A 57,229-nucleotide genomic window follows, 5' to 3' on the forward strand; every position below is an offset into this window, starting at 1 on the left:
AAGCCGATATTTAGCAATCTACAGGAATGCTAAAGGGAGCATGAATTCTATAAGAAGTAAACAAATTTATTATTCATTTTTGAAGGCAGACATAATTAATATGATGTAAATTGAAATAACTTTAAAGAGCTTTGCTATGTGTAGATTGTAGCAAAGCTCATATCTTTTTATATCCAAATTAAATGACTTTATTATATTGTACAATTTCTTATTGTAAAAAACCCTTTTCTTGATTACAAAGGCATTTCCTCATCATTCATGTTAATGCATAGGGTGGAGTTTGAACATTCACACGAGCAGACTTTTTTGGTGACATCTGCCTTAGTTTTTGGACTCCCCTGCATACCATCTCCGCCGCATATAGGACTTCCTGTTCGGTTGTGTGCATAGCCACACTGAACCGTAATGTACTTCTTATCATGTCCTCGTCTTTTCCCATTGCAGAAAGTACATGAGATAGTTTTTTGGAGGAGGAGCTGCAAGCCGATCCAATAGATACAAATACTTGCTGATGGTTAAGCCAATGCGCTAAAGACTCTCCTCTTATTCCTTCAAAATAGATGCTCATGGTAGAAGGAACCGACGTTTTATCACTACTATTCTCGAACCAATTTTCAGTATGTTCCCTTAGCTGGCTGAAGAAAAGAGACTTTAGATGGATTGAATGCTCTGTAAATTTATCATGATTCTTTATGCTGATTTCTGCTGCTTTTCCTAATCCCACAATTCCTGAAACATTTTCGGTTCCTGACCTGAAGCCGAATTCCTGCCCGCCTCCATGAATTAATGGGGACAAACGAGTACTTTCACTGATATAAAGAGCACCTACACCTTTCGGACCGCAAATTTTATGAGCAGATAGTGCAAGGCTTGTAACATTAAGCTTGCTCACATCTATCGGAACTTTGCCGACAGCCTGCACAGCATCGCAGTGAAAATGGATATTGTGTTCCTTGCATAATTGACCGATCTTCTCCACAGGCTGGATGGACCCAACCTCATTGTTTACAAACATAATACTGACTAAACATGTGTCTTCCCTGATAGAATTTTCGAATTGCTCATAAGAAATGACCCCAAACTCATCCACTTCTATATAGGTCACTTCCACTCCAAAATGCTTTGCTAAATACTCACAAGCCTGGAGAATTGCAGGATGTTCAACCTTACTCACGATAATATGTCTCTTTTTAGGTGAAATCGAGCTTAATAGGTTCATAAATACGGTAGAGTTGGATTCCGACCCCCCGCTTGTAAAAATAATCTCCTGCGGTTTAGCATTGATTGTATCAGCTATCTTAATGCGGGAATCTTCAATTGCAGACTTCGCTTCCCGTCCAAGAGAATATAAACTGGAAGGATTCCCGAATTGAGTTAAATAAAACGGCATCATTGACTCAACAACCCTGGGGTCCAGAGGGGTTGTCGCGTTGTTATCCAGATAAGCTGTCCTTATTATTTTCATGATTTAATCCTCTACTAAAAACTCTTTTTTCTCATAGATATGCAATTCAGGCTCTGCACACTTCTTTAAGACTTCAAGCCCAAAATCTATACAGTGCAGTTGGGACGGTTCCAGCTCTCCTAAAAGAGTCTCTATATCCTTGCGTGAAAATGCTTTTAAAGCGTGGAGCCCCTGATTTATCATTTTTTCCGATAATATACTTGCCGTTGCAATCGAACCGGAACAGCCGTACGCTAGGTACTTCAATGCCGTAATCGTTTTATTTGGAGAGACATTCAGAAATACATGGACGGTGTCTCCACAAATAGGATTGCTTACTTCGACAATATAATCCGGGGATTCAAGCTCACCAATGTTCCTTGGATTCATAAAATGTTCTGAAATAATCTCATTATACATATTAGACTCCGATCCACTCTGGCGTTGCATCGTCAGGGCATCTTTTGCTTTCATTCTCTTCAATATATTTTTCTAGATTGATGGCGCAGCATCCCACTTCAACCCCAGGTATCCTCGAAATATAAGTCAATTTCTGGCCAACACGTCCGCATTCACAATTCATGTCTGTTTTAATGTATCCTACATCTTCTGTTAAAATGTACCCTGGATACGATAGAGAAGTAGGATCATAAATCGCTACCACGCCTCTTTCTCCCGGATTCACCTCTTCAAGTACATTTCTTGGATTTCTTACCGAAATATGAACCCATGGCGGCAAGTGCTTTTCCTGCTGTTCACATTCAATCGCTAACATATTCGCTTCAACCAAGCCATACATATCACGGACATTATTAGGATTCATTCCTAAATACTCAGCACAAAGAGCATTAAACTCATTGCGAGGAATTTCTTTACCTGTGAACTTTTTCCATCCCCCGAGGGTGATGATCAGGCTTTTCTTATCCAATTTGATTTTTATATCATTGTCGATCATATAGCTAAGCAATTTATAGATCAGGAAAGGCGGTCCAACAATATTCCTAACATGCTTTCCTTCCCAGCTCTGAAGCACTTCTACTGCCTCTTGCGGATTAAAAGATACTTTTTTCACCATATTTCTGGTCCCATCAAATAAACCAGCCGTAATGTTTAAAACCTTAATCATGCCCATTTCTGGCATTTCTTCTGTTGGCGGGAAAAGGAACATTCCAACACCTTTAGAAATTTTAAAGAACTCACGATACATTTTTACAATGCCTTCTGTAGCATAATCAATGGTTTTGGAATCCCTGCGGGAGACACTCGGAATGCCGCTTGTCCCTGTGCTTCTCATTTCAAACTCGATTTCTGACAGCTTACAGCTTAATAAATGGTGTGAGTTAGCCTCTTTGAACGTTCTTACCGGGATTAGAGGGATTTTGATTAAATCTTCAAAGCTATTAATATCATCCGGTGTTACATCCTTTTGCTTGCAGACATCCCTATAGAATTCATTCTTTTCAAAATGATAGCTGAAATTCTCTTTAATAATCTCAGTTTTGATTTTACAGATCTCTTCATAAGGCAATTTAAAAAGTTCGCTTGAACTGCTAATCATGCTGCTGACAGGAGAAAAACCGAAAGACTTAATATCTTTTACCAGATTCATACATACATACCCCCAAATTTTTAAATAACTTGCATATAGTTTTTTTCAATGTACCCAACAACATCTTCAATTTTTCGTATGGAGTCAAACTGCTCATCAGGCATATACAGATTGAACTCTTCTTCTATAAATAAGGTCATTTCAAGAACATCTGCTGAATCCAAATTAAGCTCATCCCTCAAATCAGAATGGATGTGAATATCCTCTTCTTTGAGCGGAGTATAAGAAACAATTTTCTCCTTCAAAATTCTTAAAATTTCGTCTTTAGACATTAGCAATTCGCTCCTTCATTTGTCTAATATGCTGCTTCTGAATCACTTCCACAAGAAATTCTGCATCTTCACCTACACCTAGAAGAAGTGCCGAGCCTCGTTTATGCTGCCACGGCAGACCGAGGAAATATAAACCTTTGTGTGGGCTGACTCCACGTGTTTGAATAGGTTCACTTGTTTCATTTAGGGCACCCTTTAGTTTGATCCAGCTATAATTGAACTTAAAGCCTGTACACCAAATAATATTATCAACTTCTAACTGCTGCTGATCCGCAAAGTAAACGGTTGTCCCATTAGCATCGACTACTCGGTCTTTTAGAAGGATTTTGCCACTTTTGATATATTTTTTCGATTCCCGCCCTATAATCGGGTCATTTTTCTTGATGATTTGACCCAGTTTAGAATCAACCGTCAATTGCGAAATTCTCAACTTTTCAAACCACCAGAATAGGCTTTTATTCAGTATTCTTTTTGGGATTATTTTTGGCTTTTTTCCAACAGAAACAAAGACTGCCTTTCTGTCTGCAATTTCAGCCGCAATCTGCAAGCCTGAATTGCCCGCGCCTACTATGAGAGTTGTTCCTTTTTGCAATTCACTCGGGTTCTTATAATCAGCCGAGTGTACCTGGTAGACTTCTTCACTCAATTTAGTTGAAAATCCATGAGTAAAAGGAGTTTGAAAAGGGCCGGTTGCTATGACAACAGAATCTGCCTTGTAAACGCCTTTATTGGTTACGACTTTTTTCTTTAATGGAGCTTCTTCTATTAAAATCACTTTTGTATTCATCTGATGAGGGAGTTTGAATTGTCGGGCATACTCTAGGAGGTAGTCTGCCACTTCATCTTTGGTGGGATAAGTTTCCTGGTTTCCTGCCAGCTTCATCCCCGGGAGGGAGCTGTAAGAACGCGGTGTGAATAAAACGAGTGAATCATATCTTGTCCTCCACGAATCGCCAATTTGATTATGGGCATCCAAGACAATATGGCTAATATTCTTTCTGCTTAAATAGTAACTCATTGCTAAGCCAGCTTGACCGGCTCCAATCACGATGACATCAAAGTTATTAATGATTATCACTTCCTGTAGCTTCCGCATATTTTTCATGAGATCCTGATGGCATGGCAGCAACATCCAATAGTTTCTTGACAACCTTTTTTCTTGTCTCGAAGTCAAAAGGTTCCCCTAGCGGTCTTCCTAGTCTGAATGGAACATGCAATGATCTGGGAACATTAGCCTTTGCTGTAACCTCAGGCAAAAGTGTGACCATTACCGTGACTATACCTTCCAACTCTAAGGCTCGTGCATACAGCGCGAGTACATTATGGCATTCGCCTCAGCCAGGAACGAGGAAGGCAATATCAACCCTATCCTTTTTAAGGATATCTGCTACTTTTGGGGCGGTGATTTTTTCGTGAGGTTCATGATTGAGGGTTCCCCCATTTAAACCAAAGTTACAGTTAGAAACAGCATGAATAGAATGACCTTCTAACTCTTTCAATTGTTCTAATGGAAAGACAATAGATATATCGATATTTGCATGCTTGGTATCATAATAAATATGTGTAGCTTTTAGCTCACTGTGCTGTGTATCTGGAGGGATGATTCTGTAGCTGTGATCCCCGTCCAATGTTTCCACATTAAATGGCGCATCATTTTGTAAATGGACACCAGCGCTTGTAAGCAAGGCGACCCTGCATTGACTTAAAGGTTTTTGCAAAGAGTTATTTATAGGACCTTCCCAGACTCTTGTATTACTTAATGTGAATTTTTTATAAGACTTCGGAAAATATTTTGACCAGCCTATCGCAACTTTAGACCTTAATTTGTAGTACAGGCTCAACAATACCCCCTCTTTCTATTCATATTTTCAGAATATTCATATTCGTTAGTATAACAATTTTATTATTGGTTCGCAATACATTTTACCCTAAATTTACCTTCATTTAATAAATACCCCATAAATGGATTTTTAATCTAACTGGTTGGATTTTGCTGTTTTTTCACAAACGATTTTCCTATATAGTCCATGCATCATAATCTCTTCATCTATCAAAACCTTGCTCTCTTCTTTAACATAATGTTGTATTTGGTAAAAATCCAAACCTATGTCTGTTCCAAGCCACTTAATCATAGGACGAAGCAGTTTTTGTCCCGTACGGATCTCTTTATTTTTTGGAATGAATTTATCAAGGATATACACATTTCCTCCTCTTTTCAATACGCGGACCATTTCCTTCATTGTTAGGGTTGGGTCCGGTACGACGCTCAAAATTAAATCCCCAAAAATATAATCGAAGCTTTCAGATTCAAACTTCATATTTTGTGCGTCCATTTCTATTAAAGAGATATCTTTATCATCATACTTTGCCTTGGCAATCTCCAACATATCTCGGGAAATATCGATACCCGTAATTTCGTAACCTTTATTCAAGAAAAATGAAAGGTCTGCCCCAGTTCCAACACCGACGAAAAGAATCTTGCTTCCTTTTTTAAACTCTATTTCTTTGAACATTTTCTGCCTTGCCTTTAAAAATTGCCCTGTATTAAAGATACGATCATATAAAGGAGACCAACATTTATATATGATTTTATTCCAACGATTATTCATGAACGTTACCTCGCTTTGCTAAAATTGAAAACCTTAAAACTAAATTATTATTTTAGAATAGAATAGTAAAAAAACATTTACAAAATACTATATTCGAAGGAATACTAGTATATGAATTCCCTATAAAGTAATATATTTCCTACTCATAATAAGGGCGGGGTTCATAATAGTCAATCATTCAAAATCTACTAGAGTAAATTTGGTCTTGCTGAACGAATCACTCGGTTAGAAACTTTGGTCATTTCCTGGTTTATTTATTTTATTCATCCGGCTAAAGCATTAGGCAAAAAATAAAAGCCGCTTAAAAAATCAGCGGCCTTTGGCTTAAAAGCTATCATAATAAACGGTTCCTGTATTCAATATATCGTAATCTCCTAATGAGTGAACTTCGGACTGAAACTCGCTTGAAGACAAGATTTTTTTTACAACGCTGATAAGGTGTTCGGTTTTCGCGCTTTTCAAGATGACTAGATCGTACCTCTCGGTGATTAATGGAACAAAATCAATACCCGCCATTTTAGCCACTTTCTCTATTCCCACTCCGACATCTGCATGTCCGCTGGCAACTGCTGAAGCAACGCTTAAATGGTTGGTCTCCTCATGATCATAGCCCTTGATATTTCTGGCCGAAATTTCGTTTAGCCTGAGTTGTTCATCAAGAAGGATACGTGCCCCCGACCCTTTTTCCCTATTGACGATTGTAATCCCATCTTGGTTTAAGTCTCCCCAGGATGTGAGGTTAAAAGGGTTTCCCTTTTTCACATACAATCCAGCCTTCCTCGACAGAAGGTTTAGCAGAACATACGGATAGCCCACAAGGATTTTTTTTGTGTATGGGAGATTGTATTCACCCGTGTCACCGTCAAACATATGCAAACTTACAATGTCGCATTCTTCGTTGTACATCGAAATTAAACCATTTAAGCTGCCTGTATAGGAGCGTAATGTTTTAAAAGAAGTTCTTTTCTCAACATATTTACCGAGAATATCCAGGACAAAATCCTGCCCGCTGATGACAATGACTGCTGAATCTTTTATTCTGTTTTTATTCAACTCTCTCACCGGCGGCTGGAATTTTGTGCTATCGGTTCTCTTCTCGCGATGAATGAATGTATCAAGATCATTTGCATCTATCCTCATCTGCCTTCCAACACGGAAAACAGGCAGTTCCCCTTTTTTCACAAGATCATATAGAGTAAGTTTCGATACCTTTAAAAGCTGTGAGACTTCTTCAATTGTGTAGGATAGCTCTTTTGGCATTTACATCCCTCCACCTAGTATTTTACTGAAACCTTTGGAGAAAGTATATTTATTAATTTTTTGATTGTGACGTATATTATATTTCATCAAATTATAATTAGTTATAATAGATTATAATTAGTTATAATAGATTATAATTAGTTATAATAGATATAATTAGTTATAAAAAGTAGAAAGGAAGAATAATATTGAAAAAAATGGGGCTTACTATTTTCATTGCGATGCTGCTTGTATTCTTAGTGGCAGGATGCTCAGATAATGAAAATACCGACAAATCTAAAAAGCAGGATAAAGAAAAAGTAGAGCTAACAGTCTCAGCAGCAGCTAGCCTGCAGGATGCGCTTAACGAAATCAATTCAAACTTTGAGACAGATAACCCTAATATTAAAGTCAATTTCAACTATGGAGGCTCTGGGGGGCTTCAGCAGCAAATCTCCCAAGGTGCCCCTGTCGATCTCTTCTTTTCAGCTGCCGAGGACAAATTTGAGGTATTGAAGAAAGAAGGACGGATCGAGAAGGATAAAGCCGTCAATTTAGTGGAAAATGAACTCGTCCTTGTGGTACCAAAGAAATCGAATAGCGGAATCAAAACATTCGATGACCTAGTTAAAGCGAAAAGAATTGCTATTGGTACGCCAGAGTCTGTTCCTGCGGGACAATATGCCAAAGAGACCCTGGAATATTTAAACATATGGGGAAAACTAGAGGAGAAGGTCATCCCCGCCAAAGATGTCCGTCAAGTGCTTACATATGTGGAAACAAACAATGTTGATGCCGGTATAGTTTATAAAACAGATGCACAGGTCTCATCAAAAGTTGAGATGGTGGCAACTGCGAAGAAAGAATACCACCAACCCATCATTTATCCTGTAGGGGTCGTCAAAACCAGCACGCATCAAAAAGAAGCTGCATTATTCTATGATTACCTAAAAAGCGAGGAATCGTTAAAGATACTCGAGAAATTTGGGTTTAAAAGGGTGGAATAAACCTTTCAATTTTTTGTTATTCAGTGAGAATGCCCCGAGTAGTTGTTCATTCGCGGGGCATTCTGTTTTAGGTTTATATAATTAGTTTACGACATTTCCCATTAAGGAAAAGCTTTTTCTAATATCTTTCAGGTGAATGTCGGCATGTTAACTTTCATGTTTTTGCACTGAGGCATGATCCTGGCACTGTCGTGTATTTTATTTGCCTGTTACTGCATTTTATTTTCCGGTTTATGTGATATGTTTACCTCAATCTGCTGTTTAATTTTTTCTGTTTATCCCGTTTGTTTTCCAAAAATTGAAGAATATTTTTTGTTAGAGGAATTCCCCTCTTCCATCGCGAATACTGTTATATGTCAATCCAGCACCATTGGAAATTCAAACAACTTTTGAGGGGTTTTATAATGTCTTATCTTTATTTGGCGCTTGCCATTGTTGCCGAGCTCATCGGAACCTCCCTATTGAAAGCATCAGAAGGTTTTTCGAAATTTTGGCCGGCTGTTGGCGTCATGGTATTCTTTTTGACGTCCTTTTTCTTTTTATCGCTTTCATTTAAAACCATCCCGCTGAACATTGCATACGCGATTTGGTCAGGACTTGGGACTGTTGCCACTGTTTTGATTTCTGTCCTAATCTGGAAAGAAAAAGTGACTTTCGGGAGCTTGGTCGGCATTGGTTTGATTGTTGCCGGAGTCGTCGTGCTGCAAATGTTCAGTCCTTCAAACGGGGAAGCCCAAATAGAAAAACAACATTATAGCATTCACGGGGAGCAATAATAACGCTTCCCTCCTTATTATGAGAGAGGTGAAAAGCGGACATGAAAATCGAAACAAAACGTCTCACACTTGTACCCTCCACACCTGAATCTGTCAGTCGATATGCTGAAGGAAATGAATTGGGCAAACATATCTTTTCCTACTTAAAAAAGCTTGAAAACAATCCTGACCTCTATGGTTGGGGAGTTTGGCTGGTGATAGAGAATGAAAGCGGCAATCTTGCCGGCGATATCGGATTTAAAGGAAAACCAGATGCCGCCCGCACAGTGGAGATTGGCTATGGGATCATTCCTCTCTTCAGAGGAAAAGGATATGCCACTGAGTCAGTAAAATCTCTGATTGACTGGGCTTTCGCAACCGGGGAAGTGGATAAGGTGACGGCCGAGTGCCTCCAGGATAACCTCCCTTCCATTAAAGTCCTTAATAAATGCTTTATGGAGTATACACACAAAGACGGAGACATGCTCAAGTGGAAACTTGAAAAAACTCAATAAATTTTAAAAGGACGGTCAGCCGTTCTTTTTTTATTGGGCACTATAATAAATTGAAAGGTTCTTACCCATATTATTAAGTGACTTCATAGGAAATGGCTGTGAGCAAATTGGCGCATCATGTATATAACAAGCTGTCAGAGCTTAACGTAAATATGAGAAAACTAAATGAGGACTATATGGAAATCTGGAAGGATGACATATTTTTAACATGGAGATGGTGGCTGAATATTGCCATCCTTGTCCTCCCCTGGCTGATCTGGTTTCTCCTGCGGAAAAAAGACAGTACGTATCGGCTGCTGCTCGCTGGGTTTTTTGTCTATTTGGTCACATCCATTCTTGACTCTATCGGTATCACTTTTGGACTGTGGTTCTATATGTATACGCCTTTGCCCGACCTGCACACCTACTATTTCCCTTGGGACTTCGGGGCCTTCCCCATTATGGTGATGACCTTGATTCAATTTAAACCTCACATAAACCCTTATTTAAAAGCGTTGTTTTTTTCACTGATCAGTGCGGTTGTCTTCGAACCGGTATTTGCCAAGCTTGGCTTATATGTCGCTGTCCGGTGGGAATATTATTATGGAATCCCAATATATTTTGTCATTTTTCTTCTTGCCCATAGCCTTGCATGCAAAAAAGATTTTAAAGGTATAACCGAATGATTATGATTAAACCTTGAAAAAGAGGAACGGGGGTTTAATATGGCCATTTTAACCCTGGTTGTACTTGTGGAATTCTTGTATGGAAACGGCTTAATACTACCATGCTCGATCCTGTCGAAAAACTTGCTCTATGGTTTTTCGCAATCAGTATCAATCACTATTCTTTTACCATTCTCGGATTTAATCTTGGGTTGTTTGGGATGTCTGAAAATATTTCAAAACTGCTGATTAATTGTGCAGTGTGCACGCTCATTTTCTCTCCAGCTGCCATTCTTTTGGCAGTCATATTGCAGGGTAAACGAATCCCTATCGTTATGAAAATTCTCTCGGCTGTCTTTTTAGCCATTCTCTCGCCAGCTTTGAGCTTTTCATGAATTCAATGGCCTGGAATTCAGAACTTGGAATGTCCTCTATTCTTTCGCCCGTTTGTTGGCAATCACCCCTCGCTGTCCATGCCTTCGCCCGTGCCTTTCGGTTACTTCTTCTTTATGAAAGGAGCCGGATATGATCCTTTGCCATATTCTTCACGAACCTGTGAAAATGGACAGCAATGAAGTGTTCATCCTGATCACGGGATTACTCACCCTTCTTATCGCCATATACATGCCCCGCCGCCTCGCCATTATTGAAACGACAGTAATCTTCACACTGAACTTTTTCCTGGCCGTAACGGCTGATTTTACATTGGCCCCTCGACTGGTATGATACAAACGATGCTGAACTGTACGAGTATTTTGATTTTATTTTGTTTCTCGTTCATTACCCTGTAACAGCCTATCTCTTCCTCGAGGTCATCAGGCTGGAAAAAGTGGTTCTATATCGTTTTGTTTGCGCTGTTTACAACAGGGCTTGAGGCACTTTCTGCCAAGTACGGCCTGTTTACATACCATGAATGGAGACTTCTCTATTCTTTTCCAGTATATGTCGGTGTCTATTGGGTGAATATAAGGGTCTTTCATTTCGTTCAGAAGCAGCTTTCGAAGACGTAAAAAAGACAACGACTGTGCGTTGCCTTTTTCTGAAGAAATCAGCCCCTGTTACGGTTTTGGCCTCTGCTATAAAGAAAATAACCGGCTACTAAAGCAAGAATGATGAAAATGGGCAAAAAGGAAAGCAAAATATGGGCAATGTCAAGATTCATGACGGCCTCCTTTGCGCGTTTATCACATTTTACCCTTAATTAAAGTGATCTATGTATAAGGCTGTCCAAATTGGTTGTAAAGGATAATCTTATTTTCCTGCAGCACCAATCCTGCTGTATTTTTTGATCAAGCGGATTTGCCCGCGGTGGCTTAGTTCGTCCTCGAGGACATGGAACCATTTAAAATAGTTGTTGGCAGGATCCCCACCCCAGAAAGCCGCTTGATCTAACAGCCATTCGTCAGGAAGAGTTTGGAACATTGCATAAGTGTCTTTGCGGATCTCCGCCAAACTTTCGAGATAAAATTCAAGCGGCTTTCCTGAATATCGTACTCTTGCGTCTTCACCAAGGGAGATGCCTGGTCCGATCTCCTTTTCCTCTTTTTCATTAGGTTCGCGCTTTTCAAAAGTGAAAATTTGATACCAACGTTCTACAGCACCCATATGGCCAAGCAGCATGCCAATTGAATTTGCTTCCTCATGAAGGCGATAATCCAATTCCTCAATCGTAAGGCCTTCCACCGCCCGGAGCGTTGTAAAGCGAGTATAATCCATCATAGAGACCAAGTGGGAAAAAGTTGCCCCGAAGCCGTCTTTTTTATCTATTAACAATAATTTACCGCTATTCATCATGTTTTTCCCCTTTTTAATAAGGCTATGTTTTAAAACAATGTTGAAAATATATAAATTTTAAGGAAAGCCATTTTGCCTTCCCTTAACGCTTTTTATGAATCTTATTCGTAACCTTTTTATTATTTATATCATATATAGAACCAACTATTAATCCTGCACAAGTTCCAATAATAATTCCCCAAGCAATTTCGTTTAATATACTTCCAAACACTATACCTAAACCAGTACCAAACACAATTCCCAGTCCTACACCTTTATTTTTTTTTTATTTTCCATAAACTCACCCCAAAAATTCATTTAAAACATAGCCTTTAATAAATATCCGAGTACATAATGCCCCACGAGCCAAAGTAAAAAGGATCCTCCACCCCATATATCAGGCGTTCGATCGGAAAGGGCTGTTGTCGGGTACAGCAGGGTACCGATAAGCAAGCTGATTCTAGTAGTAAAAACGATATCCTGTGCCGGTGACTAACTTTTAATTCTTAAAACGAAAGATACACCTATTCCCAACACAACTGACACTATGAGGTGCAAGACAAACTCAACCAGTTCGGAAAACTGATAACGTTTCAGAACTGGCACATAGTCAACATTTAAAAGAAGTGTGTATACTTTCTCTGAAGTAGAGAATTCTATTACTTTTAAAAAAAGACCGAGAAAAACACCGGAAACTAGACCGGCAGCCGCTCCTTTTATCAAAATGCATCCCCCATCCGTGTCATTTCGCTTTTGGGAGGAAGAAATCCTTCATTGAATATGCTGTTGTGTTTAAGAGAAACAAAGTTAGTCCAGAAAGTAAGGTAATATCGATCAAATATCCTTTTTTATTGGTTCACTATGCGGCTCATCACCAGCAATTAAAGCTTAATCAGCCCCTTTCACATTATTTTTCCATATAAAAGAAAATATTCTTTGTAAACTTTCGATAATTATGTTTCAAAATCCTCTATATTTTCTGATTTCCTGTTATATTGATTACAGACATTCCTTTATATGGAGGATTTATTATGGAAAGTTATACCAAGTATTTGATTGTCATTTCATTTGATTGTTTGTCTGCACTTGATTTTCCTATGCTTGAAGATCTGCCTCACTTTCGGTTCTTGCTTGAAAAAGGTTCATTTTGCAGATCTGTCAAGACGATTTATCCATCCCTTACATATCCTTGCCACGCAACGATCGTAACCGGTAATTATCCAAACCGCCACGGCATTACCAGCAACACTTTGCTCCAGCCTGGACGGACCTCGCCTGATTGGTATTGGCATCGCAGCCATATCAAAGGGACAACGCTTTACGATGAAGCGAGAGCTGCCGGGATGACAACCGCCGCGCTGCTCTGGCCTGTTACGGCGAAAGCAAACATTGATTTCCATATGCCTGAGATATTCGCAAACCGGCGGTGGCACAGCCAAATTGCCGTTTCACTCCGGAACGGGAGCTTCCGTTACCAGCTGGAACTAGACCGCAGGTTCGGCCACTTGCGAAAAGGTCTCGCACAGCCTCAGCTTGATGACTTTGTACTCGAATCCGCCGTCCATACGATTAAGACAAAAAAACCGAACCTTTTGCTCGTCCATTTCACCGACCTCGACACGCAGCGCCACTATCACGGCTTTTCCTCAGAAGAGGCGATGTCTGCCCTCCGCAGGCATGACAAGCGGCTTGGCAGGATACTGACCGTTCTTAGGGAAAGCGGACTTGAAAGCAAGACCACGATTGCAGTTCTCGGCGACCACAGCGCACTCGATGAAACTAAAGCAGTCAAACCTAACGTTCTCTTGCGTGAACTAGGCCTTATCACCGTCAATAGCAAAGGAAAAATCACGGCTTGGCAGGCATACTGCAAAAGCTGTGATGGCTCGGCATATATTTACATAAAGGATGACAATGAAAATATCCTTAAGCTCGTTCATAAGCGCCTAAGTGATTTGGCAAAGGAAAAGAGGAATGGCATTGAAAAAATCCTGACTGGCGCCGAAGCGGGCGAAAAAGGCGCTGATTCACACGCAGCCTTCATGCTCGAAGCGGGCCTTGGCTTTTATTTTACTGAGGGGTTTGAAGGATGCTTGATCGATACAATCAGCAAAGAAGATGTCCGGGCGAAACGCTATACTTTTGCTTCCCATGGTTACTCACCAAACAAAGATGATTACGAAACGGTGCTGATTCTTTCAGGAAAAGGGATTCCTCCATATATCGAAGTTCCAACCATGCACCTTGTCGATGAAGGCCCTACCTTTGCGAGGCTGCTTGGGCTTGACCTGGGGAAAACAGACGGCAAGGTGCGTGAAGAATTTCTAGAGTCCAATTAAATAAGAATGGGGAGATTGGGGATGAAACGCTTTACGAAAGAGGAAAGCAGCTGGATGTTCTATGATTGGGGAAATTCTGCCTATTCCATTATTATATCAACTGCGATATTTCCGCTGTTTTACAAGGCCTCGGCAACCGAAGCTGGAATCAGTGCCGCCAACTCGACTGCCTATCTCGGCTACACCATTGCCATCGCCACGTTCATATTGGCCATGCTGGGACCGGTGCTTGGCACAATTGCCGATTATGAGCACAATAAAAAACGCTTTTTCCGCTTCTTTGTCCTGCTTGGTGTCATCTCAACCGTACTTCTTGCCTTTATACCAAATGAACAATGGCTCCTCCTGCTCGTCGTCTATACCTTTACCGTACTCGGCTCCTCCGGATCGAATGTTTTTTACGATGCTTTTCTTGTTGATGTCACGACAGACAAAAGAATGGATTCCGTTTCTTCACGCGGCTTCTCACTTGGCTATATTGGCAGCACAATCCCTTTTCTTGTCAGTATCGGCATCATTGTTTTTGCTCAGGCAGGCAAGCTGCCAATCTCAACGGCAGCTGCTAGCCAGATTGCCTTCCTGATTACCGCCGCATGGTGGGGGATATTTACACTGCCTATGTTAAAAAACGTGCAGCAACGCTATTTTATTGAACGTGAACCGAAACCTGTTCTCAACAGCTTTAAACGGCTTGGTAAAACGCTCAAGGAAGTCAGGAAATACAGGGCCTTGTTTTTATTCCTTCTTGCCTATTTCTTTTATATTGACGGAGTCGGCACCATTATCACAATGTCGACTGCCTATGGATCAGATCTTGGGATCAGCTCTACGAATCTGCTTGTTATCCTGTTTGTGACCCAGGTAGTCGCTGCTCCCTTCGCTATTCTTTACGGTAGGCTTGCTGAACGGTTTTCCGGTAAAAAGATGCTCTATACCGGCATTTGTGTGTATATGGCGGTTTGCCTTTACGCCTATTTCCTGGAAACAACTTTTGATTTCTGGATCCTTGCCATGCTTGTCGCCTCGTCACAAGGCGGAATCCAGGCACTCAGCCGCTCCTATTTTGCCAAACTTGTCCCAAAAGAAAATTCCAACGAGTTCTTCGGTTTTTATAATATTTTTGGTAAATTTGCTTCAATCATGGGGCCACTGCTCGTTGCAGTGACGGCCCAAGTAACGGGCAATTCAAGCAGCGGTGTCTTCAGCCTCATCATCCTCTTCGTCATCGGCCTGATCATTCTGATCAAAGTGCCCGATCCTGAAGTGAAGATAACAGCTATAGAAAGTCCAACTGTTGTATAAATAAAAAAAAGTGCAGCCATTTTGATAAAAAGGCTGCACTCTCTTTCTACAAGAATAAAAATCCCAAAGATATAATAAAGCCGCTTACAATCAGAGCCAATACACAGTAACCCATGATGTCCCGGGCCTTCAGGCCGGCAATGGCGAGAGCGGGAAGCGCCCAAAATGGCTGGATGAGGTTGGTCCACGCATCTCCCCAAGCAACAGCCATCGCCGCTTTCGGAAAGGGTACATCCATGGCTTTTGCCGCTTCAAGTACAACTGGCGCCTGGACTGCCCACTGCCCGCCGCCAGAAGGGACAAAAAAGTTGATGATTCCTGCCGAGATAAAGGTCAAGAATGGAAATGTTTGTACATTTGAAATAGAAACGAACCATTCGGATATAACCGCAGCAAGCCCTGAAGCGGTCATCATTCCCATAATACCAGCATAAAACGGGAACTGGATGATAATCCCGCTTGCTCCTTGTACCGCATTTTGTACAGCTGCGAGGAAATTTTTTGGTGTCGCATGGAACAGGATCCCAAGGAAAAGGAACAGGAAGTTGACGATATCAAGGTTCAGCAAAAAACCATTTTTGGTAAAATAATAAAATAAGAATGCTAAACCAAGTACACCAATTACCAGGGAAACAAGTTTGCTGTTTTCGAGCCGCTCAGCTGGCGTTAGGCTCCCCGCTTCCAGAGCGGCTGCCTGTACTTTATCCTCCAAAAGGAGCGGATCGACCGTGAATTCTTCCCCTTCAGGCGGCATCATTAAACGGTTGACAAGCGGCAGGACAATAACAAGCGCTGCGACAATTGCCATGTTGAAGGTTGAAAAAATCGTTTCACTCGTAGGAATGACTCCAATGATATTTTCAGAGAAATGGCCTTTCGTTGCGATTGTAAGCGGAATCGAGCCCGAAATGCCGCCATGCCAAACAACAAATCCAGTGTAGGCGCTGGCAATCAGAAGCCTGTAGTCGGTATTTTTCACTTTTTTTGCCAGCTCTTTCGCATACAATGCGCCGATAACAAGCCCAAATCCCCAGTTAATCAAGCTCGCAATCAGTGAAACGAATGTCACGTAGACAATTGCCTGACCTGGCGATTTAGCCAGGGATGCAAGAAATCCTAACCCTTTCTTAAATAGCGCTGAGCTTGCCAGAACATGGCCCGTAACTAGTACCAGTATCATTTGCATTGTAAATGACAGCAAACTCCAAAACCCGGTCCCCCAATCCTGAACCATTCCGTAAGGGCTGTTATTGGTCAAAATGACACCAAGGCCAAGGACAACAAGTGTAAGCAAAATGACAAAGATAAACGGATCAGGCAAGCAACGTTGCATAATCCTGTTAAAAAAAGAAACAATCGTCTTCAATACATTTCCTCCTTGTTTGTAGTGAAAAGCTATTGTCTATCATTTCAACAATATTCAGTATTTTCTTTTTATAAGACTGAAATTCCTTTTTTAAACATGAAAAGAGGGAAATCTGTACAGCTTACCGAAATTATTTAATCTGCTTCAAATGTCGATACTGCACTATTTAGGGGGAATGAAATTTGAAATTCACTATTCGCGCTGTTGAACCGAAAGACGCACGGGACCTTCATCGAATTTATACACAGGAAGAGGTCTTGCCTTACATGGGATTTATCCCGAGCATGAGGCTCGACTCGGTTGAAAACCGCCTGCGGAGTCTTGATGAGAACCAGCATGAATTTGTGGCAGTAACGGAAGATAAAGTCATTGGGTTTCTTGGCCTTACCGTTGGAAAAAGACGAAAGGCCCATTCCGGAAGCTTGTACATTGGGGTAGATAGCGGCTACCATGGCCAGGGTGTTGGACAGGCTCTCTTAACAAAAGTGATTGACCTTGCCGATAATTGGCTGATGCTTGAACGCCTTGAACTGGGTGTGCTTGCCACAAATCCACGGGCTAAAGCTCTATATGAAAGGTGCGGATTTAAAGCTGAAGGGAAAATGTCTGCGAGCATAGTTTCAAACGGAGAGTACGTTGATGAATTCATGATGGCCAGGCTTCACCCAAATGGCCTGAACAATAAACAAATCCGGAGCAAATAAGGACTGGGTACGCTGTACATTAACCCATAGAGTTATAGTTTGGTAATTTTCGAATAAATCGGGAGCTCGCAATTGTGTAGGCAGCCGGTTTATTCTCACTTTACATGCTTCTTTTCATTTATAAGATGTATCCTCTTAATCAATTGTCAATCAGGTAATTAAGTAAATGCGAAGTTAAAAAAGGGGGTTATATCGTGATTTGTGATTGGAGTTCTTGCTCATCAGAAATAAAAGACTTTATGTTTTACTTGTTGGATGGAACTAAAGAAATGATCAGTGAAAAATTCATTGGATTTTATATTCACGGTTCTTTGGCTATGGGAGGATTTAATCCTAAAAGTAGTGATATAGATGTGTTAGTAGTTACTAACAGTTTGCTAGCTATTAATATCAAAGTAGAATTAGCACAGTTTTTTTTGATAAATTCAAATAACCCATTTCCTGTGGAGATCAGTTTCATGAACGGAGAACAGTTGGAGGATTGGAAGCATCCGTCTCTATTTGATTTTCATTATAGTGAAAATTGGAGGGAACGTTATGAAAAGGATTTATCAAACGGTACATCTCTATATATAAATGACAAACAGATTCAAGACGCTGATCTAGCGGCACATATTACGATCACAAAGCATCGAGGGATATGTTTAGAAGGAAGTCCAATAAATAATGTATTTCCTTCAATCCCACGTTCGGATTATATAACGTCTATTATGTGTGATTTTGAAGATTGTTTGGAAGATATTGAGCGGAATCCTATTTATTGTACATTGAACTTAATTAGAGTCTATTGGTATCTTAAAGAAGGTATAATCTCATCTAAACAAGAAGCTGGTAATTGGGGGTTATCATCTCTTCCAAAAGACTTGAACTCAACTATTCAAAAAGTGATAAGTGGATATGACTCCATTGATTTTGACAAAAAGGAATTGCAGAAATTTAAAGATTATATATATAGAAACGTGCAAATGTTATTGTAGGTATATTGTTTTTTTTACTAAGAACCCAATAAGCGGACCTCCCAAGCCCTTTATTTCTCACTAAGCATTGCCTTTATCTGTTAACCCCTTCGACTAGCCTGCCAAAGTCTTCAAGACTGGTCGAGTATTTGACATAAAGCCGTGGGAGATAGTACTTTTCATCTTTGGCACCTTTCGGAATGTAAGCGCTCGGAGTAGTGGTGAGACCAAACTTGTAATACTTTTTTGTTTCATTCACAACCTTTTTGTTAAAGGTTCCATAAGGATAGCTCAATGCAATGACCGGCTTTCCAGTAATATTTTGTATTACTTCTTTACTTTCTTTCAGTTCATGCTGGAAATTTTTTTCTTTCGTCAAATCAGTATGTGTTGCAGTATGAGACTGAATCGAAAAATAGCCGGAATCGCCCAACCTCTTCAATTCCTCTCGCGACAGTCTGTTCTGCCTCCCAATAAAATCAGAAATGACAAACAAGGTCGCAGCCGGACGAAAACGACTGTCAGAGATCTTCTGAAAGATTCGATAGACGTTCAGATTGTTTTTATATCCATCGTCGAAAGTGATAAAGATGGGTTTCTCAACCCTGCCTAACTCGTTCCACTGCTCAAATGTAAGCAAAGTAAATCCTTTCTCTTTTAAATACCCCATTTGTTTTTCGAAATTGGCGGGTGTCACGAACAGCTCTTTACTGCCAACATTGTTATATTCCGCAATGGAATGGTAGATCAGTATTGGGATCTTTTTTTCTGCCAAAGCAAGCGATGGAAATGAAATTGCCAGCAATATAGTAAACAGAATAAAAAACTTTCTCACAGGTACTCCCCCTTTATGGACTTTCTTGGAGTTTCCCCATTCGATATTGAAATTATCCCTTGGCAGGCGAGAAATATGTATCAAAATTTCCTGGGTTTTTCTACGCTGACAGACGACACTTCCCCACAATGACCACAGAAGGTAACAATCATCGGAGATCCACTGCTGAAGAATGAATTGATTGGCATCAAGTTAACATATCCATTGCCTAGCTTTCCTTTTTTAAATTCTGTATAACCACATTTTTTACATGCTTCTGCTTCCAACTTCTCTCCTCCTGTCTATACCTCTATTATGCAATTTCCCTTTCCTTACAATAAAAATCCTCTTCGGCGTTCGAAAGGAACAAAGAAGAGGATTTTGTCGTTCTGCTATTGGATCATCTTTTGCCTGTTCGAGTACAAGACGTACCTCCCATGTATTTTCAAGCTTCAAGCGGATGATTTTCTCTTCGACGGAAAGGGAGTCGATGCTGATTTTCCCCCACCCCGCAACCTGGTAAGTCCGGGGGAGATCCCTTATGATTTCTTCGATCTGTTCCTTTGAGTAGATGTCCTCGCCGACAATCTTTCCAGTCCAGAATCCCGCTGTCTGCATGACAACTTTAATTTCATCAGAGCCTGTCAGTTCTTCAAGCGTTTCAAAAATACTTTTTAACGTGGTCTCTACCCAGAATAATGTGGCATGAGCACCCTCGTAATTCAGCTCCCCTGTATCCAGATTCCAGCTGAATACTGTCCCGCTAATTTTTTTATGAATCAAGTCATCCATCGATGTCAATCCTCTTCTCGTATTAAAAAAACACTTAAGCACTGTCACTTCTGATCAATAACTTAAAATCAGTTTCTATACTTAACAGATTTTCACAAATCGTTTCACTAATTCCCTTCTATAGCATACATGCTAAATTATTTTTCAAAAAGGATTTTGAGTTTCTGTTTTAACAAATTTCTGTTTTTTAGAAATACGAAGGCTCATATTTTTATATAAGAAACTAATTATGTTACATTAAAGTAGTGTTAATAGAAGAAAAGGGGATGTTTTTATGACGAACCATCAAGACCAAAACAGTCTTCCGCCAAAAACATGTACAATTGAGCGTCTTGTTACAGTACCGGAGGATGTCGAAAAGGTGATTGAAGGAAAAAAAACCGCTACACGCCGTAATGGACGTTATGCTGATGTGGGAGAAATCATGGAGCTCAAGGATAAAAAGTTCCGTGTGGATAAAGTATATTCACAAGCACTTGGAGAACTGACAGATGAACACGCCCGAACAGAGGGCTTTGAATCAGTTGAGGACTATAAACAATCCATTCTTTCCTACCACCCAGGCATGCCTTGGCTGCCGCAAATGAGAGTCTGGGTTCATGAATTCAGCCCTGTAAACGAGTAGTTTCTATATAATGAACGTTTTGTACCAACTGCTTGTGTATATTCATGTAGTAAGTGTCATTGTCTCCATCGGGCCCTTTTTTATCCTGCTGAACATTGCCGGCAGGCTCCGTTCTGCCGGGCCTGATGAGACTGAAGCCTTCCTCGGAATCTTTCGATTTGCCGTCCGTCTTACCAAACATGCCGGGCACGTGCTTGTTGGCACAGGTGTGCTCCTTATTTATCTCGGCCCATGGTCATGGCAGACACCGTGGATTGCGATGACGCTCTTTATTATGTTCGCATCAATTTTTTTCCTGGCCAGCGCTTTTTCACCCAAACTAAAAAAATTCAGTGATCCCTATCAGGACAAAAACAAACTGATCAGTAAGCTGACACGCTCAACCTGGATATATATAGCCCTTTTGGTTGCCATGCTATGGTTTATGGTGGTCAAGCCTGGGCTTTGGTAAAAAAAGATAAGAAGACTGAAAAAAACGAACACCTTGTCATGTTACAATTGACGGGTGTTTTTTATTTGGAAAAACTTAAAGAAACCTAACTAAAAGGATGACCACAATGGAATTTAGACAACTGCGTTTTTTTGCCGAAGCGGCTAAGCAAAAAAGCATTACAAAAGCATCTGAAGTGCTTCATATATCTCAGCCTGCCTTGAGCAAAGCCATTAAAGGACTGGAAGAAGAGCTTGGGACGACTTTGCTGATCCGTACCAATAAGACGAGCGAATTGACAGATGCAGGCGAGGTTGTGCTTGATTATGCCCTCAGAATGGGTGTCCTCCTCGAGGAAATGACCACCACTCTGAACGATTTGTCAGAATTGAAAAGAGGTGAGGTCCATATCGGTCTTCCTCCGTTTATCGGTAGCCTTCTGTTTCCCAAGGTGATGGCCAAATTCCATCACCATTATCCCAACATCAAACTGAATATTGCTGAATATGGCGGAGCAAGGGTGGTGAAAAGTGTCGAGGAAGGTGAAATGGAGCTTGGCGTCGCCGTTCTCCCGCTTGATGATAAGCAATTTCGAATTTATCCAATACTTGAGGAAGAAATGCAGCTTGTTGTTCATGAGGATCATCCCCTTGGCAAAAAACAGTCTATTGATATGAGTGACCTGGCAGATGAAGAATTCATTTTTTATAATGAGGAATTTGCCCTTTACAAGATTTTACGTGAATACTTTATTTCAGCAGGTTTTGAGCCAAAAATTTTATTCCAAAGTTCACAATGGGATTTAATGTCCGAAATGGCTGCTGCCAACCTTGGAATAACGATTCTTCCCGCCTCCATCTGCCGGCGTGTACCAAATAAGGAACTGCGTTTTCTTGGACTCCGACCACCAGTTATGTGGAGACTCGCTGTCATCACCAAAAAGGATCGATATCTTTCTCGGGCTGCCCGAACCTTGATTGACTTCATTCTCAGCAGTAAAGGCGCGTTGGGCCAGGAGGAACAATAGGTGTGACAACGAGAAAGCCTCATTAGGTGCTGATTCCAAGGATCAAATGTACATTCTTACCATAACTATTTGTTATTTACTTTATTCCCAATATGTATTTTACGAATGGCAAAATTAGGCGTAACATTGGTTTTGCACTAATTTTTATAGTTGGAAATAAAAGGAGTGCACTGCGCTCCTTTTTTCATTTAGAAAGGAAATGAATATGAAACTCGGAAAGATTATTTTACAAGTGCTATTCATCCATGTATTCCTGCTTGCAGGGATGGGGCTCAAGCACATCATACCCCTCCCCATACCGGCTTCCATGTTTGGGCTTGCGGTTCTGTTTATCGCGCTTTGCCTGAACATCATCAAGCTTGAATGGGTTGAGAAAGGTGCGGCCTGGCTAATGGCTGAACTGCTTCTCTTTTTTATCCCCTCGGCTGTAGGCATCGTCAATTATGATGATATGCTAAGCCTGAAAGGATTTGAGATTCTAATTTTAATAGCTGTCAGCACAATCATTGTGATGGGAATGACGGCCCTTACTGCTGAAAAAATGTGTGGAAGGAGGAGGAACAGTCAATGATGACATTTTTGATTACCATCATCACATATATCGTATACCGCCTGGCAAAGTTTTTGTACAGCCAGAGGCAGCTGCCATTTTTCCATCCCCTCCTGCTTGCTCCTGCAATGTTGATTGGGATTATCTCCATTGTACATATTTCCGCATCTGAATATATTGGTGATGCAAAATGGCTTTCTCATATGCTTGCTCCTGCAACTGTAGCCTTTGCCGTCCCAATCTACAAGCACCGGCAGCTTGTATTGAAATACATATCAACAATTTTGGCTAGCATTACAGCAGGGTCATTGATCGCGATTTTTTCATCGTATGTCCTAGCAGAAGCAATCAACCTTAAATATGACTTTGTCACAAGTATTCTTCCGAGGTCCATCACAACGCCGATTGCCATAGAAGTATCTAAGGAAACCGGAGGGCTACCGACACTGACAACTGTATTTGTCATCATGACGGGTGTGGTCGGCGGAATCGTCGGTCCAATGGTCATCAAATGGCTTTCCATTAAAAACCCGATAGCTAAAGGCCTTGCGCTTGGCATGGGAGCGCATGGAGCAGGAACAAACAAAGCGATGGAATACGGAGAGCAGGAAGCCACCTTTTCATCGATTGGTATGATCTTCGCGGCAGTCATCACCTTTGCAAGCGGAATCCTGCTCATCCCCTTGCTGATGCACCTAGGCCAGCTCTTTTCTCTGTAGCATTTGTGAATCAGTAAACATGGCCAAAACTGGAATTGAACATAAAAAAAAATCAGGAAAGCGGCTATGCGATGCCGCCTTCCTGATTCTCTATTGGAATGAATTTCTTTTTCTGAATATAGATTAGCCTGATAGATAAGGCGATGCCTGCTGCCAATAGGCCTAGTGTAAGTCCAATCCAATACCCTCTTGCTCCAAGACCGGTGAAGTGGGCAAGAACATGGCCGACCGGTAGGCAGATTAGCCAATAGGCGGTTAAAGTCATGACAAAGGCCAGGTTCACGTCCTTGTATCCTCTCAATGCTGCAAGCGCGGTTGCCTGAATTGCGTCAGCAATCATGAAAAACAGTGCGTAGATGAGGAACTGCCCTGTCAATTCAATCACATCCTGCTGATTGGAGTAAAAACCAGCCACATCGTATCGGAACAGGACGACAAGCAGGCCGGCGAAAACAGCGATGATGATAGCAAGGTTTATTCCAAGCCAGCTGTAGGTACGGGCATCCGCATAACGACGGGCGCCCACTTCATAGCCGACAAGAACTGTCTGCGCCATTGATATGCTCATTGGAATCATGTACAGGAACGATACGATATTTAGCGCCGACTGATAGGCTGCGATGGTCGTAATGCTGAATTTGCTTAACAAAATGGTTACAACGGCAAACATACTCGTTTCAAAGAAAATAGAGAGTCCCATTGGAATCCCAATTTGGAGGATTTCTTTGACACGCTCCATTGAGAGCCGTTTAAAATAATTAATCGAAACATAATCTGAAAATGGATGCTGCGTCTTTACAATCCAAACAGTCAAGCCCGCAATGACCCAGTATGTAATCGAAGTAGCAAGCCCCGCACCAGCTCCGCCCAGCTCGGGAAATCCAAGCCGTCCGAAGATAAGAACATAATTCAGGAAAAAATTAATTGGAAGCGATGATAACAAGATAATCATGACAACTCTCGTTTTACCGAGAGCATAAATAAAGGACCTTAGTACATTAAAAATAAACAAAGGAATGACGCCTATTCCGAGCCCCATCAAGTAGCCCTTCGCGGTTTTACGGACACTTGCTGGCAAATCCATTGCATTCAGGATCGGGTCAAGGAGGATGGCACCTATTGCAATGACAATTGCGGATAGGGCCAAGGCCAAAAGGATGCCATGCGCGAGAACAGAGGCTGCTTCCCTATCTTTTCTTTGTCCATACTTTTGAGCACAAATCGGCGAAACCGCAAGCAAGATTCCGCTCAACCCAGTAAAGACCGGGTTCCAGACTGACGTGCCAATCGCCACACCAGCAAGATCTGAAGGACCATATTTACCGGACATGATTGTATTGAAAAAAACCATTGAAAACATGCCTAGCTGTGTGACCAGGATCGGTACGAGCAAAATGAGGATTTGCCGGATTTTTTCTTTAAGAGTGTAAGTCTGATACATTATGTATGAACTCCCTTGCCTGATAATTAATTAAATAATCATTATACGCTATATTTCAAAATTTTTGCCTCCTTTCTGCTCAAAAAAAAAAGGGAACATCAAAAGGATGCACCCCCTGCTTCCATATAACGTCATTTTACTTCATGTTTCATATCGGCCAGAAGCTCGGTCAGTATGGTTGTAAATTGATAGAGCCGTTCCTGCGGCCTTCCTGGGAATGCTGTATTTAAAAATGTTAAATTGTCGTTTTCAGTGTGCCAGATGGCTCCATGCTCTATGGTCTGGGTATAACCGTCAAGGTCTCCAATTTCCCAGTTAGTCGCTTCAAGATAGGCAATCGGAATGCCCGCTTTCTTGAATGGTGCATGATCGCTCCAGTCGCCAGTCGTACCTGCTGGATATTCCGGGTTCAGCCCTGGATTCGTTTCAAGCGGGATTTTCTTTTTTCCAGCAATGTTCAAAGCAAGGTCCCGAATCCACCCTTGGTCCGCACTTCCATACACATAGATGTTATCGCCTGCAAGAAGGCTGTCAAGATTGATCATTGCAATGGTATTTTTTATTTCAGCATTCTTCATATTGTTTGCGTAGTAGGAAGATCCTTGCAGTCCCTCTTCCTCAGCCCCGAAAAAGATAAATTTTACATCGTAGGGAAGATTACGGTGCTGGAGCTTTTTAGCTGTCTCCAGAATGACACCCACGCTCGATGCATTGTCGTCTGCACCTTTTCCTATTTTGGCAGAGTCATAATGTGCACCGACAATGATTTGTTTGGTGGTTTTCTTTGAATCTTTCAAAGCCACGATGTTAGCAGAGTTTTTGGTAACATTTTTTCTAGTGTAAGAGAAAGGCTGAACGTCAGCTTTAAAGCCAAGCTTGTTCAATTCTTCGGCTATGTAGGTTCGCGCCTTCCCCTCATTCTCCGTTCCAGCTACCCTCGGTCCAATTCCTTCAGTCAAGTACTCAACATGCTTGTATGCCAGCTTGCCAGGATGATTCTGCGGTGCTGCTTTTGCCTGGATGGTGAATCCTGATAATACAAGGAGACCGGCCAGCAGCGCCAATTGCAATTTTTTCATGTCCTTCATCCTCCTAACATTTGATCTTGCCTTCCTTCCCATTTTACCACCGTTTTACCAATCATTCGAATTTTTAGACGGACAGATATACAGTTTTCACATAGACTGTTCAAAAATATTTCTTTAATCGGCTGCCCCGCTTGAAACCATAATAATGCTGGTAAATTATCGAACCAAAATAGGGCAGCCCACACCTGCTGGGCTGCCCATTTCCACATCTACTTATTTCACTCCCCGTGCCTTGCCAGCATCTCCTGCAGGAATTTTTCCGACTCTCCCTTGGGGATACTAAGAGATGACCACTCCTTATCTTTTATCATTTTTCCGGCATACGCCATCTGCCCGACATGGTAAGCGTTATGGGCTAATTGCCGTTCAATCGTATCCATTACAAGGTGGTCCTCTCCACGGATCTTGATTGTTTTCTGTAAATCTTCTTCCTTTAACCCGCTAATAGACTCGAAAAGAACTGTCCAGCCGTGTTCCCACGCATCGATGATTTCCTGTTTGGACAGTAGGCTGTCAATAAACTCCTCTTCCCTGTTTCTGTTGGGCTTCTCGCCATCAGAGTGTAAAAAATCAGTCCACCTTGATACCAAGTTGCCCCCGACATGTTTAACAATAACGGCAATACTGTTCGATTCCTGATTAAATGTCCAGTGAAGTTCCTCCGTACATAATTGTTCCAGCGTTTTGTCTCCAAGCTTCTTGATGCTTTTCAGCCTATCAGCTATGATTCGTAAATACTCTACTCCAATGGTCATGTCCACCCCTCTTTTCTTAGCGTATGTACAAACAGAGCTGCCCGTATGCTATAGGCGGCTCCTTTGTTGAAAATAATTCTGGTTTGCTTCTATTCTTTTTTCAGCATATTAAATACTTGCTCGACATCCTTGTCCCCACGCCCTGATAGGTTAATAATAATGCTTTCGCTATCAGGAAGCTCCTTTGCCAGTTTGATGGCGTGGGCAACCGCGTGTGAGCTTTCAAGTGCTGGTATGATTCCTTCTGTCCTAGATAGAATCTGGAAGGCTTCCAAGGCTTCACTGCCTGAAATCGTGACATACTCTGCCCTGCCGCTTACCTTTAGGAAGCTGTGCTCAGGCCCGACACCCGGATAATCCAGCCCAGCAGCGATCGAGTAGGTTGGTTTCGGCTCTCCTTTTTCATCAAGAAGCGTGAGACATTTAAAGCCATGGATAACGGCAGGGACTCCTTCAGAAAGGGTTGGTGCTTCGGATGGCTCCACTCCTACTAGGCGTACTTCTGGTTCATCTATATAGTGGGCGAATGCCCCGATGGCATTGCTGCCTCCGCCTGTACAGGCAATGACCGCGGCTGGAAGCTTCCCTTCCTTTTCAAGGATCTGCCGCTTTGATTCTTCACTGATGACCGACTGGAAATGCTTCACCATCGTTGGATAAGGATGCGGTCCTACAGCAGACCCCAATAGGTAAAATGTATCCTTGTGGTTCTGGACAAGGTCTGCAAGTGCTTCATCAACAGCATCCTTCAAGCGACCCTGGCCCTTTTCTACCGCAACAACTTTCGCTCCAAGCAACTCCATCCGGAAAACATTCAGTGCTTGTCTTTCCGTATCAAGTTTGCCCATGTAAATCACGCATTCTATCCCAAACATGGCACACACGGTTGCGGTCGCCACACCATGCTGCCCTGCACCGGTTTCAGCAATGACCCTATTGACTCCCATCCGCTTCGCAAGCAGAATTTGGCCAACCACATTGTTGATTTTATGAGCGCCTGTGTGGTTCAAGTCCTCTCGCTTCAAATACAGCTTGGCCCCGCCCGTAACCCTTGTCAGGTTTTCTGCAAACGTCAGCGGATTTTCGCGGCCCACATATTCACGCAAATAATACCGGAATTCTTCATTAAATTTTGGGTCATCCTGCACCTTTAAGAATTGTCCTTCAAGATGGTCCATCACTTTTTGTAAATCTTCCGGTACAAAGCTCCCCCCGAAATCACCATAATATCCCTTGCTTACTGTCTTCTCACTCAACATATTCATTTCGCCTCCTTCTGGGATAAAATCTTTTCCAACACACTGGTATTATTATAACGCATTATGCTGAATTTTCAAATAATTCAAAAGGGGTTATTCAACAAAGAGATCACTGTCATTTCAGCAAAATATAATCAACCATTCTCTTATAAAACTGAACGTGCAAAAAAAGATGAGCATTACCCAGCTTAAATTAGCTGAGTAATGCTCACCTTTGCCTAATAAAGCGATCTAAGGTGAGAACGTTACCTTTTCATCCAAAAATCCATTCGAATCCAAGAAGGATGTCTTTGTTCCTTATTTTTAATATCGCAGAAAGGCGCTAGATGAAGAGCAGTAAGCTCAGGGCCATGAGCGCCATCCCGGCAACGACTCCATAAATGGACATATGGCTTTCATCATATTTTTTGGCGGCCGGGAGAAGCTCGTCAAGTGAAATGAAAACCATAATCCCTGCCACTGCCGCAAAAATGAAACCAAACATAATATCATTTAAAAATGGCATGAGGAAAAGGTAGGCAACAAGCGCGCCAATCGGTTCAGCAAGACCTGACAGAAAAGAAAGCTTAAAGGCCCGCTTCCTGTCTCCCGTCGCAAAATAAATGGGAACTGAAACGGCAATTCCCTCCGGAATATTGTGAATGGCAATAGCGATCGCGATGGCCATTCCAAGCGCGGGGTCCTGCAGTGCCGAAGTAAAAGTCGCAATTCCCTCAGGAAAGTTATGAATACCTATTGCTAATGCTGTGAAAGTGCCCATTTTGAGCAGCTGTGCATCTTCATGCGGACCATTCATTTCCTCGACAGTCTTGATTTCATGGGGATTGCTATTTTTAGGGATAAATTTGTCAATCAGGGCAATCAAGAGCATACCGGCGAAAAAACCTCCGACCGTCATCCAGTTTCCCAGCTGGACACCCATCGCGTCAACAAGCGCTGTCTTCGCTTTAGCAAAAATTTCAATCATCGATACATAAATCATTACCCCAGCTGAAAAACCCAGCGCCAACGACAAAAACTTCTTATTTGTTGTTGATGTAAAAAATGCAAGCAAGCTTCCGATTCCGGTGGCAAGACCCGCCATAAGCGTCAAACCGAAAGCCAACAGAATTCCCTCGTCCAATTCCTTTTCCACCTCCTCGCCGGTACATGGACCTGTACAAACAGTATTGGACAAACACAACTTTTTGGGCTATGTTCCCATATTGCAGTATGTTATGCAGCAGCACGTAAAATGTTGACTTATAGAAACCATTCTAGATGTTGTCATGCCACCCACGCAAATAATATGCCGAAAGGCTCTATTGATTTCTGTACCTAAGTTTTTTTAATCACCTATTTCCATTTCCCCATTTTAAAATAAAAAAACGGGCCCTCTAAATTGAGACACTCGTTTTAAAATATTTAATTCTTCAATATTTTTTATACATCCCGTGGGATTGAGGCATTGTATACTTGAACCCAAACTTCTCATACAGCCGGTTGGCCGGGTTATCAGCAATCAGGCTGACGTAGGCCCCGGGAAGTGTATTTCTCTCAAGATAATCCATGAGCTGCTGCATGATTTCTTTTCCGATGCCCTTCCCTTGCCAAGCTGGCTTTACGGCAATATCAACAATCTGATAAAACAATGCGCCATCGCCGATAATTCTGCCAAAGCCAATTAAGACTGCATCTTGATATACCGATACAGAATGAATAGAATTCTTCAATCCAATGGCTGCTGCTTCAACCGATTTTGCACTAAGTCCCGCTTCTAAGCGAATACTCACATAGTCTTCTGGGCTTAGTTTCTCAAAAGAAATACGAAAAGGTTTTTTCACTGGGTTCATAATAAAAAATTTCTCCTCGTTAAATAAATTTTGTTTACATAATATTGTTATGGTTTATTAAGTTCACCAATCTGTTAATGGACATCCTTGCTGTGCCCGCATTTCTTTTAAATACTGGTATTGGCCGATGAATTTGCATGGTTTTGACGGGATATGGAACGAATATACCCCTCTGATTGTGTGAAAATATAGCAGCCCTTTGTTACCAGAAAAGGGTTTATACGACATATCGAGGATGTCATCGAGGTAGAAATGGTTAGAGGCACTGATTATCCTGTCATGATACAGCTTAAGAGTTTCACGTGTTTCGATTGTTAGCTGACGATTATCTTTGATCGTTCTTTTAACGATGATATAAGGCTGGGCAATCAGCATATTTAGCCTCCTTCCTCACGAACAGAGTTTATTCATTTTCAGCCTACAGGAATAGAGCTGATTTCGCAAACAATCGCTGTTCCTTCTAATAGTGGGGTGCGCAGCGATTCTGTTTGTTATACAATAATGAGATAGTAAATAAAAGTGGTGATACTGTTGTTTAAATTATTGTTAATCGAAGATGATGTCACCTTGTTTGAGGAAATCAAGGAAAGACTGACCCAGTGGTCCTATGACGTATATGGAGTTACCGATTTCGCGAATGTACTCGCCGACTTTGCAAATATACAGCCTGATTTGGTCATCATCGACATACAGCTACCCAAATATGACGGCTTTCACTGGTGCCGGATGATCCGCTCCCAATCCAGTGTACCAATCCTTTTTTTATCTTCACGCGATCATCCGACAGATATGGTAATGTCCATGCAGCTCGGCGGAGACGACTTCATCCAGAAGCCCTTCCATTTTGACGTGCTCATTGCAAAAATCCAGGCGACTCTCCGCCGGGTGTACGATTACAGCAGCGAACCTTCAAAGCTGAGAGCTTGGTGCGGTTCAACAATCAATGATGATAACAATACGGTGTCAAATCAAAAAGCTTCCATTGAACTCACTAAGAATGAAATGTATATATTAAAAATACTTATTCAACATAAAAACAAGATTGTCAGCCGGCAGGAACTCATTGAATATCTTTGGAATGACGAACATTTTGTCAGCGACAACACCCTTACCGTAAATGTAAACCGCCTCAGAAGAAAACTCGATGACTTAGAGCTTGGCCGCTATATCGAAACAAAGGTCGGACAAGGCTATATGGCTGTCGAGGAGGAGAGTGCCTGTGATTAGGCTGTTTATCAAGGAAAGATTAAGCTGGATTCTGCTCGTATTATTCCTTCATTTCCTGCTTGTGCTTGTCTCTTGGCTGGATGCTCCCATACCTCTGGCTCCCATCCTATATTATGTCTTTTTGTCATTGATTGTTTTCATCATTTTTCTTGCGGTTCGTTACAACAGCGAAACAAGGTTTTACAGGAAGCTGATAGACTGGGAAAACCAGCTTGACACAAACAGCCTCGTTGAAGGGAATAGCCCCTTCGAAACAATTGTCCAGGATAGCCTCGAGCGACAAACAGATTGGCTCAAGCAATCATCTTCGCGTAATCTGACTACGCTCGAACAGGAAAAGGATGACCTGCTATCCTGGATTCACGAAGTAAAAACCCCACTTACAGCGATGCATCTGATGATTGATCGACTAGATGATGAAAAACTGAAGGCGGGACTGACATATGAATGGCTGAGAATTCATCTCCTTCTTGATCAGCAGCTGCACCAAAAACGGCTGCCATTCATGGAGAATGATCTTTTTATCGAAAAAGCAGATTTAAAGCCGCTGATTTTCAAAGAAATCAAAGACCTCCAATCATGGTGCATGCAAAAAGGAATAGGCTTCGAGGTTGAGCTTAAAGCCCCTGAAGCCCTCACAGACGCCAAGTGGCTTGCTTTTATCATCAGACAGCTTCTGACAAATGCGGTTAAATACAGTGAGTCGTCCGACGTGACAATCAACAGCTGCCGAAAAAACGGCCGAGTTGTACTGGAGATTAAGGATCTTGGTATAGGTATCAGTAAAAAGGATCTACCTCGCATTTTTGACAAAGGATTTACATCAACAGACCATCGCAACCTTGGTAGCGCCGCAACAGGAATGGGACTATATCTTGCCAAAAAAGCGGCGATACCGCTCCTTATTACAATCGATGTTTCATCGGTACCTGGAGCTGGTTCGACCTTTAGGCTGACATTTCCGGAGAAAAATGAATTCGTCAAAATAACAGGCATGTGACAAAAATGTCACATGCTTTTTCCTTTTGTTCGGGGAATCGAAGGAAGTCACGATAAAGAATTCTTATAATAGAGACATAAAGAACAAAAGGAGCGAATGAATATGAATATTCTTGAAGCAAGCAAGTTGTGCAAAACGTACGGCAATAAATTAAATCGGCAGGAAGTGTTAAAGAGCATTGATGTCTCTGTAACGGAGGGCGAATTTGTCAGCATCATGGGAGCTTCAGGCTCAGGTAAGACGACTCTGTTGAATGTTTTGTCATCCATCGATAAAGTCTCGAGCGGCAGCATTAAAATTGAGGGAAATGAAATGACCAGCCTGAAGGAAAAGCAGCTGGCGGAATTCAGGAAAAACCATTTAGGCTTTATTTTTCAGGAGTACAATCTGCTTGATACACTAACAGTAAAAGAAAATATCCTTCTCCCCCTCTCGATTACCAGAACGCCGAAAAAAGCGGCTGAACATAAATTCGCAGAGGTTGCACAGGAGCTTGGCATCTATGATATCAAAGACAAGTATCCGAATGAAATTTCCGGGGGACAAAAGCAGCGTACATCTGCAGCCCGGGCGTTTATCCATGATCCTAGCATTATTTTTGCTGATGAGCCAACAGGAGCTCTCGATTCAAAATCAGCCTCCGATCTCCTGAACAAGCTGAGCGATCTCAATCAAAAGAGGAGTGCAACAATTCTCATGGTGACACATGACCCGGTTGCCGCTAGCTACTGCAGCAGAGTCATTTTCATCAAGGATGGCCAAGTCTACACCCAATTGAACAAAGGCGGCGGTTCCAGGCAGGCCTTTTTCAAAGATATCATGAAAACACAGGGTGTTCTGGGCGGTGTGCAGAATGAACATTAATCAGCTCATCTTCCGAAACCTGAAAAAGAACCTGAAAAATTATTATTTATACGTTTTTGCGCTGGTTTTCAGCGTTGGTCTATACTTTGCGTTTGTCACGCTGCAATATGATCCATCAATGGATTCCGTAAAAGGAAGCATCAAGGGATCCGCTTCGATTAAGACCGCCTCAATTTTGCTTGTGGCAATCGTTTCTGTGTTCCTGTTGTTCGCCAACAACATTTTTATCAAACGGCGGAGCAAAGAAATCGGGCTTTTCCAGCTCATTGGCCTTACAAAAAATCGTATTTTCCGGATTTTGGCCGCGGAAAATTTCTACCTGTATTTCGGCTCTTTGATCATTGGGATATTCCTAGGTTTTTCTGTCTCAAAATTAGTCATGATGGTCCTTTTTAAAATAACTGGTGTTGAGACTGCTGCCACACTTAGATTTTCATCGCAAGCATTTATCCAGACAATTGCGGTCTTCTCTGCGATTTACGTTTTGATTTTACTTGTGAATTTCTTTTTTATCAAAAAGCAAAGCATTATCTCCCTGTTCCATGTCCGTTCCTCTACTGAAACAAAAGTGAAAAAGCTTTCAGTCTTTGAGATCATCATCGGAATACTAGGAATTGCCCTTGTCATCACTGGCTATTATGTGTCATCAAAACTGTTTAGCGGCGATTTCACATCAGCAAAAGAACTGTTCGGGGCGATGATTTTCATCCTTGCTTCTGTCATTATTGGCACATACCTGTTTTTTAAATGTGCAGTCAGCGTCATCTTCAATCTTATTCGCAAGAAGAAAGCAGGCTACCTGAATATCAAAGAAGTATTGTCATTGACATCCATCATGTTCAGGATGAAATCGAATGCCCTGCTTTTAACCATCATCACGACTGTTTCAGCACTAGCGATCGGTTTACTGTCGTTAAGCTATATTTCGTATTACTCTGCTGAAAAGCTAGCTAAAAACATCGTAACCGCAGATTTTTCTTTTACTGCTAAAGAAGATGCGGCGAAATTTAAGCAAGCACTGGATAAAGAAAAAATTCTATACAATGAAAAAACGATTCCGGTCATCCAGGCGACCGCAGATTTGTCTGCTATTATAACCAAAAATAATAATGGAATGAAAATGGATCCGAAGAACGCACCTGTTCCTGTCGTCAGCGAAAAGTCTGTGAACGGGTTTGACGTGAAGGAAAATGAAACAATCTTTACAGGCTATAATGATGCCTTCCGAAAATTCTTGAACATGAAAGATTCTGGCAAGGTTCAGCTAAAAGGCAAAAAAGTGGCTGTTCCGCTCAATTATCTTGAATTTAGAAAAGATTATGTTGTTGCACACTATTTTACTGGTGGCGGCAACCCTGTCGCTGTTGTCGATGACCATGTTTTCAACCAGCTCAAAGCTGATTTAGAACCATCCATTCAATTAGAATCTTCCCTTTTCACTGGGTTAACTATCAAGGATGAAACAAAGCTTGAAAGTGCAAATCATGTTTTCAATGACCTGGATTTTGGTGAACTTTCCGCCAATAACTCAAGATTGGACATCGAACGCCACCAGAAAAAGAATATGGGGCTGATGATGTTCATCGTAGGGTTTCTCGGACTCACCTTCCTGATCACTTCGGGATGCATTCTGTACTTTAAACAAATGGACGAAGGCGAAGACGAAAAGCCGAACTATACGATTTTAAGAAAACTTGGTTTCACACAAAGCGATTTATTGAAAGGTATCCAGGCGAAACAAGCCTTCAACTTCGGCATTCCGTTAATCCTCGGACTTATGCACGGCTATTTCGCGGTCCAATCCGGCTGGTTCTTCTTCGGCTCCGAGCTGTGGACACCGATGATCATCGTTATGGTGCTGTATACCGTCCTCTATTCCATTTTTGGTATCCTGTCTGTGCTATATTATAAAAAGGTAATCAAAGAAGCGCTCTAATTTCACTGACTACCCAGCTTCATCAAACTATGATTCCTACTCCGGCTCCTTGGCCGGAGTTTGTTGTTGAGATAGGATTGTGTTAGCGCTCTATCTTATTCCTCTGATTGCTTTTGATCTTATTGGCTGATATCTATTTAACAGATATAGAGCAAACTGTCTCCCGGATGGATCATTCGGCGAGTTTTTTAATAATACCAGCTAATCGGAATGTCATTTTTAGCTCAGGAAGGTGTGCCCTCCGTTTTTGAATAGGGTTTTTTTTGAGATATCGACCAAACCTGACAAGATATCGACCAACTCCAGCCCGATATCTACCATCATCGGCCTCATATCGATCACCCTTGGCAATATATCGACCAAACCGCCTGTTCTGGTAACTAATACCCTCGCTTTCGAATACCGATAACCTTTGTGACTCTAGCAGAATACCCCCTCTTACCTGGGAGGCTCTGGTTTTGTTCAAAGCCATGCAAAAACCTATGTTGTTATTTGAACTAAATATGCGTTCTACAATGTATTGACGAATATCTGTTTGCAGGGTTTAGTATACCGTTAAGAGAATTAATAGTTGAAGCAACGTTTTCGTTGTAAAGATGGCCAAAAACACTGATATTACCGCCACACCCCCCTACCGTACTCTTACGCCAGATAAATGGTTGGTGTTCTTTATCTCCTGTTTAAACATCGTAGCGATAACGATACAGTGAATAAAATCTTTGTTGAAAGTCCATTTTTCTCAGCCTTCGAAACTACAGTAGTTTAAGGAAAGCGTCTGGGTATTTATGAAACCGATAATTAGAAGGTCCACTTTTATAGCGAAAATCAGTATTTAAGCGAAGTTCTGCTCAAAAAGCAGCTCCATTCCCCCTCTCTGGACACGACGAAGAGGCCCTTCAATTTGAAGAGCCTTTAGGTAATATTAACCTCATACTAAATCAGTTACAGCACCCATTTTCGAATAGCCTGTGCCACCCCGCTTCCTGTGTTGCTTCCTGTAATCCAGTCGGCTGCTTCTTTGACAACTGGCTGAGCATTGCCCATGGCGACTCCCAGGCCTGATTCTTTAATCATGGAAATATCATTAAGGCTGTCACCTACAGCCATGACATTTTCCATAGAAACCCCAAGAAGCTCGCAGACCCTCCGCAAACCTTTTGCCTTATTGACTCCAAGCGCGTTGACTTCGATATTGGTCAGACTTGAATTACTGATCTCCAAATTATTGTTCTTCCTCAGCTCGCCAAGAATCGTGTCACGAACAGCATCATCCTTGATGTCAAAGCCAAACTTAAGCCACTCGTGAGCGGCCACATCCTCTGGCACTTCGTTATACCAGTTGTCTGTTGTGCTGACAGCCCAGTATTTTGCTTTATGCGTCTTAGAAAGATCCAGCATCCATTGAAGATAGGGAGTCATCAGTGGATTTCTTTCAACCAGCTCACCTGAGGGTCCCCATATTTCACTTCCGTTAATGGTCACAAGGTAGGAAGACAGCTGCAGTGAAACAACATAATCTCTCACTCTTCTGATGCTTCGCCCAGTGCTTAGCACCACCGTTACTCCCTGTTTCTCCGCTTCTTTAATTGCATGATCGTTCTCACGGGACACTTTATGGTGCTCATCAAGCAAAGTACCATCCATATCCAGGGCAATCAGCTTAATATCTTTCATTTTCATCATCTCCTGCTTCTTTCTTTATGAAAATATCATACCATTCGATTCGCTTTTTGAAACTTGGGGAACCTCGATTTCGAATCATCCCCATCCAGCAAAATGGGAGAACTTCATACAACTTCCTTTTTCCGAGAAATTCGTCGAATTATATTTTTCCAAAAGGGGTGGACTTTATTTTTTTGCTTGTTATAATAACTTTTATGCAAGTGACTATGATTAAAAGGTGGGCATTATGAAGAACTCTTCTTGTAGGTACCTGATCAACGCATTAGGCAAACGCGGTGAGACCTACCATACCCATTGCAGAGATAAAGAGGAACTGAAAAAGTGGATCGCTGAAAATCAGGATAAACTTTCGATGAAGGACCTTAAAGTCATCGATAAAAACAGGCACCCTTTGCTCCAATGGTTCTCTTTTTCTTTAAGAAATATCAATCTATAAAACAATGTAATCGGGGCTGGCGGCAGAATCCGCCGGCTTTTTCAATACACAAAAAAGGCACAGCTCTATCGCTGTACCTTCTTTGGATAGGCTCCTCTGCCTTTACGCCAGGCAATCAGGCTTCCTCAGTCTTCAAGGAAGATCCCTCAACTTTTGCAAAAAATTCTTTGATTTGCATGATCAGGATGGCTGGACTGAAGGGCTTGATGACATACCCATTCGCCCCCAGTTTGATCCCTTCCTGCTGATCCTCTTCCCCGCCAAGCGCTGAAAGAAGGATGACAGGGGTGTCTTTCACGGTCCTTAGCTCCTGAAGAACATCAAGTCCGTTTTTCTCAGGCATTAAGATATCAAGCAGAATCATGTCAAAGTCTTCAGATAAGGCTTTCTCAAGGGCAATGCTTCCGTTTGGCGCTTCCTCGACGATAAAGCTCTCCCTCGTCAAATACATGTTTAACAAACGCCTCATGACCGCTTCATCTTCTGCTACCAGGATTTTTTTTGAAATAAAAATCTCTCCCATTCTACAAAATCCAACAATATGTATTAAATAATATATTAAACAGTAAAATACGAAATCTCAACACTTTTCTACTATCATCGCAGTGTTTTCCGGTCCAACCTCCGCCAAAAAGCTATTTTCCGATTAGTTTGCTGTTTTTCGGGAATGTATTAATTAGCCGTCTAACGGCATTATACAGACATGGAGGAATTGGAGTGTTAGCTTTTCTTTAAAAACTCTGTTAAAAATAACAAGATTAACGATTCCTAAAATAGGAACGGTAATTGTCCTCCATTGAAGTCATAAAATCGAAAAAAACAATTGGTGTTATGACCGAGGAAGGGTTGCCGTCAATCAGGATGACCACTTTTCCTCCTGCAAGATTGTAGACAATCCGGTCTGTACGTTCAGTCACCATCATTGTGGACAGAAGCGAGCGTTTCCTGCCATTCAGCAGCATTTGCAGCGCGGCGGCTGATTGAACAATCGTCTTGTCAATTGCGATTATTTTTTCCTTGATTGATTGATTGATTGATTGGAGAACATCCTTGCTGACAGTATCGGAGTCATACAAAAAAGCCACTGACTGGTGCGACTTCTCGCCCGTCTCGAACATTTCAGCGGTGAGTGAAGGCTGATGATACCTCTGCTGGACAAGGTTAATATTCGTTTGAATATCTTCCGACAGTGACAGCTGGGGACCGAGGATGGTCGTTTCAACTGATGTTTGGTTCATTATGTTTGTGTTGACTTTCTTAATGTAGAATAACTGCAATCCGGACTTGCTGCTAATAACCACGCTCCCCTTCGTGAGTTCATGAAGGAGCTCTTCTTTCGCCTTGATCTCCTGCCTAAAGGGAACAAAATCCAAATAGGCTGCAAAATGATTCTGACTCTCAAGTTCGAAAAATGGCTTAATAACATTTAACTAAAGCTGCTTTTCGTCCACCACTATTTTGAGATAGTACAATTTTGCCTTTTTGTCTCAACCTGCAAGGTTTTTTCCATGAAGTCAAACGAACCATCCATTTATTCAACAAGCCACTTGCTTGTTTTCCCCGCTTCTTTTTCCGGCATTGAAAACCTCCTTCCTCTTCTAAGTTCTATAAGCAGCACGAGCGATGTGCTATTTTTTTAGCTTGCCTGTGAGAAAAGTGCTCCATTCACTGCAATTGTCCACGTTGGAGTCTTGACTGATCTCACTTCTTTTTCATTCCAGCTTAAGAGCAACTAGCTCGTAACTAAAGAAAAGCGCACCAGCCGATGCTGGAGCACTTTCATACATAAAAGATCATCCTGTATTTCTCAAGCCCGCTGCTACACCGCTGATGGTCAACAGAACCTGGGTGAAGAGTTCTTCATCAGGATCGTCCATCTTCCGCAGTTCCCTGATCAGCTCGATTTGGATGAAGTTCAATGGATCGACGTATGGGTTCCTTAGGTGGACCGAATCCTGGATATTCGGCGAATGATCAAGAAGTTCTTCATCCCCGCTGATTTTCAGCAGGATATTTTTCGTTCTTTTAAATTCATCATGGATATTTTCAAAAATGCGTTCAGCTACTTCCGCGTCTTCGACAAGAGATGAATATTCTTTTGCCGTCGTTATATCTGCTTTCATCAGGGCCATCTGCAGATTGTCAATCGTTGATCGGAAGAAGGTCCAGTGCTCATACATTTCCTTCAGGATCTCCATGTTTTCTTCGCTTTTGTCCGCAAAAGCCTGTAGACCAGTTCCCGCAGCATACCAGGCCGGAAGCAGCTGCCTGCTTTGTGTCCAGGCAAACACCCACGGAATGGCCCTTAGGTTTTCGAATGACCGGCTATCTTTCCTGCTTGATGGCCTAGAACCAATTTTCAGTTCAGCCACTTCACGGAGTGGGGTTGCTTCATGGAAGTAAGTAAGGAAATCCGGATCCTCAAAAACGAGGGATTGATATTTCTTTAACGATACGGCTGATATGTCTTCAATGGCATTGACCCATCGTTCATTGCGAATCCTTCCTTGTGTTACCCCTGCAGTAGAAGTAATCAAGGTCGATGTAGCTTGTTCAAGGCTACGATAGGCGATTTCCTCGACCAAATACCGCGCTGACAGCACTTCTCCCTGCTCGGTGATTTTCACCCCATCGCCAAGCGTTTCCGCAGGCTGAGAAAGTATACTTCTATTCAGCGGGCCGCCTCCCCTTCCAAGCGAGCCGCCTCTGCCATGGAAGAACTTCAAACCGATATCATGCTTTTTCGCCATTTGGTGGATCTCCAGCTGCGCCTTATACAGCTTCCAGTTGGCTGTCATCGTTCCGCCATCCTTGCTGCCGTCCGAGTACCCTAGCATAATTTCCTGCTGAAGGCCTCGCTTTTTGAGGTGTTCCCGGTAAACCGGCATCTCAAATAATGTCTCCATAATGGCAGGACCCGCTGTTAAATCGTCAATCGTTTCGAGAAGCGGTGCGACATTGAGATCGGATTCAACTGATCCGTCAGCATGAAGTCGGTAAATCCCTGCTTCTTTTGCCAGCACAAGCACTTCAAGTAGGTCGCTTACAGATTGTGTCATGCTGACAAGATAAACCGCAATCGAGCGTTTCCCAAACTCTTCATGCGCATTTTTGATCAATTGAAAGACATCAATCATTTGCTTTGTTTCATCAGAGTACTCTTCATGTAAAAGAAGTAACGGCCTTGGGTCTTGCAGGACTTTCTGGAGAAGCACCTGCTTCGCTTCTTCAGACAATAAGGCATAATCCTCGGCAATTTGAACTTTTTTCAGGATTTCTGCAATGGCCGCTTCATGCTCGCCGCTGTGATTACGAATATCAAGCGTCGCCAGGTGAAAACCGAAAAGTCCTACCTGCCGGATCAGCTTCTTAAGTGTCTTCAATTCATGGTTAGCCGGATGGTGCAATTTGGTGCTTCTCTTGATAACCAGAAGGTCTTCAAGCATTTCTTCTGAAGTCCGGTAGCCTGCCGGAGACTGGCCAATTTGCTTTAGACGCTCAAGAATGACCGCGATTTTGCGCCTGTAGGCCTCTCCCTCGATCGGCCATGTCTTTCCTGCAGGAAGAAAGGTCTTTTCCTCTTTATCCAGGTTTTCGAGCAACTCGGGACTCATTTTTACCCTTGCAGTCGAATGGCTGAATCTTTTCATTAAATCGATCAGTGCTGCTTTATATTTTTTAAGGACAAGATGGCGCTGTTTTTCAAGCGTTTCCCATGTAATCTCTGGAGTGACGTTCGGATTACCGTCACGGTCCCCTCCAATCCATGATCCGAAGTGCAGGAAATCAGGAACCATCCATTCCATGTCCGGGAAATGCTCGTGGAGGTTATCTTCCACTTCCTGGTGGATTTCGGGAAGGACATCAAAGAGCGTCTGGTCAAAAAAATACAGGCCATTCCGTACTTCATCTATAACGGTTGGCTTGCGGTGCCGGAGCTCATCTGTCTGCCAGAGGACCGTCACCTCGTTAAACAGGCTTTGATCCAGCTTTTCCCGCTCTTTTTTTGAAAGAAACGGGTTATCTTTCATTTTCAGAATATCGGAGATTCTTTTCTGGATTTCCAGAATGGATCTTTTCGTTGCTTCCGTTGGGTGCGCGGTAATGACAAGCTCAAGGCTTAGTGTATTCAGGACGTTGCGGATGATATCCGGATTGACTTCGTTTTCCTTAAGTGAAATGATGGCACTCTCAATGGAATATGGCTGGGCGTTCGCCTCGGATTCGAGGAGATAGTCGCGCCTGCGCCTAATCCGATGATTTTGTTCGGCTGCATTGATGAGGTGGAAATAAACGGAAAAAGCCCGAATCACTTGTTTTCTCATTGGAGAACTCAGCCCAGAGATTTCCTGTTTCAATTGCTCATACGTATCGCGGTGAAATTCGTTTCTCAGAGTTTTGCACATCGCCCTGATTTGCTCGACTTTCTCCAGTAGCTCTGTTCCCCCGTGGTATACGAGAATATCGCCAAGAATCTGCCCGAGCATCTTAACATCACGGCGCAATGGAAGACGGCTGTCGTTGACCTGCATATCTGTTGTCATGTTTACACCTTCCTTACTATATAGAGGCACAAGAAATTTAAGTATTAATATATCATAACTTTTTCGGCATACATAGGGAAAACCTTGCCTTGTCCCCTATTTTTTCCCTGAAAGCCCTTTATTTTTCGAAAAGTGTTATAATTGTAAAAAATTAAGGAGTGAATCCAATGTGATGATCCGCAGTACCCCCGGACAACTTCATACTAAGGAGGCATACTATGAAAACCTTGTCCTTCCGGTTATTGTGGATTAGCCAGGCACTGGCAAACAGCGGTGATATTTTTTACATTGTTGGTTTGATTTCAGTGATTCACGAAATCTCTGGCTCCCCGCTGGCGATGTCAATGGTTCCATTTATTTCAGTTATGTCCAGATTTGTCAGCGGGATGCTGGCACCTGTTTTGTTTGACCGTTATGGACTAAAAAAACTCCTTTTTCAATCACAACTTTGGAAGACAGCTGTTCTCTTTGTCCTGGCTGCTGTCCTTATAGCAATGGAGTCAAAAAGCATGGTTATTTACTTTGTGCTTTCAGGGCTGATCTCCTTGCTGGATGGTGTCGCCGCACCGATAACATCTTCACTTACGCCAAAAATCGTGGAGAAAAGTGAACTAATAAAGGCGAACAGCTTTCTTGCCATTGTCACTCAAACAGTCCAAGTAGCAGGCTGGCCTGCAGGAGCCATACTTATATCTTTTGCTGGAGCGGATAAAGCAGTGATGCTGACTTTGGCGCTCTATGTCATTTCATCGTTTTGCATTTTTTTCATTCAGATTTATGGGAGCGAAAGCATGGCCCCCCTTAAGCCGCGGGGTTCCTTTTTGTCCGGATGGAAGGCTTTATGGGCTTTCCCGGCAATTAGGAGCATTGCCCTGATGGAGTTTTTCACACTCATTGCAGGCGGAGTCTGGGTTGCGGCCGTTCTTTATATTTATGTAGAAGAACTTGGTGCAGGAGAAGAATGGTGGGGCTATATCAACTCGAGTTATTTTATTGGCACTATTTTTGGCGGCTATCTCGCTTACCGTTGGTCAAAAATACTTGAAAATCATCTTCCGGCTGTTATGATTTTATCCAGCCTGGCCATTGCCGTGCTGACAGCTACTTTCGGACTAACTCGATTGCCTACGGCTGCACTAGTTTTATCAGCTCTATGCGGCATTCCCTACCAACTGAAGGAAGTAGCCAATAATACGATAATACAATTTCGCTCTCCTGATGATTTAGTTGCAAAAATATACAGCAGCATGGCAGTAGTTATTAACCTGACGTTTGGCTTTTCGGTACTCTTGATCGGGTGGATCGCTGAAACATTTGGAGTTCGCAATGCTTTTTTATTTGCTTCCGCCCTTATTTTGGTGAGTGCTGGAATCGCATATGCCAATAAGGGCAACCTTACACTCGAAAATCAAGAGAGGACAACTGCAGATAGCTGATTATTTCGTTTTACGGTAAGGTTTCACACATCTAGAAAACCAGGGGTCGCTCTACTATGGGATACGGTTTGAATTTTTATCTCCTCTAAAAATATAAAAGGAAACGGGAAGCCCTCCCGTTTCCTTTTTTGCTTCTTTTGGGTGTAAAATGAAGGAACTTCTCAGGATGACGAAAGGATGATGAGTTTGAAAAAGAGGGCAATAATTCCATCCATCCTGTTCCTGTTATTATATACGGGCCTTGTTTTTTACCTTGGCTGGAACGGATGGACATGGCTGCAGTCAGCCTTTGGGTTTGAAACAATCTATATATACTCGATAATACTGGGCCTTGCCGCTTATTCATATATCATTGGTATTTTTGTGAAAAGAACGCCCTTTTTCAGGCTGCTGGGTTCCTACTGGTTTGGTTTCCTTCAATATGCGCTTCTTCTTTTTCCTGTTGCAGATTTGACCGTTTGGGCACTGAGATTGAGTGGCGTAAACAGGGATTCGGCTGTTATGTGGACAGGCACAGTGGTTATGACTATGTTTGTCATTATCCTTTTTTATGGGACTTTTCAGGCATATAGCCCGGTTGTGCGGACTTACAGGATTGAAATACCCAAAGAGGCTGGGAATAGAAAGAATCTTCGAATTGCGATGGCTTCGGATATGCACTTTGGCCACTTGTCGGGGCTGAATCATCTTCGCAGGCTTGTCAGAGGTATTATGGATATACAGCCAGACTTAATTCTTCTTCCCGGGGACATTGTCGACGATGACCCGGAAGTTTTCATCCGCAAAAGAATGGGCGATATGATGAAAGAATTGTCCGCGCCATTAGGCGTGTATGGTGTTCTCGGGAACCATGAATACTACGGAGGTGCCATACCAAAATTTGTGGCAGAAATGGAGCGAGCCGGGATTACCATCCTGCAGGATGAGTGGATCCATGTTGAGAATAGCTTTTATCTCGTTGGGAGAAAAGACAAGACTGACCGAAACCGTAAACCTATTCAAACGCTTGTAACCGATCTGGACCACAATTGCCCTATTATCATGATGGACCATCAGCCGGCAGATCTCCAAGCAGCCGAGCAAAGCGGAGTGGATCTCTTAATGTCTGGGCACACCCACCGCGGGCAAATGACACCCAACCACTTGATTACCCAAAGAATTTTCGAGAATGACTGGGGCTACCTGCAGAAGAATTCACTTCACACAATCGTTTCTTCAGGATTTGGATTTTGGGGCCCGCCAATTCGGATAGGCAGCCGTTCAGAAATCGTCAGGATCGATGTAGTATTCACCGCACCTGAACGATAAGCCAGGTGCGGGATGGAAACACACTAACACATCACCTCCCCAAAGCGTGCCTGACCCCCGGCGCGGTAATGTGATAAAGCGTTGGTTTTTGTCATTTCCTGCGCTTGCCCGAGAAATAATTTGATTCTTTTCCTGTTATTTCAATGATGTGATATAGTAGCAAATAGTGCTGTTATCAAGGGATGTATTCATGAAAGCATCCATAAAGAATCCAAAATCTGAGCATAAAAAAGAAAGCGAGTGAAAAGCATGAATGGGAAGAATAGAAAAGACATAAAGCCCGGCCTTGAAGTCGACATCGTCCTCAAAGCCGATCAAAGGACCGGCAAGCTCACTACTGGAATTGTGAAAGATATCCTTACGAACTCCCCAACACATCCGCACGGCATAAAAGTGAGACTAACGGATGGCCAGGTAGGAAGAGTCCAGGAAATCAAAATAAAATAGAATAACAGCCCAAAATAAAAACAGACCCTTTTAACAGGGTCTGTTAGTCGCTGTTTCATTATGCTTTTTGGACGTTGACAGCTTGAGGGCCGCGCTGGCCTTGTTCGACTTCAAAAGTTACTTCTTCGCCTTCATCCAATGACTTGTACCCTTCTGACTGAATAGCTGAAAAGTGTACAAATACATCCTCTCCGCCTTCACGCTCAATGAACCCAAATCCTTTTTCGCTGTTAAACCATTTTACTTTACCACGTTCCAATGTTGTTGCCTCCTAGCATTTATAAAAATTGCAATTGTGCTTGCGTAAGTATTATACCCGCATGCGCTAGCGTTCATACCCATATACTCATTTTTTTATAAAAATTTAATAAAATAAGAAAAAAGACCTGCATCCAGGCCTTTCTTCCATTACAAATTCGTGATTTTAAGTTCTACCCATCTTGTCACTTTGCCATAAAACTTCTTTTCGCAGTACTCGGTCTTGTAGCGATAAAACTGACGAAGCCGTAGATTCTCATAGCCATCTAAATCATCAATCGTACTTTCCAGGCGGGCTTTCTCTTCTTCTGTAGCAAGCTCGTTTGTTTGTTTCCTGGACAGGACAATTGTGATAACCCCGCTATCCAAATCCTTTTGTTTGAAGCCTTTTCTGGCAATTCTGTTAAGTTTCCGATCCACTTCCCAAAGAAACAGGCCGTCGATGGTCTTGTATGTATACATTTTCTTTGCTAGCAGTTCTTTATAATCGGCCTTTGTTACTTTAAAGTTTTCCACTTTTTGCTCCAATGTGTATTTCAAAGATTGTTTAATCCCTTTTTCTCGTAAATCTCCGAAAAATCTTCTTACAAACATTTTCTTGTTTTGTTCTACATGGTCATAACTCATTTGTTGCCTCCGTAAATGTTACTGCCACCGCTATAAGATTCGTAAAGCCGTAGTCGTTTTTTGGGGGTCGAAATAAAAAAATGTCGAAATTACTCAAAAGAATAGGATGAAACAGGTATCTTTTCCTGCCAAACATTTTTTATTATGAGGCTTTCTCTTCATTCGTGCAACTTTTCTCCCCTATTAATGGTCAAATAATTCCAAATTCTATTCAAATATAATATTGAAAAATCAAATTTTTAGATTATACTAAAAATTGGATGGACTTAAAGTTCGGGTTCGTAAACCTTCATGCGACTCTTTTTGGCCAGCTAAGCAATTATTTGGATTTGACGATTAGGGAGGAATCATCGCTTGAAATTAATAGAAAAACGGTTTATCCCATTGCTGCTTGGGGTTGGCATCTCTTCTGCAGGGGATTTCATGTACCTTATCGCCATTAATATCCTCATTTTTAAATTAACGGGCTCATCACTAGCTGTTGCCGCACTTTGGATACTTGGACCTCTAGCGGGAATTGTCATCAAGCCATGGACCGGCGGTTTCATCGACCGCTTCCAAAAGAAGCAAATCATGATCATAACGGATATTATCCGCGGAATCTTAATGCTTCTGCTTTCCTTTCAACAAAACGTTCCAGTGATCCTTTTTATTATATTTCTTTTCCATATAACCAGCTCTTTCTTCGTCCCTGCTTCACAAGCTTATATTGCCAAATTTTTGCCTGAGGAGCAGAGAGGACCCTTCAATGGCATTTACCAGGCGGCACAATCGGGCGGCTTAGTAATTGGTCCGGCTGTTGCTGGCCTGCTCCTACCTGTCTTCTCTCCTACAGGTATCATTATCATTAATGGTCTGTCTTTTTTCATTTCCGCCATTCTGCTCGCCTTCCTTCCGTTTAAAGAAGAAGCCAACGGCAGTAAGGAGCGAAATCCATTCTGGCAAACATGGAACTCTGACCGGAAAGCTGTACTGCATGTCATTAAGGAAGAACATGTTTTTGTAAAAGTATACCTTACATTTCAGTTTATGTTCATTATCGGGTTGGCAATGGATTCGCTTGAATGGGTTTATTCCAGTGAAGTGCTTGGCCTCAAGGAGAGTCAATACAGCATGCTGGTAAGCATTTGTGGAGTCGGCTATTTAGCCGGTTCTCTCCTCTCCTCTTATCTGTCAAAATGGGCGGGCCCCCGGCACTTAATGACTGTCGGCATGTTATTCTCGACGCTCGGATATGCAGGTTATGCATATGGCTCCAGTTTCCTTACAGCTTTAATATCATTCACCATACTGGGAATCGCCCAGGCGATAGCAAATACGGGACTCGTGACACTCTATCAGCAATCGATTCCTTCATCCATCATGGCCCGGTTCTCGAATTTTTTCGCAGTCATTATCAGTTTTATGATAATCGGACTAACCTTGCTTTTGGGCTTATTCGGAGAAAAAACGGTCAGCCTTGCTGTTCAGGCACCTATCATTGTCACTTTCGCTCTTTGTATACTGCTGTTCCGGTTCAGCAGTACGCTTCGGGAGGAAAAATCAGCTGCTGTGCAGCAATCCGCATTATAAGCAGGAAGAACACAGCAGCCCGTCTAACGATCTATGGGGGTCTCTTGGCGTTCAAGACATCATAGCCTGTCGCAGTTGGGCACGAGCACTTCTGCCCTTCACAGCCGGATCCGTAAATCTACCTATAAAAAACTCCACCCCTTCCAAAAAGTCGGGTGGAGTTTTTTTATAGTCTGCTGTTAGGCTGCGACATCCCTTTTTGAAAAAACACCGAACGCAAGCAGCTGGAAAATCAGAAAGTACACAACGAGCATTATAACGGAAAAGCTAAATGTCATACCTTCCACCAAGGGAACCCCATCAAAGTAAACTGAAAGGTCGGTATTGGCGAACAACACATATTTCGCCCATGTAAAGCTCCCTGCAAAGATTTTGGTGACCATATCCCCCATCAAGAGCAAAAACAAGGAAATCCCGACCGCAAGCGAGCTGTTCCTGAAGACTGTTGAGATCATGAACGCCATTGTTGCCAGCATCAGCATACCGATAGAGCTTAACAAGTATTCCCCAATCAGCTGAAGGAAGATGCTTCGCTCGACCACCTCTCCATTAGTAAACGCAAGATGCGGGACGCTGCTTTCCGGAAGTCCGAAAAATATCAAACCTGCAAGCGCAGAAACCGTGAACAACAAGGAAAGGAGCATCAGGCTAAACAACAATAAAGTCAGATATTTAGACAGCAGTATTTTCACACGGCTTGTTGGCCTGATTAAAAGCAGCTTAATTGTTCCCCATGAAAATTCTGATGAAACCATTCCTGCTGCCACAATGATCGTAAACACTCCCACAATGCTGATCAATCCTTTTGTGTCCCTTACGAAAGTCCAGACATTCTGCTCTGCTTCCGGAGCCATATCATTTGAAATCCGATATTCCTTTATCGCAATCTGCCGTTCGTAAAATTTTTTCATGTTCTGATTTGATTTTCCAAAACTGGCCATTGTTTCACGATCTTCTTTTAATTCTGTTTGCAAATCCTTTTTCCAATGTACATTTTCTTGTGACGGATGCTTGACTTCATCGTATTTGAAGTAACCTCCAAGCCCTGCGGCAAGCACCGCAATGATTGCCAGCATCACAATGGTTCCTGGCCTCCTGAAAAGCTTTGCGCACTCATTTATTATTAAATTCATCATTTTTGTAACCTCCTAATTTGCCGTTACTTCAAGGAATCTTTCTTCAAGCGTCTTGTTGGCCGTCCCAATACCGAAAATCTCAATATCGTATTCTATCAAGCTGCGCAGAATAACTGGAACCTGCTCTCTCGCAATATCCACACTAAATCCATCATCAAGTATTTTTGCATCCCACTTGTCACGCAACCATTGTTCCTTCCCGCCAAGATTCCCGGTTTCAAATACGTAAGACGATACCTTATCCTGGTGGACGAAATCATTGATGTTTTGGACATCAATCAGTTCCCCGTTTTGAATGATTGCGATACGGTCACACATCAGCTCCATTTCTGATAGGAGATGACTTGACACAATGACACTCATGCCCTGCTCCCTGGCAAGCTTGCGCAAATGCCCCCTGATTTCCCTGATTCCGGCAGGATCAAGACCATTTGTCGGCTCATCAAGAATCAATAGCTTAGGGTCATGTAGTAGGGACTGTGCAAGGCCAAGCCTCTGCCTCATCCCGAGCGAATAGGTATGGACCTTGTCATGAATTTTATCTGACAGGCCGACAAGCTCCACGACTTCAATGATTTTCTCCTTTTGAATTCCTTTGTGCATTCGTGCATACTGAAGCAGATTTTGATAACCTGTCAGAAATTTGTACATTTCCGGGTTTTCAACAATTGCCCCAATCTTCCCAACTGCACCGGCAAAATCTTTTGCAATGCTTTTTCCGCAAATGACAATATCTCCTTCACTGATTTTCATCAGGCCGACAATCATTCGAATCGTTGTCGTTTTTCCAGCACCATTTGGTCCAAGGAACCCGAAAACTTCTCCCTCGTGGACATCAAAGCTCAGGCCTTTAATGATAGGTTTACCTTTTATAGATTTTTTTACATTTTTAAGTGACAATACTGTTTTCATTTTTTAGACCTCCTCCTTATTTCCTTCCAGCTGCTTCAGCCAATTGAGAACTGATAAGCCTTGTTCTTCGCGCAGAGATTCAACTTCCTCCTGCCCGATGACCGATCCGTCTCTGATTACAATTGCCTCATCCAGCAATGGTTCAATTTCATTGATTTCATGCGTTGCGATGATCAGAACCTGCTGTTCAAAATCAATATATTTCAATAGGCTTTGTACAATCGAATCCCTGACCATCGGATCCAATCCGGAAAAAGGTTCATCCAGCAGAATGACCTCAGTATTCCGAGCCAATGTCGCAACAAGCTTCAGCCGGCCGCGGTTACCTTTGGACAGCGACTTGACCTTTTTGGAAGGGTCCAGTCTGAATTCTTTCAGCAGATTTTGGGCTTTACGTTGATCAAAGTCGGCAAACTGGCTTGCTGTGTACCAGATGGTATCACCGACTGTAAATGCATCATGAAACATATCAAGCTCAGTCAGGTATGCAACATTCCCGCATGTTCTCCTTGTGACTTGGCTTCCGCTCAATGAAACGGTTCCTTCATCCGGAAAAACAAGCCCTGCAATCATTTTTAGCAGTGTCGACTTTCCGCTTCCATTTTGGCCTAAAAGCCCGTAAATTTTTCCTTTTTCAAAGGTGAGGCTTACACCGTTCAGCGCCCTTTTATTTCCGTATCTCTTGATGACTCCCTCAACTCGAATAGCCATCCTACTCCTCCTCCCCCATATATCTTTGCAGCAAGGCGATAACTTGGGTTTTTCCTACACCGATTTCTTCCATTCTTTGAATAAAAGATCCGATAAGCTCGTCTTGCATGCTTCGTGCAATCTGCTCCATCAGTTCACCATTCTCCGATACAAATGTGCCTTGCCCTCTCCTCGTCTCCACAACATTCATCCTCTCAAGCTCAGTGTACGTCCTTTGAATCGTGTTCGGGTTGACTCCCATCTGTACAGCCATCTCTCTTACTGATGGGAGTTTGTCCCCGGGTTGCTGCTTCCCCTGCACAATGTCGATGATGATTCTGTCAACAATCTGCATATAAATCGGCTTGGATGATTGAAATTCTTCGCCCATTGGTTACACCTCTACTTTCCTGTCAAGAAGTCTTGCTGCGAGGAAGATAAGAACTGTTGCGAGAAGAGCGAAATAAACAAAGGGCAGGACAGGCATCTTGGCACTGTTTAATGCGGCACTCCACACTTCATTTTCGTATTTCATCGAGAAATCGGTAATCATTTTGATTTGATAGTGATACATCAGGTTTTTAATCGCCTCTATTTTCATTAGCTGACTTTCCAAAAGATTGTAAGCAACAGGAATAGCTACAATGATGATCCAGCGCACCGGCTTTTTTAAATTTCTAAATGAGTGGTAAACCGTCCAAAGGAAGGTGCACCCTGCAGCAAAAAACAAGCCAATCACAATTTGAATGAAACTCAGGATCAGCATAGCTTTTACAAAAGAACCTATTCCTAGATACTGGATTTCAAACCTTCCAAACCAATAGATGCTTACCGCGGCATAAGCGATAAGAATTAGCTGTGTGATACCTTGATAGACAACAATTACAGCCAATTTTGACAGCAATAGTTCCATTCCCGATCTTGTGCTATATAGCCACAACATCGTCTTTCCTTCCTTGTTCAGCAAAGAAATCATCATCAGCGGTGCAAATATGAATTGTACTGTGACAAATACAAATAATACAGGTAGCGTCCCAACCGGCTGTGATGTATAAGCGGAAATGGCCATTCCGCCAATCATCCCGAGTACCGCTGGGACCAGCCAAATGAAAAACATATTCCTTGAGATTTTCAAATCTTTAAAAAGAAGTCCTTTGTATGGATTCATTTTTCATTCCCCTTAACTGTATTAGTGTTCTATACGAATAGTACACTAATACAACAGTGCAGTCAATAAGATTGGTTAAAAAAAAGAGCCCTTTTATTGGAGGGCCCCAGGATGGGAATTTCGTGTGTGTTTTGAAAAAATACCAGAGACAATATACAGGTATTTGGAAGTCTTCGCCCCAAACACAAAAAGGCCGCCATTTACCCAGCTAGTATTAGCAATGTAATGGCGACCTTTCTTTAATAACGCTATCTAATTTTCAATATTAAATCCTGCAATCGGTATAAATTAACGAACCTCTCGTTAGTGTACTGCCTTAAAAAGAAAAAGTGCAGCAAGGATGGTGTATAAAGCTGCTGTTTTTTTATCACTTTCCTTAAATTCGGCGATGGCGAGAATCGAAAACATAATAGTGGCAAAGGACTGCATGTAAATCATGTACCGGTCATCCAGTGTGATGGTATAGTAAGCAATTAATAAAAAAGCGGCAAGACCAGAAATAATTCTTAAGATGTTCAGCATGTTGATTCTCCTGCATTCTATAAGATAGTCTGATTTTAACACGCTTCCTTCTGATGGTGTGACAAAATATACAATTTACCGAGTTGCAATTACTGCTTCGTGTAATGAGGTGTCCCCTTTGCACGGTCCAGCACCTTATTCTTTGCAAATACCCCTAGAAGAAGACATCCTAACAGTGCCCCGGCCAAGGAACTGAAAATGAACATCGGGATAAAACCGAATAATGTTGCCTCCTTTCCGAGAAGGATGACAGCGATGGGATAGGAGGCGATCGCTCCAAGAATTCCCGTCCCGATCGTCTCACCGATGAACGCCATGTAGAGTTTTTTAGTTTTTGCGAATAATAACGCAGCCAGTAAGGCACCGATTATGCTGCCTGGGAAAGCAAATAGCGACCCCGTCCCCATCAAGTTCCGCAACAGCGATGTACAAAAAGCCTGGCCCACTGCATAAGCCGGCCCAAGGAGCACCGCGGAGACCACATTTATCAAATGCTGTACTGGAAATAGTTTTGTAAAACCTGCCGGGATATAGAATACATGGCTTGAAAGTGTTCCGATTGCCACAAGCATTGCCGTGAATGTCAATTTTCTCGTTTTGTCCATTTTGCTTAGCCCTTTACCTCTCAATAAAATGAGTTCTTATCCATTTTGCTTATGCATGATATTTTCTTTTAGTCCCATAGCTGCTTTTTTAGGACTCTCCGCATTCGATATGAATGAGATGACAGAAACACCATCAACCCCGGAAGACATGACATCTCCGGCGTTTTCCGCTGTAATGCCGCCGATTCCAACAATTGGGATGCTGTATCCATTTTTTCTTAGCTCTCTTATGAAAGAAACCCCGCTTGCAGGCAAAGCGTCTTCCTTAGTTGTAGTGTGAAACACCGGCCCTACGCCAAAGTAATCGGCTCCCATCTCTCGCGCTTGTTCGGCCTCCTTCAATGTATGTACCGATACACCAAGGATTTTGCTGCCGACCAGACAGCGTGCTTCACCTGCCGACATATCACTCTGGCCAATATGGACACCGTCCGCATCGACTTCGAGCGCCAGTTCGATGTCATCATTTACGATAAATGGAATGCCAGCTTCTTTGCAGATTCGCTGTAAGTTCACAGCAAGTTGTTTCTTTTCACAACCTCCTAGGCTGCCTTGCCCTTTTTCACGGAATTGAAAAAGGGTAATGCCTCCCTTGATTGCCTCTTTTAGAACTGTTTCAGGATCCTTCCTGCAGTTATTGCTCCCCATGATAAAATACAATTTCAGCATTTCGCGCAATTTATCTTCCATTTTTCATCTCTACCCTTCTATGATTATAGGCAAAATGATTGGTCGGTCCGTGCCCTTTCCCTATGTTCAAATCGTCCTGTATAGCCATCTGAATAAAATCCTTCGCAAGTTTAGCCGAATCCATCACACTTTCGCCATTGGCAATTCCAGCAGTAAGTGCAGCTGAAAATGTACAGCCTGTTCCATGTGTATTTTTAGTTGGAATGCGGGCACTTGTAAAATAGCTGAAATCTTGGCCGTTATACAAGAGATCCGAAGCGGAATCGTGACTATTCTCATCGTGGCCCCCTTTAATGATGACATGCTTCGCACCAAGCTTGTGAAGTAATACAGCTGCATGCTTTTTATCCTCTTCCGTTGATATTCTTACACCCGTAAGAACTTCTGCTTCCGGTATATTCGGCGTCACGACAAGTGCGCAGGGCATCAGGTATTTTTTTACAGCCTCGACCGCTTCCGTTTGTAAAAGCGATGCGCCCCCTTTTGCTATCATCACGGGATCTACAATTGCCTGCCAGCCGTAATGATTTATCCGTTCAGCTACCGTAATAATAATGTCGGCGCTGAAAAGCATCCCCGTCTTTAGCGCGTCCGTTCCGATATCCTCACCGATACAATCAATCTGGGCTGCGACCATCTTAGGTGACATTGGATAAATATCCTGGACACCAAGTGTGTTTTGCGCAGTTACAGCAGTAATTGCGGAAGTCCCGTAAACACCAAGCTCCTGAAAGGTTTTAAGATCGGCCTGTATCCCGGCGCCCCCACCACTGTCTGATCCTGCGATTGTCAATGCTTTACGCACTGTTCTCATCTCGTTACCGTTCCCCGCGCCTATCATAATCCTGCCTCCAATACAGTCTCGATTCGTGCCCGGCTGTTAAGTTCATCCGTACCTGTGAGCGCCAGCTGGTTGAGGAATTCAATCTGGAAGCTACCTGGGCCAAGATTTTTTGTTCTCTCAGCAGCCCTTTCTGCAGCAACATTATAAAAAGCAATCGCCGCAACAGCTGCTGCTGCATAATCTTTTTCAACCGCCGCAAAGGCACCGATGACGGCTGACAGCAGACATCCTGTTCCAGTCACTTTTGTCATAATGGGATGACCGTTCTTAATTTTGACGGCGGAGTAAGCAGTTGCCACAACATCTTCTTTTCCCGTGATGACGACAACAGTATCAAATTTCCTGGCAGTCTCAACAGCTAGCCCAACTGTATCCTCTCTGGTTTCGACTGAATCGACACCTTTAATGCCCCAGCTGCGGCCGGCCACATTTGCCACCTCTGCGGCATTTCCCCTTAAAATTGCAATCTTTTGCTCTTCCATCAGGGTCTGGGCGGTATCTGTACGGTAAACCGTTGCCCCCGCTCCTACAGGATCAAGGACAACCGGAATACCGTGCATACTGGCCGACTTTGCAGCAAGCGCCATTGCCTCGACCGTACTACTTCTTAACGTACCGATATTGAGGACAAGCGCGCCGGCGATGCTGGCCATTTCCCCAGCTTCCTCCACAGCATCCGCCATGACAGGAGAAGCTCCCAATGCAAGCAGTCCGTTAGCGGAAAAATTAGCTGCTACCACGTTTGTAATATTATGTACAAGCGGATTGCCGCTTCTTACTTTTTCTAGAATAGAACAGAGCTTTTGATTCAAGATATAATCCTCCTTTTTCCGATAGCTGATATTTTTTTATCTTTATTGATATAAAATTTAATGATGGGTCTTCCCGATTACCGCCTCCTTTTCTGGTAAAATGAATAAAAGCCAGATCCGAATAGGACCTGGCTTAAATAGCAAATAAAATCATGGCTACTTTCCTACGCTGGTATGATCCAGATCAGGTCCGAAGGGTTAGAAAACCGACTGTTTTCCTCTCAGCCCTAATCGCGGGCACCCCTAGTAGTGTTACATATGCATTTTTTTCATCATAGCCCCAAGCATTCAGCCTGTAAAGCAAAAAGATTCAGAAAGATGGTTCCTGCCACCCTTTTTAAGATTACGAAACTCTCATGCCGGGAATGAATAGGAAAAAGAAGATAGGGGGAAACGTTATGATTGAGCTCGATTTCAAACATGATCCCAAGAAAAACGCAAACTTGATCGCGAATTTTTCTTTCCGTAAATTTAACCTTCAGAAAGCTGTTCAAGAAACAGACAGACTTTTCCATGAAAATGCCGAACAGAATCCGGTAACTTTCACCCCCGCAAAGAAAGCGGGCGGCATTACTAGACTTTTCAAGAATTTCCACCATAATTTTTCACGTGCATTCCTTACCGTGAATGCAGGTGCAAACATTCAGGAATTTTCAACTGTCGCTGATGCAGATGGGAACTTAGTTCCCGAATGGAAGAGCATGCTCGACGAAGAGTATGCGAGGCTGGAAAGGGAAATTGAAGAAGAAGTATGTGTCGGAGACTTTGGTGCAGTCGGTGATGGCGTGACAGATGATACTGAGGCGTTCAAAAAAGCTATTGACCGGGGAAAAAGAAGGGTCATCATCCCACCTGGTGTCTATATCACTAAGGGAATCCGGCTTCCTTCATGGACTATATTATCCGGTTCGGGTAAAGGGGCCACGACGATTAAGCTAAATCCCTCTGCTTCAAAGGGAACAAGACTTGTAACAAATATGCACCATTGGTGGGGAAACCATCATATTTCTGTTGAAGGCTTGAGTCTTGATTGGAATGTCGAAAGGCTCGGTAATACCAAAAAAACCAGCACTTGGGGAAATCATTCAAGCTGCCTGACGTATGCGAATGTGACATTTGGCTGGGTGAAAGAAACAGAAGCGATCAATCCAGGGCTGCATTGTTTTGATATTTCTTCAACCCTCTACGATTATTCCGGTGATGGCTACAGGGCCCGCGGAGGCAGCCAGTTTATCTGGCTCGATAAGTTAAACGGAAAAGGCTTTGGGGACGACGGCATCACTACACATCACAGCGATAATATTTTTATTTCCAATTGCCATATGTGCGATCCTAGCGGCAGGGCCCATGCCAAGGGATTCTCCAATTCTAACGGAATCGAAGTCGACGATGGTTCGCGCAATGTCTGGCTCCTCAATAATTCAACCGCAAGATGCTTTGGCGGTGTGGAAATCAAAGCGCATGAAACCTCATCCGCAGGAAATAATGTGGTCATCATCGGTCATTTGTCGCTAAATGATAATCGAAGCTACAATTTCAGACATATCGGCCACCATAAAAATACTGACCCTGACTCGGCTACAGCCTGCAATATCAGAGCGACGAACCTTATTGCCATTGCGCCGAAATTTACAGAGCTGTATGCTGAGTCAGACCCGCGCGCCCTTGTCGTGTCAGCCTATAAGAACGTTGTCATCAACCATTTCAGCCTTATCGGCGACCCTGATTATGACTATAAAGGCAACCCGGTTATAGCCATCCAGTATAAAGCGAAAAATGTTGTTCTCAGCAATGTTTCCATCAGGGATTTCAAACATGCAGGTAGCGACATCAAAATTTTTGGCGGTGAGCATCATGCCGACCATATCAGCGTCAGGAACGTAACGGTTAAAAACTCGGCACCTCAGGCCATTAGGATTGGCAAGGGACTGAAAATGGTCAGCATCCAAAACCTTGAAGCAACAGGGTTTAATGGAAAGTACGCAGTAAAAGCAGATGATCCACCTTTCGAGCTATCCGGGGTACAGGCGGAAGGTTACAGCTGCCTTGCAGCAATTGCGGGCAAGAAATACACTTCTATTGTATACAGATAATAAAGTTATTTAATATTAATAAAAAAACAAAGAGCCCTACTACCTCTAAATTGAAGTATGACTCTTTTAAGTTGTTTAATTATCGCTAATTAAAATCGAATCTGTTAAAAAAACGACTAATAAATTTGTTTAAATCTTCTTCAACTAATGCTGCCCCATTAGCCAACCATGCATCGCACGACCAGCGCTGCACCACAGAGAATGAAAATAGTGGAAAACCGTCCATACTGATTCTATGGCTGGGTGAGGAAGGTCGATGAACTATGGTGCCATTAGAGCCCATCCGTTAGTCTGACTCCAACGACCTCGGTGCATCACAGACTGTCGCTCCCTTACGGGAAGCACTCATGGTAGATTAATCCTATTCTGGTTTTTGCACCAGCCTCTAATTTTTCGCCATAGGAAGGATGGTTTCAATGGAAGTTATCATTGAACGAGTATGCGGAATGGATGTACATAAAGATAACATTACCGCCTGCATTATGACCCCCGAAGGAAAGGAGATTCAAACATTTTCTACAAAAACGGTGTTTTTAATTCAACTGATGGATTG

General features: G+C 42.5%; 65 protein-coding genes, 1 pseudogene and 1 riboswitch (1 of these 67 cut by a window edge). Of the genes and pseudogenes, 25 read left to right on the forward strand and 41 right to left on the reverse strand.

Annotated elements, in window-relative coordinates; genetic code table 11:
* Positions 1–256 precede the first annotated feature (256 nt).
* The 9 genes from D1970_RS19500 to D1970_RS19535 all read right to left on the reverse strand — a co-directional run bounded on the left by D1970_RS19500 (position 257) and on the right by D1970_RS19535 (position 7,194).
* Positions 257–1,465, reverse strand: coding sequence for a cysteine desulfurase family protein (locus tag D1970_RS19500; RefSeq protein WP_119114528.1), 1,209 nt, complete (start codon positions 1,463–1,465; stop codon positions 257–259).
* A gap of 3 nt (positions 1,466–1,468) precedes the next feature.
* Entirely contained in the window at positions 1,469–1,864 is a 396-nt protein-coding gene (locus tag D1970_RS19505) for an iron-sulfur cluster assembly scaffold protein (protein ID WP_119114529.1), read from the reverse strand.
* 1 nt (position 1,865) lies between these two features.
* Positions 1,866–3,053, reverse strand: a complete 1,188-nt coding sequence (locus tag D1970_RS19510) for a LuxE/PaaK family acyltransferase (protein ID WP_119114530.1) — start codon at positions 3,051–3,053, stop codon at positions 1,866–1,868.
* A 20-nt stretch (positions 3,054–3,073) separates the two neighbouring features.
* Positions 3,074–3,325: an acyl carrier protein gene (locus D1970_RS19515; RefSeq protein ID WP_119114531.1), complete on the reverse strand. Its 252-nt coding sequence runs from the start codon at positions 3,323–3,325 to the stop codon at positions 3,074–3,076.
* Positions 3,318–4,421, reverse strand: a complete 1,104-nt coding sequence (locus D1970_RS19520) for a flavin-containing monooxygenase (RefSeq protein WP_119114587.1) — start codon at positions 4,419–4,421, stop codon at positions 3,318–3,320. Before D1970_RS19520 ends, D1970_RS19515 begins: the two co-directional genes overlap by 8 nt.
* Entirely contained in the window at positions 4,390–4,614 is a 225-nt protein-coding gene (locus D1970_RS22075; protein ID WP_142921039.1) for a hypothetical protein, read from the reverse strand. Before D1970_RS22075 ends, D1970_RS19520 begins: the two co-directional genes overlap by 32 nt.
* Before the next feature lie 45 nt (positions 4,615–4,659).
* Positions 4,660–5,166, reverse strand: coding sequence for a glycine/sarcosine/betaine reductase selenoprotein B family protein (locus tag D1970_RS19525; protein ID WP_181213468.1), 507 nt, complete (start codon positions 5,164–5,166; stop codon positions 4,660–4,662).
* A 129-nt stretch (positions 5,167–5,295) separates the two neighbouring features.
* On the reverse strand, positions 5,296–5,934 hold the full coding sequence (locus D1970_RS19530; protein ID WP_119114533.1) for a class I SAM-dependent methyltransferase: 639 nt from the start codon (positions 5,932–5,934) through the stop codon (positions 5,296–5,298).
* Between the two features lie 324 nt (positions 5,935–6,258).
* On the reverse strand, positions 6,259–7,194 hold the full coding sequence (locus D1970_RS19535) for a helix-turn-helix transcriptional regulator (protein WP_119114534.1): 936 nt from the start codon (positions 7,192–7,194) through the stop codon (positions 6,259–6,261).
* A 188-nt stretch (positions 7,195–7,382) separates the two neighbouring features.
* On the opposite strand from D1970_RS19535, the gene modA reads away from it, so the two are divergent.
* The 4 genes from modA (at position 7,383) to D1970_RS19555 (ending at position 10,115) form a co-directional block, all read left to right on the forward strand.
* Positions 7,383–8,180, forward strand: a complete 798-nt coding sequence (modA, locus tag D1970_RS19540) for a molybdate ABC transporter substrate-binding protein (protein WP_374978569.1) — start codon at positions 7,383–7,385, stop codon at positions 8,178–8,180.
* A gap of 404 nt (positions 8,181–8,584) precedes the next feature.
* Entirely contained in the window at positions 8,585–8,956 is a 372-nt protein-coding gene (locus D1970_RS19545; RefSeq protein WP_119114535.1) for a DMT family transporter, read from the forward strand.
* Between the two features lie 41 nt (positions 8,957–8,997).
* The gene (locus tag D1970_RS19550; protein ID WP_119114536.1) at positions 8,998–9,450 is read left to right on the forward strand and encodes a GNAT family N-acetyltransferase; all 453 of its coding nucleotides are present in this window, start codon (positions 8,998–9,000) and stop codon (positions 9,448–9,450) included.
* Between the two features lie 98 nt (positions 9,451–9,548).
* The gene (locus D1970_RS19555; RefSeq protein ID WP_142921040.1) at positions 9,549–10,115 is read left to right on the forward strand and encodes a CBO0543 family protein; all 567 of its coding nucleotides are present in this window, start codon (positions 9,549–9,551) and stop codon (positions 10,113–10,115) included.
* A gap of 157 nt (positions 10,116–10,272) precedes the next feature.
* On the opposite strand, the gene D1970_RS19560 is transcribed toward D1970_RS19555, so the two are convergent.
* Positions 10,273–10,461: a hypothetical protein gene (locus D1970_RS19560; RefSeq protein ID WP_119114538.1), complete on the reverse strand. Its 189-nt coding sequence runs from the start codon at positions 10,459–10,461 to the stop codon at positions 10,273–10,275.
* 158 nt (positions 10,462–10,619) lie between these two features.
* On the opposite strand from D1970_RS19560, the gene D1970_RS19565 reads away from it, so the two are divergent.
* Positions 10,620–10,820 (forward strand): hypothetical protein, encoded by a 201-nt coding sequence (locus tag D1970_RS19565; RefSeq protein WP_119114539.1) that lies wholly within the window; start codon positions 10,620–10,622, stop codon positions 10,818–10,820.
* 525 nt (positions 10,821–11,345) lie between these two features.
* On the opposite strand, the gene D1970_RS19570 is transcribed toward D1970_RS19565, so the two are convergent.
* The 3 genes from D1970_RS19570 to D1970_RS23150 all read right to left on the reverse strand — a co-directional run bounded on the left by D1970_RS19570 (position 11,346) and on the right by D1970_RS23150 (position 12,590).
* Positions 11,346–11,885: a DinB family protein gene (locus D1970_RS19570; protein WP_119114540.1), complete on the reverse strand. Its 540-nt coding sequence runs from the start codon at positions 11,883–11,885 to the stop codon at positions 11,346–11,348.
* An 85-nt stretch (positions 11,886–11,970) separates the two neighbouring features.
* On the reverse strand, positions 11,971–12,123 hold the full coding sequence (locus D1970_RS22540) for a hypothetical protein (RefSeq protein ID WP_181213467.1): 153 nt from the start codon (positions 12,121–12,123) through the stop codon (positions 11,971–11,973).
* Between the two features lie 236 nt (positions 12,124–12,359).
* Complete coding sequence (locus tag D1970_RS23150; protein WP_246370324.1) at positions 12,360–12,590, reverse strand: hypothetical protein; 231 nt, start codon at positions 12,588–12,590, stop codon at positions 12,360–12,362.
* 308 nt (positions 12,591–12,898) lie between these two features.
* Here D1970_RS23150 and D1970_RS19580 point away from each other — a divergent pair, with 308 nt between their 5' ends.
* Both D1970_RS19580 and D1970_RS19585 read left to right on the forward strand, forming a co-directional pair.
* Entirely contained in the window at positions 12,899–14,206 is a 1,308-nt protein-coding gene (locus D1970_RS19580) for an alkaline phosphatase family protein (RefSeq protein WP_119114541.1), read from the forward strand.
* A 21-nt stretch (positions 14,207–14,227) separates the two neighbouring features.
* A complete protein-coding gene (locus D1970_RS19585) occupies positions 14,228–15,508 on the forward strand; it encodes an MFS transporter (RefSeq protein WP_119114542.1) in 1,281 nt (426 codons plus the stop codon).
* A gap of 46 nt (positions 15,509–15,554) precedes the next feature.
* Here D1970_RS19585 and D1970_RS19590 read toward each other — a convergent pair whose 3' ends face one another.
* A complete protein-coding gene (locus tag D1970_RS19590) occupies positions 15,555–16,874 on the reverse strand; it encodes a short-chain fatty acid transporter (protein WP_119114543.1) in 1,320 nt (439 codons plus the stop codon).
* 182 nt (positions 16,875–17,056) lie between these two features.
* On the opposite strand from D1970_RS19590, the gene D1970_RS19595 reads away from it, so the two are divergent.
* The gene (locus D1970_RS19595) at positions 17,057–17,578 is read left to right on the forward strand and encodes a GNAT family N-acetyltransferase (RefSeq protein WP_119114544.1); all 522 of its coding nucleotides are present in this window, start codon (positions 17,057–17,059) and stop codon (positions 17,576–17,578) included.
* 194 nt (positions 17,579–17,772) lie between these two features.
* On the forward strand, positions 17,773–18,555 hold the full coding sequence (locus D1970_RS19600; RefSeq protein ID WP_259339722.1) for an aminoglycoside adenylyltransferase domain-containing protein: 783 nt from the start codon (positions 17,773–17,775) through the stop codon (positions 18,553–18,555).
* A gap of 73 nt (positions 18,556–18,628) precedes the next feature.
* Here D1970_RS19600 and D1970_RS19605 read toward each other — a convergent pair whose 3' ends face one another.
* The 3 genes from D1970_RS19605 to D1970_RS19615 form a co-directional block, all read right to left on the reverse strand.
* On the reverse strand, positions 18,629–19,369 hold the full coding sequence (locus D1970_RS19605) for a polysaccharide deacetylase family protein (protein ID WP_119114545.1): 741 nt from the start codon (positions 19,367–19,369) through the stop codon (positions 18,629–18,631).
* A gap of 80 nt (positions 19,370–19,449) precedes the next feature.
* Positions 19,450–19,635 carry a hypothetical protein gene (locus tag D1970_RS19610; protein ID WP_119114546.1) on the reverse strand — a complete coding sequence of 62 codons (186 nt, stop codon included), beginning with the start codon at positions 19,633–19,635 and terminating at the stop codon, positions 19,450–19,452.
* Entirely contained in the window at positions 19,616–20,140 is a 525-nt protein-coding gene (locus tag D1970_RS19615) for a hypothetical protein (RefSeq protein ID WP_119114547.1), read from the reverse strand. The genes D1970_RS19610 and D1970_RS19615 overlap by 20 nt, the downstream gene beginning before the upstream one ends.
* Before the next feature lie 274 nt (positions 20,141–20,414).
* Here D1970_RS19615 and D1970_RS19620 point away from each other — a divergent pair, with 274 nt between their 5' ends.
* From D1970_RS19620 to D1970_RS19640, 5 genes are all read left to right on the forward strand, one after another.
* A complete protein-coding gene (locus tag D1970_RS19620; protein WP_119114548.1) occupies positions 20,415–20,765 on the forward strand; it encodes an ASCH domain-containing protein in 351 nt (116 codons plus the stop codon).
* A gap of 10 nt (positions 20,766–20,775) precedes the next feature.
* The gene (locus tag D1970_RS19625; protein ID WP_119114549.1) at positions 20,776–21,216 is read left to right on the forward strand and encodes a DUF2269 family protein; all 441 of its coding nucleotides are present in this window, start codon (positions 20,776–20,778) and stop codon (positions 21,214–21,216) included.
* Between the two features lie 106 nt (positions 21,217–21,322).
* A complete protein-coding gene (locus tag D1970_RS19630; protein WP_119114550.1) occupies positions 21,323–22,222 on the forward strand; it encodes a LysR family transcriptional regulator in 900 nt (299 codons plus the stop codon).
* Between the two features lie 205 nt (positions 22,223–22,427).
* Positions 22,428–22,793 (forward strand): CidA/LrgA family protein, encoded by a 366-nt coding sequence (locus D1970_RS19635; protein WP_119114590.1) that lies wholly within the window; start codon positions 22,428–22,430, stop codon positions 22,791–22,793.
* Positions 22,790–23,491 carry an LrgB family protein gene (locus tag D1970_RS19640; RefSeq protein ID WP_119114551.1) on the forward strand — a complete coding sequence of 234 codons (702 nt, stop codon included), beginning with the start codon at positions 22,790–22,792 and terminating at the stop codon, positions 23,489–23,491. The genes D1970_RS19635 and D1970_RS19640 overlap by 4 nt, the downstream gene beginning before the upstream one ends.
* A gap of 64 nt (positions 23,492–23,555) precedes the next feature.
* On the opposite strand, the gene D1970_RS19645 is transcribed toward D1970_RS19640, so the two are convergent.
* From D1970_RS19645 to D1970_RS19680, 8 genes are all read right to left on the reverse strand, one after another.
* Positions 23,556–24,932: an MATE family efflux transporter gene (locus D1970_RS19645; protein ID WP_119114552.1), complete on the reverse strand. Its 1,377-nt coding sequence runs from the start codon at positions 24,930–24,932 to the stop codon at positions 23,556–23,558.
* A 131-nt stretch (positions 24,933–25,063) separates the two neighbouring features.
* Positions 25,064–26,011, reverse strand: a complete 948-nt coding sequence (locus D1970_RS19650) for a M20/M25/M40 family metallo-hydrolase (RefSeq protein WP_246370323.1) — start codon at positions 26,009–26,011, stop codon at positions 25,064–25,066.
* A 5-nt stretch (positions 26,012–26,016) separates the two neighbouring features.
* The gene (locus D1970_RS19655) at positions 26,017–26,229 is read right to left on the reverse strand and encodes a hypothetical protein (protein WP_119114554.1); all 213 of its coding nucleotides are present in this window, start codon (positions 26,227–26,229) and stop codon (positions 26,017–26,019) included.
* Positions 26,230–26,238: 9 nt separating this feature from the next.
* Entirely contained in the window at positions 26,239–26,775 is a 537-nt protein-coding gene (locus D1970_RS19660; RefSeq protein ID WP_119114555.1) for a DUF1572 family protein, read from the reverse strand.
* An 89-nt stretch (positions 26,776–26,864) separates the two neighbouring features.
* The gene (trpB, locus tag D1970_RS19665) at positions 26,865–28,034 is read right to left on the reverse strand and encodes a tryptophan synthase subunit beta (RefSeq protein ID WP_374978571.1); all 1,170 of its coding nucleotides are present in this window, start codon (positions 28,032–28,034) and stop codon (positions 26,865–26,867) included.
* Between the two features lie 322 nt (positions 28,035–28,356).
* Positions 28,357–29,157 carry a zinc transporter ZupT gene (zupT, locus tag D1970_RS19670; RefSeq protein ID WP_119114557.1) on the reverse strand — a complete coding sequence of 267 codons (801 nt, stop codon included), beginning with the start codon at positions 29,155–29,157 and terminating at the stop codon, positions 28,357–28,359.
* A 289-nt stretch (positions 29,158–29,446) separates the two neighbouring features.
* Positions 29,447–29,866, reverse strand: coding sequence for a GNAT family N-acetyltransferase (locus D1970_RS19675; protein ID WP_119114558.1), 420 nt, complete (start codon positions 29,864–29,866; stop codon positions 29,447–29,449).
* Between the two features lie 63 nt (positions 29,867–29,929).
* Entirely contained in the window at positions 29,930–30,241 is a 312-nt protein-coding gene (locus D1970_RS19680; RefSeq protein ID WP_119114559.1) for a hypothetical protein, read from the reverse strand.
* Positions 30,242–30,397: 156 nt separating this feature from the next.
* Here D1970_RS19680 and D1970_RS19685 point away from each other — a divergent pair, with 156 nt between their 5' ends.
* From D1970_RS19685 to D1970_RS19700, 4 genes are all read left to right on the forward strand, one after another.
* Complete coding sequence (locus tag D1970_RS19685) at positions 30,398–31,093, forward strand: response regulator transcription factor (protein ID WP_119114560.1); 696 nt, start codon at positions 30,398–30,400, stop codon at positions 31,091–31,093.
* Complete coding sequence (locus tag D1970_RS19690; protein ID WP_119114561.1) at positions 31,086–32,093, forward strand: sensor histidine kinase; 1,008 nt, start codon at positions 31,086–31,088, stop codon at positions 32,091–32,093. Before D1970_RS19685 ends, D1970_RS19690 begins: the two co-directional genes overlap by 8 nt.
* Positions 32,094–32,195: 102 nt before the next feature.
* Positions 32,196–32,957, forward strand: coding sequence for an ABC transporter ATP-binding protein (locus tag D1970_RS19695; RefSeq protein ID WP_119114562.1), 762 nt, complete (start codon positions 32,196–32,198; stop codon positions 32,955–32,957).
* Positions 32,947–34,893 (forward strand): FtsX-like permease family protein, encoded by a 1,947-nt coding sequence (locus D1970_RS19700; RefSeq protein WP_119114563.1) that lies wholly within the window; start codon positions 32,947–32,949, stop codon positions 34,891–34,893. Before D1970_RS19695 ends, D1970_RS19700 begins: the two co-directional genes overlap by 11 nt.
* A 942-nt stretch (positions 34,894–35,835) precedes the next feature.
* Here the strand turns inward: D1970_RS19700 and D1970_RS19710 are convergent.
* On the reverse strand, positions 35,836–36,567 hold the full coding sequence (locus tag D1970_RS19710; protein ID WP_374978570.1) for a Cof-type HAD-IIB family hydrolase: 732 nt from the start codon (positions 36,565–36,567) through the stop codon (positions 35,836–35,838).
* Between the two features lie 235 nt (positions 36,568–36,802).
* On the opposite strand from D1970_RS19710, the gene D1970_RS19715 reads away from it, so the two are divergent.
* Entirely contained in the window at positions 36,803–37,012 is a 210-nt protein-coding gene (locus D1970_RS19715) for a hypothetical protein (protein WP_119114566.1), read from the forward strand.
* Positions 37,013–37,127: 115 nt separating this feature from the next.
* Here D1970_RS19715 and D1970_RS19720 read toward each other — a convergent pair whose 3' ends face one another.
* The 3 genes from D1970_RS19720 to ppc form a co-directional block, all read right to left on the reverse strand.
* Positions 37,128–37,535: a response regulator transcription factor gene (locus D1970_RS19720; RefSeq protein ID WP_119114567.1), complete on the reverse strand. Its 408-nt coding sequence runs from the start codon at positions 37,533–37,535 to the stop codon at positions 37,128–37,130.
* Positions 37,536–37,770: 235 nt separating this feature from the next.
* The gene (locus D1970_RS19725; RefSeq protein WP_181213466.1) at positions 37,771–38,385 is read right to left on the reverse strand and encodes a spore germination protein; all 615 of its coding nucleotides are present in this window, start codon (positions 38,383–38,385) and stop codon (positions 37,771–37,773) included.
* Between the two features lie 420 nt (positions 38,386–38,805).
* Positions 38,806–41,556 (reverse strand): phosphoenolpyruvate carboxylase, encoded by a 2,751-nt coding sequence (gene ppc, locus D1970_RS19730; protein WP_119114569.1) that lies wholly within the window; start codon positions 41,554–41,556, stop codon positions 38,806–38,808.
* 218 nt (positions 41,557–41,774) lie between these two features.
* On the opposite strand from ppc, the gene D1970_RS19735 reads away from it, so the two are divergent.
* The 3 genes from D1970_RS19735 (at position 41,775) to D1970_RS19745 (ending at position 44,747) form a co-directional block, all read left to right on the forward strand.
* Complete coding sequence (locus D1970_RS19735; protein WP_119114570.1) at positions 41,775–42,992, forward strand: MFS transporter; 1,218 nt, start codon at positions 41,775–41,777, stop codon at positions 42,990–42,992.
* A 180-nt stretch (positions 42,993–43,172) separates the two neighbouring features.
* On the forward strand, positions 43,173–44,300 hold the full coding sequence (locus D1970_RS19740; protein ID WP_119114591.1) for a metallophosphoesterase: 1,128 nt from the start codon (positions 43,173–43,175) through the stop codon (positions 44,298–44,300).
* A gap of 249 nt (positions 44,301–44,549) precedes the next feature.
* Positions 44,550–44,747, forward strand: a complete 198-nt coding sequence (locus D1970_RS19745; protein ID WP_119114571.1) for a YwbE family protein — start codon at positions 44,550–44,552, stop codon at positions 44,745–44,747.
* Between the two features lie 58 nt (positions 44,748–44,805).
* Here the strand turns inward: D1970_RS19745 and D1970_RS19750 are convergent, their stop codons facing one another.
* Together D1970_RS19750 and D1970_RS19755 are read right to left on the reverse strand one after the other, a co-directional pair.
* Positions 44,806–45,006, reverse strand: a complete 201-nt coding sequence (locus D1970_RS19750; protein WP_119114572.1) for a cold-shock protein — start codon at positions 45,004–45,006, stop codon at positions 44,806–44,808.
* 149 nt (positions 45,007–45,155) lie between these two features.
* Positions 45,156–45,632, reverse strand: coding sequence for a hypothetical protein (locus D1970_RS19755; protein WP_119114573.1), 477 nt, complete (start codon positions 45,630–45,632; stop codon positions 45,156–45,158).
* 354 nt (positions 45,633–45,986) lie between these two features.
* On the opposite strand from D1970_RS19755, the gene D1970_RS19760 reads away from it, so the two are divergent.
* Positions 45,987–47,204, forward strand: a complete 1,218-nt coding sequence (locus D1970_RS19760) for an MFS transporter (RefSeq protein ID WP_119114574.1) — start codon at positions 45,987–45,989, stop codon at positions 47,202–47,204.
* Positions 47,205–47,383: 179 nt separating this feature from the next.
* On the opposite strand, the gene D1970_RS19765 is transcribed toward D1970_RS19760, so the two are convergent.
* The 10 genes and pseudogenes from D1970_RS19765 to thiM all read right to left on the reverse strand — a co-directional run bounded on the left by D1970_RS19765 (position 47,384) and on the right by thiM (position 54,583).
* Positions 47,384–48,340, reverse strand: coding sequence for an ABC transporter permease (locus tag D1970_RS19765; protein WP_119114575.1), 957 nt, complete (start codon positions 48,338–48,340; stop codon positions 47,384–47,386).
* Positions 48,341–48,595: 255 nt separating this feature from the next.
* Positions 48,596–49,252 (reverse strand): annotated as a pseudogene (locus tag D1970_RS19770) (ABC transporter ATP-binding protein); the annotation flags it as partial.
* Between the two features lie 3 nt (positions 49,253–49,255).
* Complete coding sequence (locus D1970_RS19775; RefSeq protein WP_119114577.1) at positions 49,256–49,963, reverse strand: ABC transporter ATP-binding protein; 708 nt, start codon at positions 49,961–49,963, stop codon at positions 49,256–49,258.
* Between the two features lies 1 nt (position 49,964).
* Entirely contained in the window at positions 49,965–50,333 is a 369-nt protein-coding gene (locus tag D1970_RS19780) for a GntR family transcriptional regulator (RefSeq protein ID WP_119114578.1), read from the reverse strand.
* A gap of 3 nt (positions 50,334–50,336) precedes the next feature.
* Entirely contained in the window at positions 50,337–51,110 is a 774-nt protein-coding gene (locus tag D1970_RS19785; protein WP_119114579.1) for a hypothetical protein, read from the reverse strand.
* A 303-nt stretch (positions 51,111–51,413) separates the two neighbouring features.
* On the reverse strand, positions 51,414–51,632 hold the full coding sequence (locus D1970_RS19790) for a hypothetical protein (RefSeq protein WP_119114580.1): 219 nt from the start codon (positions 51,630–51,632) through the stop codon (positions 51,414–51,416).
* Positions 51,633–51,721: 89 nt separating this feature from the next.
* The gene (gene thiW / locus D1970_RS19795) at positions 51,722–52,237 is read right to left on the reverse strand and encodes an energy coupling factor transporter S component ThiW (RefSeq protein ID WP_119114581.1); all 516 of its coding nucleotides are present in this window, start codon (positions 52,235–52,237) and stop codon (positions 51,722–51,724) included.
* A gap of 36 nt (positions 52,238–52,273) precedes the next feature.
* Positions 52,274–52,927 carry a thiamine phosphate synthase gene (thiE, locus tag D1970_RS19800; protein WP_119114582.1) on the reverse strand — a complete coding sequence of 218 codons (654 nt, stop codon included), beginning with the start codon at positions 52,925–52,927 and terminating at the stop codon, positions 52,274–52,276.
* Positions 52,917–53,768 carry a bifunctional hydroxymethylpyrimidine kinase/phosphomethylpyrimidine kinase gene (thiD, locus tag D1970_RS19805; RefSeq protein ID WP_246370322.1) on the reverse strand — a complete coding sequence of 284 codons (852 nt, stop codon included), beginning with the start codon at positions 53,766–53,768 and terminating at the stop codon, positions 52,917–52,919. Before thiD ends, thiE begins: the two co-directional genes overlap by 11 nt.
* Entirely contained in the window at positions 53,765–54,583 is an 819-nt protein-coding gene (thiM, locus tag D1970_RS19810) for a hydroxyethylthiazole kinase (protein WP_119114583.1), read from the reverse strand. Before thiM ends, thiD begins: the two co-directional genes overlap by 4 nt.
* Positions 54,584–54,727: 144 nt before the next feature.
* Positions 54,728–54,838, reverse strand: a riboswitch (TPP riboswitch).
* A 143-nt stretch (positions 54,839–54,981) separates the two neighbouring features.
* Between thiM and D1970_RS19815 the strand changes: the two genes are divergently transcribed.
* Positions 54,982–56,676: a glycosyl hydrolase family 28-related protein gene (locus D1970_RS19815; RefSeq protein WP_119114584.1), complete on the forward strand. Its 1,695-nt coding sequence runs from the start codon at positions 54,982–54,984 to the stop codon at positions 56,674–56,676.
* A 416-nt stretch (positions 56,677–57,092) separates the two neighbouring features.
* Positions 57,093–57,229 carry the beginning of an IS110 family RNA-guided transposase gene (locus tag D1970_RS19820; protein ID WP_119114585.1) on the forward strand. The gene runs 1,081 nt beyond the window's last position, so the window shows 137 of its 1,218 coding nt (coding positions 1–137); its start codon is at positions 57,093–57,095; the stop codon falls past the right edge of the window.

It is taken from the genome of Mesobacillus zeae (assembly GCF_003570705.1).
Taxonomy (GTDB): Bacteria; Bacillota; Bacilli; order Bacillales; family Cytobacillaceae; genus Mesobacillus_C; species Mesobacillus_C zeae.

Bases quoted from the DNA above. Each gene is read 5' to 3' on its own strand.
- D1970_RS19500 (WP_119114528.1), bottom strand. From the start codon at position 1,465: ATGAAAATAATAAGGACAGCTTATCTGGATAACAACGCGACAACCCCT.
- D1970_RS19505 (WP_119114529.1), bottom strand. From the start codon at position 1,864: ATGTATAATGAGATTATTTCAGAACATTTTATGAATCCAAGGAACATT.
- D1970_RS19510 (WP_119114530.1), bottom strand. From the start codon at position 3,053: ATGAATCTGGTAAAAGATATTAAGTCTTTCGGTTTTTCTCCTGTCAGC.
- D1970_RS19515 (WP_119114531.1), bottom strand. From the start codon at position 3,325: ATGTCTAAAGACGAAATTTTAAGAATTTTGAAGGAGAAAATTGTTTCT.
- D1970_RS19520 (WP_119114587.1), bottom strand. From the start codon at position 4,421: ATGCGGAAGCTACAGGAAGTGATAATCATTAATAACTTTGATGTCATC.
- D1970_RS19530 (WP_119114533.1), bottom strand. From the start codon at position 5,934: ATGAATAATCGTTGGAATAAAATCATATATAAATGTTGGTCTCCTTTA.
- D1970_RS19535 (WP_119114534.1), bottom strand. From the start codon at position 7,194: ATGCCAAAAGAGCTATCCTACACAATTGAAGAAGTCTCACAGCTTTTA.
- D1970_RS19545 (WP_119114535.1), top strand. From the start codon at position 8,585: ATGTCTTATCTTTATTTGGCGCTTGCCATTGTTGCCGAGCTCATCGGA.
- D1970_RS19550 (WP_119114536.1), top strand. From the start codon at position 8,998: ATGAAAATCGAAACAAAACGTCTCACACTTGTACCCTCCACACCTGAA.
- D1970_RS19560 (WP_119114538.1), bottom strand. From the start codon at position 10,461: ATGGCTAAAAAGACAGCCGAGAGAATTTTCATAACGATAGGGATTCGT.
- D1970_RS19565 (WP_119114539.1), top strand. From the start codon at position 10,620: ATGATCCTTTGCCATATTCTTCACGAACCTGTGAAAATGGACAGCAAT.
- D1970_RS19570 (WP_119114540.1), bottom strand. From the start codon at position 11,885: ATGAATAGCGGTAAATTATTGTTAATAGATAAAAAAGACGGCTTCGGG.
- D1970_RS19580 (WP_119114541.1), top strand. From the start codon at position 12,899: ATGGAAAGTTATACCAAGTATTTGATTGTCATTTCATTTGATTGTTTG.
- D1970_RS19585 (WP_119114542.1), top strand. From the start codon at position 14,228: ATGAAACGCTTTACGAAAGAGGAAAGCAGCTGGATGTTCTATGATTGG.
- D1970_RS19615 (WP_119114547.1), bottom strand. From the start codon at position 20,140: ATGGATGACTTGATTCATAAAAAAATTAGCGGGACAGTATTCAGCTGG.
- D1970_RS19620 (WP_119114548.1), top strand. From the start codon at position 20,415: ATGACGAACCATCAAGACCAAAACAGTCTTCCGCCAAAAACATGTACA.
- D1970_RS19625 (WP_119114549.1), top strand. From the start codon at position 20,776: ATGAACGTTTTGTACCAACTGCTTGTGTATATTCATGTAGTAAGTGTC.
- D1970_RS19630 (WP_119114550.1), top strand. From the start codon at position 21,323: ATGGAATTTAGACAACTGCGTTTTTTTGCCGAAGCGGCTAAGCAAAAA.
- D1970_RS19635 (WP_119114590.1), top strand. From the start codon at position 22,428: ATGAAACTCGGAAAGATTATTTTACAAGTGCTATTCATCCATGTATTC.
- D1970_RS19640 (WP_119114551.1), top strand. From the start codon at position 22,790: ATGATGACATTTTTGATTACCATCATCACATATATCGTATACCGCCTG.
- D1970_RS19645 (WP_119114552.1), bottom strand. From the start codon at position 24,932: ATGTATCAGACTTACACTCTTAAAGAAAAAATCCGGCAAATCCTCATT.
- D1970_RS19650 (WP_246370323.1), bottom strand. From the start codon at position 26,011: ATGAAAAAATTGCAATTGGCGCTGCTGGCCGGTCTCCTTGTATTATCA.
- D1970_RS19655 (WP_119114554.1), bottom strand. From the start codon at position 26,229: ATGTGGAAATGGGCAGCCCAGCAGGTGTGGGCTGCCCTATTTTGGTTC.
- D1970_RS19660 (WP_119114555.1), bottom strand. From the start codon at position 26,775: ATGACCATTGGAGTAGAGTATTTACGAATCATAGCTGATAGGCTGAAA.
- trpB (WP_374978571.1), bottom strand. From the start codon at position 28,034: ATGTTGAGTGAGAAGACAGTAAGCAAGGGATATTATGGTGATTTCGGG.
- D1970_RS19675 (WP_119114558.1), bottom strand. From the start codon at position 29,866: ATGAACCCAGTGAAAAAACCTTTTCGTATTTCTTTTGAGAAACTAAGC.
- D1970_RS19680 (WP_119114559.1), bottom strand. From the start codon at position 30,241: ATGCTGATTGCCCAGCCTTATATCATCGTTAAAAGAACGATCAAAGAT.
- D1970_RS19695 (WP_119114562.1), top strand. From the start codon at position 32,196: ATGAATATTCTTGAAGCAAGCAAGTTGTGCAAAACGTACGGCAATAAA.
- D1970_RS19700 (WP_119114563.1), top strand. From the start codon at position 32,947: ATGAACATTAATCAGCTCATCTTCCGAAACCTGAAAAAGAACCTGAAA.
- D1970_RS19710 (WP_374978570.1), bottom strand. From the start codon at position 36,567: ATGAAAGATATTAAGCTGATTGCCCTGGATATGGATGGTACTTTGCTT.
- D1970_RS19715 (WP_119114566.1), top strand. From the start codon at position 36,803: ATGAAGAACTCTTCTTGTAGGTACCTGATCAACGCATTAGGCAAACGC.
- D1970_RS19720 (WP_119114567.1), bottom strand. From the start codon at position 37,535: ATGGGAGAGATTTTTATTTCAAAAAAAATCCTGGTAGCAGAAGATGAA.
- ppc (WP_119114569.1), bottom strand. From the start codon at position 41,556: ATGACAACAGATATGCAGGTCAACGACAGCCGTCTTCCATTGCGCCGT.
- D1970_RS19735 (WP_119114570.1), top strand. From the start codon at position 41,775: ATGAAAACCTTGTCCTTCCGGTTATTGTGGATTAGCCAGGCACTGGCA.
- D1970_RS19740 (WP_119114591.1), top strand. From the start codon at position 43,173: ATGAGTTTGAAAAAGAGGGCAATAATTCCATCCATCCTGTTCCTGTTA.
- D1970_RS19745 (WP_119114571.1), top strand. From the start codon at position 44,550: ATGAATGGGAAGAATAGAAAAGACATAAAGCCCGGCCTTGAAGTCGAC.
- D1970_RS19755 (WP_119114573.1), bottom strand. From the start codon at position 45,632: ATGAGTTATGACCATGTAGAACAAAACAAGAAAATGTTTGTAAGAAGA.
- D1970_RS19765 (WP_119114575.1), bottom strand. From the start codon at position 48,340: ATGATGAATTTAATAATAAATGAGTGCGCAAAGCTTTTCAGGAGGCCA.
- D1970_RS19775 (WP_119114577.1), bottom strand. From the start codon at position 49,963: ATGGCTATTCGAGTTGAGGGAGTCATCAAGAGATACGGAAATAAAAGG.
- D1970_RS19780 (WP_119114578.1), bottom strand. From the start codon at position 50,333: ATGGGCGAAGAATTTCAATCATCCAAGCCGATTTATATGCAGATTGTT.
- D1970_RS19785 (WP_119114579.1), bottom strand. From the start codon at position 51,110: ATGAATCCATACAAAGGACTTCTTTTTAAAGATTTGAAAATCTCAAGG.
- D1970_RS19790 (WP_119114580.1), bottom strand. From the start codon at position 51,632: ATGCTGAACATCTTAAGAATTATTTCTGGTCTTGCCGCTTTTTTATTA.
- thiW (WP_119114581.1), bottom strand. From the start codon at position 52,237: ATGGACAAAACGAGAAAATTGACATTCACGGCAATGCTTGTGGCAATC.
- thiE (WP_119114582.1), bottom strand. From the start codon at position 52,927: ATGGAAGATAAATTGCGCGAAATGCTGAAATTGTATTTTATCATGGGG.
- thiD (WP_246370322.1), bottom strand. From the start codon at position 53,768: ATGATAGGCGCGGGGAACGGTAACGAGATGAGAACAGTGCGTAAAGCA.
- D1970_RS19815 (WP_119114584.1), top strand. From the start codon at position 54,982: ATGATTGAGCTCGATTTCAAACATGATCCCAAGAAAAACGCAAACTTG.